We start from the raw sequence: 55621 nt of genomic DNA on the forward strand, positions 1-55621 counted from the left end.
CTAATAATTTTTTTGTTTGTTGACGTTTTTGTTTGTTTAGTTTTCAAAGATCAATCTTCTCTGTCGCCCAAAAGCGACTTTATTAATATATCATCTGCTGTTTATCATGTCAACAACTTTTTTAACAAGTGTTTTTAATGTCAGCAGCGACGTTTATTAATATAGCAAGAAAATAAATATATGTCAATCGAATTTCAAAAAAAAGATCTGAACGAGGATTCTGCCGTTTATTTATCCTTTTTTTCTGTCCTTCCTGCCTCTTCTCATATATTTTAAACATTCACTAGGAGAAGCAACCCTTCTAAATAATGTAAACAGAACTTTATATCTCTCCTCCATTGCTCTTTTTATAATATGATCAATCCGTTCATCCTTTAAATCAAATAATATTTCATCCATTTCTCTTTTAATAAGGTATTCCATTTCTTTTACTTCTTTTTCATTAATTAGAAGTCCAAACATTGAATAACCTCCATTGAAATATCTAGTTATAGTAGTCTTTTCCAATTATTGAAATTTTATAATAAAATTTTTTCTTCATATTTCTAAAAATACAAGCATAGGTATGAGACAAGGATGGTATTGGACGAGGTGAAACCCAGATGAATTTCTTTTTTGTATTAAACGGAAAGGCTTTAAAAAACGTAACTCTTATTTTAATCGCCGCTTTTTTTACCGCTTGGTTTCTCTATATGGAGAACCTTGCACAAATACCCGTCTTTTCAACCAAAGATGGTCCAAAAGCAGTTTATCGCGGTGAAAAGGATCTTGCGCTTACCTTTAATATTGGCTGGGGGGATGTGAAGGCAGAACCGATTTTAGATACACTAAAAAAAGAGAATGTTAAGTCCGCCACCTTCTTCTTAGGAGGGTCATGGGCTGAACAACATCCTGACATCGTCAGTCGAATTGTGAAAGAGGGATATGAAATTGGTATGCTTGGGTACGACTATGTAGACTACATGGATATAGAGGATGGAAAAATTAGTAAGGATATATCAAAAGCACAGGAGGTCTTTAAAAAGTTAAATGTTAAGGATATAAAGCTTCTACGTGCACCAACTGGGCATTTCGATAAGCGCACCTTAAATATCGCTCACAGATATGGGTATACGGTTGTCCATTGGCGTATCGATTCAAAGGATTGGAAAAATCCTGGAATTAATAAAATCGTTGAAAATGTAAAAAAGGCTCAAAAAGGGGATATTATTCTTCTCCATGCCTCAGATTCAGCCAAACAAACGGCTAAAGCACTCCCGCTGATTTTGGAGAATATTCGTCAAAAAGGGCTAAAACTCGTATCAGTTTCTGAAATGATTGCAAACGGTGAAGCCCATTCCAAGGAAATTAAATAGAAATAGGCAACAAAAAACCGACCATTTGATTAAATGGTCGGTTTTTTGTTCATTTTCTTATTATTTTTAACTTTGCTAGCTGTTTGAGTTTTACGCTGTTGTCTTTCCTGTTCAGATTTCATATTTAGTTTATGAAGGATTAATAATTGGTAAGCATTACAGGCCATTAAGGCAAACATCATCAAATAAAACCAATTTTGTGAATTTGTCCTAAGAACTGGAACCCATTCCACTAACGTTACAACGATCATAAAGAAAAAAGCGGGAATAAACGCCTCTCGATTTGTTTGTTTACTTTTCACCCAAGCAACAATCAAACCAACAATAATAAGAAGAAGTGCGGGAACAAAATAAAGCAGAATAGAATCTCCCGGCTTGGCGAAGTTTACATATCGTAAATAAACTAGATCAAATAATCCAAATAAAACGAGGATGACTTGGATAGCATTCCAAAGGGAAGCAGATTTAAAAATCCCTAAACCGAACCGATGAATTGTTAAATAAGAAAAAAAGCCCATTTGACTGATAATACTAATGAGAAACCCCATAAAAATTAGAAAAATGATCGCAGATAAAATATCCATTACTTTAAATTCAGTAAAATAGGACTGAAATTTATTCCAGCGCACTATAAATCCCACAATAGCCGCCGTGACCCCGCCAACTAATAATGTGGTCATAAACAGTCTTACCCAATTACGGCTTGTCACACTATAAACCCCCATAAAAAAAATAAATTCCATACTGATTGTACCAAGCAATATTTGAAAAATCCATAATTTGCGTTACTTACGAATAATCTAGGCGGATTTTCTTCATTATAAAATTAAGGATTCTTATGTGAAAGGAGCTTGAAAATGAAAGTAAAAAGAATTTTGCTCCTCCTGCCCATCATGGTGTTTTTAACGAGCTGTTCATCCAGTGATACAAGCAGCGGAGGGCAAATAGATTACGATCAGACCAAGAAAATGGTTGTTGATATCCTAAAAACAGATGATGGAAAAAAAGCAATTCAAGATGTAATGTCCGATGATAAAATGAAGGAAAAGCTGGTTATGGACCAAAAGGTTGTCTCCGATACCATACAACAAACTTTAACTTCAGATAAAGCCACTGAATTTTGGAAAAAAACCTTTAATGACCCAAAATTTGCTCAAAACGTAGCTAAAAATATGAGAGCTGAAAACGAAAAATTATTAAAGGAACTAATGAATGACCCAGAATATAGAGGAATGATGGTTGAGGTTTTTAAAGAACCTGAAATTCAAAAAGAGCTGGCAGATGCACTAAAAAGCAAAGATTACCGCGAGCATCTTCAGAAGGTTATTACAGAAACGGTTGATAGCCCGCTATTTAAGGTTAAGATTCAAGAGCTGCTTTTAAAGGCAGCGGAGGATATGAAAACGAAGGAAAGCAGTAAAAGCAACCAAGGAAAAAGTTCCAGCGATCAAAGTAGCAGCGGTTCATAGGTCACGTTAACTAAAATTAAACCTCTTCCAAGGGTATGGAAGAGGTTTTTGAGTTATTTTTTTAGCAAGCCTACCATTTTTTCAGCTATTTCTAAATATATTTTTCCAATTTGATGATCTTCTTGGTACACAGATGGAGCAAAATCATCGTCGTTCCAGTCTGGCTGGCTAAGCGGCAGGCGGCCAAGTACCTCTGAATTTAATTCTTCAGCCAATTTATCTCCGCCGCCTTGGCCAAATACATATTCTTTCTCGCCTGTTATTTTACTTTCAAAATAAGCCATATTTTCAATAACACCAAGCACCTCATGATCTGTACGAATTGCCATTGCACCAGCACGGGCCGCAACAAACGCTGCCGTTGGATGTGGAGTGGTGACGATAATTTCCTTACATGCAGGTAGCATGGTGTGAACATCTAAAGCAACATCCCCGGTTCCTGGCGGTAAATCTAATAGTAAATAATCAATTTCTCCCCACTCTACTTCATTGAAGAAGCTGTTTAACATTTTACCAAGCATTGGTCCGCGCCAAATAATCGGGGCATTATCTTCAACAAAGAAGCCCATCGAAATAACTTGAACACCAAATCGTTCCACAGGGATTATCTTTTCTCCGCGAACAACTGGCCGTTTCGTAATTCCCATCATATCTGGAACACTGAAACCATAGATATCGGCATCAATGAGACCGACTTTTTTTCCAAGGCGTGCAAGGGCAACGGCAAGGTTAACAGATACCGTTGATTTTCCAACTCCACCTTTTCCGCTCGCAATCGCAATGAAGGTTGTATTATCGGAATTGAGCAGGTTTTTATCTTTATTTTCTGGCTCAGCATGTCGGTGGGCAGCTAAAATTTCTTCAGGCAGCTCGCTGAAACGGATGCCCACTGTGGCCGCTCCTTCTTCTTTTAATAGGTTAACAATTTGCGTTTGCAGCTGTAATTGTTCGCTCGTTCCCGTTCTTGCGATTCCTATCTTTACGCTGACATGATTCTTTTCCTCTTTAATCTTAACTTCCTCGATTGCATTTAATTCAGCTAATGTTTTATGTAAAAATGGTTCTTTAAGGCTGCCAACAACTTCACGGACTCTCACTTCTGTTAACATAAAAAACACCTCACCTATTGAATTCGTTTCCATACCTCAGTATATCATAAACAAGCAAAGAAACAGTTAAATCAATCACACTGTTATTCCTATCCATATATATTAAACCTTCATGAACGCAAAAATGGAAGACGGGAGTCCCACCTTCCTAATCTGTTTCTTTTAATTCCTTCTCATTTGTAAAATAACGCATAATTCCATTATTTATCGATGCGGCTACTTTTTTCTGGTAGGGCTCTGTTTTTAACAATTCCTTTTCTGTAGGATTAGAAAGGAAGCCAACCTCTACCAATATTCCTGGCTTTTTAGCATGCTTTAATATAAAAACATTATTTATTGGCTTCGCTTTTCGCATTGTATTCTCCAAATTCTTGCGCAGCTCTTCCTGAATAAATTTCGCGGCTCGGGCATTTTCCTTATGATGTGGAGCATAAAAGGTTTGTGCGCCGCTCCATCTTGCTGACGGAATCGCATTTAAATGAATACTGACAAATAAATCATTATCCGAGCTATTAATCATTTTTAATCTCTTTTTCAGGTCCTCAACTTTTCTTCTGCTATAGCCCCTTGTATCAGGATCGGCAAGATCTTTATCTGTTTCCCGCGTCATTATAACAAGGGCCCCTTGCTCTTGGAGATAATCCCTGACTTTAAGGCTAATTTCTAAGGCAATATCCTTTTCCAGCGTTTTTCCGGTTCCAGCTCCGCCATCAGGGCCGCCATGTCCGGCATCAAGCAAAATAATTTTGCCCGATAGCGGAAGATTCCATGACTTCCATGAATTATTCTCGGAAAAATCATGTTGTAAAATCAGAAATAAAACCAGTAATCCCGCAATAAAGCTGATAATTTTGATTCTGCGCTTTGACAACCCCAATCATTCCTTCCCGCTCGAACCTGTTCAATAAAATATATGGGACAAGGAGAGGATTTAGAACAGGAAGAAATGATGGGAATTAATGGAGACGGAGTTTGTGACGCCTTTGGCCTTTTTCATAGCCCTCTCTCCACCAAACATGAATATATTGCTCACACAAATAATAAAGCGATTCACTCATAGTACCTTCTTCACCGTTCCCCCAATAGAGCAAAAAGTTGTAAAGTGTATCCACCAGATGTTTTTCTTCTTTAAAGCAGCGCAAGCGCACCTCTTCAAGGTCTTCTCCATAATAGCCAAACTTGCTAAATTTTGCCCCTAATAAGAAGGCTTCCAAGGCAACATCATAACATGCTTCCTCTATCCCCGTATTCATCACAAAGCTTGAGGCAATTTTTGTTGAGCCAAAGTAGTGGCGTACTCTTTCCTTCAATGTATTTAGTGATAAGTCCCGTAGTACGGAACGCTCATATTTAATTTGTTTTTCGCGACGTTTTTCTTTAAAGGTTGTAATAACAGTCACTTCATTTTCACCTCTTAGAACTATTCTTTATCCCTCGTTCATAAGAAATGCAAAGAGGGAGCAGTTTTCAATTGCCAATTTTTTATCGAAAACTCAAGATTGCTTGCTCAGTTCCCTTTTTTCAGTCAAAAGTTGTAGATAAAGTTCAAGCTTTTTTCTGAGGGAAGATTTGTCAGAAATCGGTATGCTTATGACATCAAGTAATCAAAGGGAGATAACGGATATGAAAAACAAAGTAGTAATGATCACAGGGGCGTCTAAAGGTTTGGGTAAAGCATTAACATTGGCATTTGCAAAGGAAGGTGCCCGGTTAGCGATATGCGCTAGGTCGGCGGAAAGCCTGCTAAGGGTTAAGGAAGAAGCAGAGAGCTTTGGTGCTGAAGTGCTTGCGGTTACCGCTGATATTTCCAAGTCAAGAGATGTTGAACGGTTCGTTGCGATGACAGAGAAAGCATTTGGCCATATTGATGTCCTGATTAATAATGCATCTATCTTAGGTCCAAGTCCAATGCCCTTACTTCTCGATTACCCTGAAGAAGAATTTGCTGAGGTACTCCGGGTGAATGTGATTTCGCCATTTTTCGTAACGAGAAGAGTGATTCCGGGGATGCTTGAGCGTAATGAAGGCTCTATTATCAATGTGACATCGGAAGCCGGTCATACGGGCTTTGCAGGATGGGGGGCATACGGAATTTCAAAATTTGCCGTTGAGGGCCTCACCCAAACGTGGGCAGATGAATTAAGCCAAACCAATGTCCGGGTAAACATGGTCGATCCGGGAGAAATGGACACAGAAATGCATCAATTGGCCGTTCCCAATTGCGATTACCCGTTAGCAAAGCCGGAGAATGTTGTTGACGTATTTTTATACCTAGCATCAAAGAAGTCTGCTGGAATTAATGGCCAGCGGTTTGAAGCCCAGCAAGAGGGGGTCTAAAGATGGCGACAAAAGCCTTGGATTTTTATCTTCCTAATGAACTGAATGCTTCCCACCCTCCTGAAAAACGAGGCTTGAGAAGAGATCATGTCAGGATGATGGTTCTAGACCGAGCTACAGGTGAAATTAGGCATGACCGCTTCTTCCACTTGACAAATTATCTCCAACCTGGGGATTTGGTTATTTTAAATAATAGTCGAACCATACCTGCGGTTTTATCTGCTACATGGTTAAGAAACAATGTTCGAATCGCACCAAAAGCGGAAGTCCGGTTAGCAAGGCTCCGTCACGATGATACTTGGGATGCCTTGGTTGTTGCAAACCCTATTAAAACAGGCGATACTTTGCAATTTTCGCCTGAATTGTCTGCAACGGTGATCGGCGAAAAGGAAAATTCCCCACTAAAGATCATTCAGTTTACTAAAAAAGGATCGGATCTGTTCAATATCATCTATGCTCTCGGTGAACCGATACGCTATGAATATATAGGACATCCATGGGACTTGGATTACTATCAAACCGTTTTTGCCAGCCATCCTGGTTCAGTGGAGATGCCATCGGCTGGTAGAGCCTTTAGCTGGGAGCTGCTATTTAAGTTGAAACACCAAGACATCCAGGTTGATTTTATCCAACTGCATACAGGATTAAGCTATTTGCTTGATGATCAATGGGATCAGTCACCCGAAGAGAATGAAGAGGAGTATCAAATCTCTGACCGTACAATGGAAAAGATTCTCCAAACAAAAGCATCCGGCAATAGGGTAATTGCGGTTGGTACAACGGTGGTCAGGGCTCTTGAGAGCGCAGCCAGAAACGGGGCACTTTCAGGAGTGACGAATCTATATATCGATCAACAATATCCTTTAAAAATAGCAGATGGAATCATTACCGGTTTTCATGAACCGAAGGCTAGCCACCTCGATATGCTGTCGGCCTTTATTTCCGAACACCATTTACTTCAAGCATATGATCAAGCAATCGAAGCCTGCTATTTATGGCATGAATTTGGGGATATGAATTTAATTATATGATTGGAGGCACTCATATGCGGTTTCATCATTATGCCATAGAAGTAAATAATTTAGAGGAGTCGATCGCTTTCTACAAAAAGTACTTGGGTTTTCAGACAGAAAGCCGATTTTTCTTCATGGGTGAAGAGATTGTGTTTCTCGCTTCGAACGATTTTAGGCTTGAGCTAATCTCCGGTCAAGGGGAGAACGATAAAACAACTCATCTTTGTTTTGAGGTAAGCGACCTCCATGAAGTGATGAACCGGTTTGATGACATTAGAAAAATAGAAGGTCCTTACAAGCTTCAGAATGGCTGGGAGACCGTATTTTTTGAAGGACCCGATCAAGAAATTATCGAGTTTTTGCAGGTTAGACCTGTTTCGTGAAACTAAAAAAAACAAAGCTGTCTGCTCTATTTTTAAGAGAGACAGCTTTTTAACATCTAATCTAAGACATATTTACAACCTAAATTTAGCATCTGAAAACTGAAAATAAGCTATAATGGCAGTAGATACGGGACGGTGGAGGGAGAAATGGAATGTCTGAAGCGGCTAGATATGACGAAATCGGCATTTTAAAGGAAATTGCGGAGCTTTTAAATGAAGGGACAGACACAAAGGACGTGCTGTCTGGAGTTTTGAAAAGACTTCTCCATGTAACTGGACTACAAACAGGTTGGATTTTTTTAATCGAAGAAAATGGTGTCCATCAGCTTGCAGCCCATGAAGCCCTGCCGCCTGCTTTGGCAAATGACGATAATCGGAGGATGTGCCAGGGTGAGTGCTGGTGCGTGAATAAATACAACAATCGAAAACTGAATAAAGCATCTAATATTATGGAATGCAAACGGATTGAAGATGCTCTTGAAGACAAGGCTGGGGAAACTTGCGGCTTGACCCATCATGCGACCGTCCCGCTCCGAGCTGGAGAGGAACGGTTCGGAGTATTAAATGTTGGTTCGCCAAACAAAACACATTTCCAGAAAAATGAACTGGCTTTACTTGAAACGGTTGCCTTTCAAATAGGAACAGCATTAAAACGAATCAAATTGACTCAGCTGGAACAAGAGACAGCGCTTGTAGCTGAGCGGAACCGGCTTGCGAGGGATCTTCACGATTCCGTTAATCAGCTTTTATTTTCCCTCAGCCTTACAGCACGGGCAGGAGTGGAAATGACACAAAATAATGAAGTAAAACAAACGTTTAGCTATATTCAGGATTTAGCTCAGGAAGCTCTTGGGGAAATGCGAGCATTAATTTGGCAGTTGAAACCGCATGGACTGGAAAATGGAATGGTAAGTGCCTTAAGAAGTTATGCTGATATGCTTGGCCTGTCCATTGAAACAAATGTGACAGGAGTGGCCAGCATTCCGGGAAAGGTGGAGGAAGCTTTGTGGCGCATCGGACAAGAAGCTCTAGCCAATTGTAAAAAGCATTCCCAGACCGTAGAGGTGATTTTATTGTTTCATGCTGCTAGCGATGAGGTAGTGATGACAATCAAGGATATGGGCTGTGGCTTCCATTATGAAGATAATCTAGAAATCCCCTCATTGGGATTAAAAAATATGAAAACTCGGACAGAAGCGTTAAATGGTACCTTTCAATTAAATAGCAAACCGGGAAGCGGGACAGAACTAAAGATCTATATTCCGTTCTAGGGGGAGAATTCGGTGAATATACGCGTATTAATAGCAGACGACCATCATGTCGTCAGAAGAGGCCTAGTCTTTTTTCTTCGCACCCAAAAGGGTCTTGATATTATCGGGGAAGCTGCAAATGGGAAGGAAGCCATTGAACTGGCAAAATTGCTAAAGCCGGATATTATTCTAATGGATTTGGTTATGCCTGAAATGGATGGAATCCAGGCAACAAGGATTATTAAAAGTGAACAACCTGAAATTAAAATTATGATGTTGACCAGCTTCTCAGAACAAGATCATGTTATCCCCGCCCTTGAAGCAGGTGCTTCCGGATTCCAGCTAAAAGACATCCAGCCTGATGTACTTGTCACATCGATAAAAAAAATCATGAGCGGAGAAAACCAACTTCATCCGAGAGCTACCTCGCATTTACTGGCCAATTTATCCAATAAAAGCAAAGTGAAAAAAAATTTAATCGAGGAATTAACCAAAAGAGAGTTGGATGTTTTAAAAGAAATTGCCAAGGGAAAAAGTAATAAAGAAATCGCCTCCTCTTTATTTATCACCGAAAAAACCGTTAAAACTCATGTATCAAACCTTTTGGCAAAGCTTGAACTGGCAGACCGGACACAGGCTGCACTTTATGCGGTGAGGAATCAATTAGGAGACTAAACAGATTATTATGGCTGTTCGGTTAGAGAAGAATATTTTTATTTATTAAGGATCGTTTATCTTTCAGACGCCAAAAAAAATGAATCCAAGTGATTAATCACTTGGATTCTACATTTATATAAAAGTCCAAAAGCAAAAAAAGACCCCCAACCAAATGGTTGAGAGCCTTTGAAACGCCAAAAATTAACGTTTTGAGAACTGAGGTGCACGACGAGCGCCTTTAAGACCGTATTTTTTACGTTCTTTCATACGTGCATCACGAGTTAATAATCCTGCGCGTTTTAATGTTGGACGGAATTCTGGATCAGCTTGAAGTAATGCGCGAGCAATACCGTGGCGAATTGCGCCAGCTTGACCAGTGTATCCACCACCGCTTACGTTTACAAGAACATCATAGCTGCCAACAGTTTCAGTAGCTACTAATGGTTGTCTTACAACAACACGTAAAGCTTCAAATGGGATATAATCTTCGATTTCACGACCATTAACTACAATTTTACCTGTGCCTGGAACTAAGCGCACGCGTGCGACAGAGCTCTTACGACGACCAGTACCGATATATTGAACTTGTGCCATAGTTTTTGTCCCTCCCTCTTAATTAACCGCGAAGTTCGTAAACTTCAGGTTTTTGTGCTTGGTGCGGATGTTCGCTGCCAGCATATACGTGTAATTTTTTGAACATTTGACGGCCAAGAGAATTCTTTGGAAGCATGCCTTTAACAGCAAGCTCGATCATTTTCTCAGCATAGTTAGTACGCATTTCCAAAGCAGTTCTTGTTTTTAAACCACCTGGGTGCATAGTGTGACGGTAGTAAATCTTGTCAGTTAATTTCTTACCAGTTAGTTCTACTTTAGAAGCGTTAAGAATGATTACATTATCACCAGTATCAACATGTGGTGTAAAAGTAGGTTTGTTTTTACCACGTAAGATTGATGCTACTTCAGAAGCAAGACGACCAAGAGTTTTGCCCTCAGCATCAATCACGTACCATTTACGCTCGATATTGTTGGCATTTGCCATAAACGTTGTACGCATGAGTTTCCCTCCTAATTAAATCCATTAAAGATTATTTTTTCGCACTATTATTAAGCAATCAGCGATTCGATTCTGTTCCGGGAATGAACGTTAAATGCCCTTGTGCGCTTAAGTTTTCTATTCATATATTTTCAATCACGATGAAGACTTTCCGGGGCTTTATCGTGGGATTAAAAACACACACATATAATATAATAAATTCTTCAAGTCCATATGTCAAGGGAATGTTACACCAGGTCGGGTTGTTTTAAGAAATAATCACTAATTATTAACTACATCAATTGAAAAAGCTTTCTTATTGACCGTGAGGAGCATTTTTTCCTCTTTCGGGCTTTATGAACCAATTAAGTTTATGTTAAAGAAATTTGTTTAAGAGAGCCTAATTATAAAACACTTCCCAGAGGTATAATCCTTGAGCTGGAGCAGTTTTCCCTGCAAGACGGCGGTCTCTATTAGCTAAGATATCCTCCATTTCTGAAGGCGAACGTTGCCCTGATCCGACCTCTAACAACGTTCCTACTAGAATACGAACCATATTATACAAAAAACCATTTCCAACAAAACGAAAAGTAAGTAAGTTACCTTCCATGAAAAAATCAATCGTCTCAATCGTGCGGACCTTATCCTCAACCTCCGTTTTTGCCGAGCAAAAACTTGTAAAATCATGGGTCCCGAGAAAATATTTACTTGCCGCTCGCATTGCCTCTACATTTAATCTAAAAGGATACTGATAAGCAAATTTCCGCTTAAATGGATCCCTCTTTGATGATAATTGAAGCACATAGCGATATTCCTTCCCTACAGCATCAAAGCGAGCGTGAAAGGACTCGCTGACCTTTTTTACCTCAAGGACAGAAATATCTTCTGGCAGCAGCGAATTCAAGGCAACTTCCCACCTATTTTCCGGAATAAGTAACGACGAATCAAAGTGGATTACCTGTCCTTTTGCATGGACACCTGCATCCGTCCTTCCAGAGCCGATTACTTTAATCGTAGCGTCCTTATGCATTTTTGCTAGCGCAGTTTCTAGTTCTAATTGTATGGTTCGCTTATTCGGTTGGACCTGATAACCGGAAAATCCCGAGCCATCATAGGATATGATGCATCTGTACCTTTGCATGGTTTCGCTCCATTATGAACGTAATAAAAATAAAAGTATGGTTAAAACAACAAGAACAACTAACTGCAGAGAATCGACCATTCGCCAGCTTAATTGCCGGTATTTCGTTCTCCCCTCACCACCGCGGTATCCTCTTGCCTCCATGGCAATCGCCAGCTCCTCAGCCCGTTTAAAGGAACTAACGAACAAGGGGATGAGTAATGGGATAACCGCTTTAATCCGTTCCTTGAAAGGGCCGCTGGCAAATTCGACTCCGCGGGCAATTTGCGCTTTCATGATTTTATCCGTTTCTTGCATCAGCGTTGGAATAAATCGTAATGAAATCGACATCATCAGTGCCATTTCATGGACAGGGAAACGAATCTTTTTTAAAGGATGTAACAGCGTTTCAAGACCATCTGTAATCTCGATGGGAGTCGTCGTTAACGTCAGCAGGGATGTCATTAAGATTAAGAAGAAGAATCTTAACGAAATAAAAATCCCCATCCTAACGCCTCCTTCATATATTTTCACTGGACCCCATTCGAACAAAATAGCCCCTTCCTTTGTAAAAAACAACTGAAGAACTAATGTAAATAGAACAAGCCAGAGAACCGGTTTAAGGCCTCCATACAGAAACCGAACCGGAATTCTCGACATTCCGAGCATTAAAAAAGTATATATTCCAATAAGTGCATAGGTAACCCAGTTATTCGCTAGAAAAATAATACAGACAAAAAGGAAGATGATCATTAATTTTGAACGAGGGTCCATCTTATGAATAATGGAATCTGCCGGCACATAGCGGCCGAAAATCATTTTTTCCATCATGAGCGAACACCTCGATTTAGAACGCCTGTGACAGCAGAAGATAACTCCTCAATTGATAAATAGATTTTATCTAATTTCACGCCCGTTTTTTCCTCAAGCTTAAGCTGGAAGCGGACCACTTCTGGGACATCCAGCCCCATTTGCACCAATTCGACCGGTGAAGAGAAAATTTCTTCCGGTGTCCCCTGATTGACCACTTTCCCATGTTGCATAATCACAATTTGGTCAGCGTATCTGGCCGCATCCTCCATGCTGTGGGTAACTAATATTGTCGATAGCTTTCTATCCTGATGGAGTGTGTAAAACATATCCATAATTTCTTTGCGGCCGCGCGGATCTAAACCCGCGGTTGGCTCGTCCAGGACAATTACATCAGGCTCCATCGCCAATACTCCGGCAATGGCAACACGTCGCATTTGCCCTCCAGAGAGATCAAACGGTGATTTTTCTAAAATATCTTCAGCAAGCCCTACCTGTTTCAAAGCTATGCGGGCCCTTTTCTTTGCTTCAGCTTCCGATATTCCAAAATTCATAGGACCAAAGATAATATCTTTTTCAACGGTTTCTTCAAATAACTGATGTTCAGGGAATTGAAACACAATTCCTACCTTTTGCCGTACTTGTTTTAAGTTCTTATTTTTCTGCTGAGCCTTAATTTCATGGTCACCAATTTTCACAGTCCCTTTTGTAGGCTGCAAAAGCGCGTTTAAATGCTGTAAAACCGTCGACTTTCCGGAACCGGTATGGCCAATGATCGCCATGTAAGTCCCAGAAGGGATTTCAATCGATACATCCTCTATCGCCATTTGTTCAAAAGGAGTATTTGCTTGATACCGATATTCTATATGTTGAAGCGAGATGTCCATAACTCTGTCACCAACTCTTCTTCCGATAAATAATGCTTGGAAAAGTCAATCCCTTTTTGACGGAATGCTTTACTCATTTTCACCGAGAAAGGAATATCCAACCCTAGTTGAATCAATTGCTCATCCATTGAAAAAATCTCTTCCGGGGTTCCTTCACGAAAAACTTCACCTTTGTTCATCACAATGATTCGGTCCGCCTTTGCTGCCTCTTCCAGATCGTGGGTGATTGAGATTACGGTTAAAGATTTTTCTTCTTTTAAAAGTCTAACCGTCTCTAATACCTCCTCACGTCCTCTTGGATCGAGCATCGATGTTGCTTCATCTAAAATAATGATAGATGGTCTTAACGCTAACACACCAGCAATTGCAACCCGCTGCTTCTGTCCACCCGATAGATGGTGGGGCTCTTGATATAGAAACTTATCCATTTTCACTTTTCTTAATGAATCTTCGACTCTTTGGACCATTTCATCCCGGGGTATCCCATTATTTTCTAGACCAAAAGCCACATCATCCTGTACCGTTGTACCAACAAATTGATTGTCAGGGTTTTGAAATACCATCCCTAGTTTTGTGCGAATGTCCCAAATTGACTCTTCATTTAGCGGCATCCCACAAACTGTAATCTCGCCTGCTTGGGGAAATTGCAAGCCATTTAGCAGCTTTGCCATGGTAGATTTACCGGACCCATTATGGCCAACGATTGCTAGCCATTCACCATCATAAATGTCAAACGTAACATTGTTTAAGGCGTAGCGTTCTTGTGTATCGTATTGAAAAGAAACTCCCTTAAGGGATACAATTGATTCTTTCATAGTCATATTCCTCCTCTCAGCTAACCTGTCCTCAGCTCATTTTTCTTTTACATACAAAAAAAGCCTGCACCTCGTCCCCGGGCAGTAACGTTTTCAACTGCAATTAAAAGGGATTTCTATAATAGAAATGGGAGGAGGTGCATGAGCTAGACGAGACGTGAAAACGAATACTAGTATTCATTCCGGGAATGATTAAAAAATCTTCGCTCCATTGAAGGAGTCACGCTCATCATAACACTCTTTTTGGCTTGGTTCGTACACTATTAAAATTTCTCTTACAGAAAAAGGGCAAAGAACAAGTTTGTTTGTAAACTGTCCAGCGCCCTTGTTGTCTGTTAAAAGGTATTAAACTAACTCGATAATAACCATTGGTGCACCGTCACCGCGGCGTGGTCCAAGTTTCATAATACGAGTATATCCACCTTGACGCTCTTGATAACGTGGAGCGATATCAGCGAAAAGTTTTTGTACAGCATCTTGACCAGATTCAGCATTAGCAATTTCATTACGAACATATGAAGAAGCTTGACGGCGAGCATGTAAATCCCCGCGTTTGCCTAAAGTGATCATTTTTTCAACAGTCACACGAAGTTCTTTCGCGCGAGTTTCTGTTGTTTCAATGCGCTCGTTGATAATTAAATCTGTAGTTAAATCACGTAGCATAGCTTTACGCTGTGCACTAGTGCGTCCTAACTTTCTGTATGCCATGAAGGGTTCCCTCCTTTGTTGAAGTCATTAAACGGATTATTAGCATTGGTAGCGACGAATAGCAGACTAGTCGTCTTTACGCAAGCCCAATCCAAGCTCTTCTAGTTTCGCCTTCACTTCTTCAAGTGATTTGCGACCTAAATTACGAACCTTCATCATATCTTCTTCAGTCTTATTGGCTAATTCCTGAACAGTGTTGATTCCAGCACGCTTTAAGCAGTTATAAGAACGAACAGAAAGGTCTAGTTCTTCAATTGTCATTTCAAGAACTTTTTCTTTTTGATCTTCTTCTTTTTCAATCATAATTTCAGCATTTTGAGCTTCATCGGTTAATCCGACAAAAATATTCAAATGCTCGGTCAAAATTTTCGAACCAAGAGCAATCGCTTCTTTTGGCCCAGTGCTTCCATCTGTCCAAACATCAAGCGTTAGCTTGTCAAAATTTGACATTTGACCAACACGAGTATTTTCTACCTGAAAGGACACACGGGAAACAGGCGTATAAATGGAGTCAATTGGAATCACACCAATTGGCTGATCTTCTCTTTTGTTCTGTTCAGCCGGTGTATAACCACGTCCACGTCTAGCCGTTAAACGCATGCGAAGATGTCCATTTGTTGCTAATGTGGCAATATGAAGGTCAGGATTTAAAATCTCGACATCACTGTCATGGGTAATATTGCTTGCCTTGACAGGCCCTTCACCCTGCACATCAATTTCAAGTGTTTTCTCTTCGTCAGAATAGATTTTTAAAGCTATTTTTTTAATGTTTAAAATGATGGATGTTACATCCTCTACGACGCCTTCAATTGTTGAGAACTCATGAAGTACCCCATCGACCTGAATCGATGTAACAGCGGCACCTGGGAGTGAAGATAATAGGATACGACGTAAGGAGTTACCCAAAGTGGTACCATATCCACGCTCAAGTGGCTCTACGACGAACTTCCCGTACTTGGCATCATCGTTGATCTCAACCGTTTCGATTTTTGGTTTTTCTATTTCGATCATCAAATAACCCTCCTTCAAAACGTCGAAACTCGATTAGTAGTAGTTTAGCTAACCGAAATTCCCCCATGTATACGTTCCCGTTTTGTGCACAACAACTGGAATAAATTTTCTGTATAACTCTCGAAAATTAGTATCATATCCATTATAGACGCTTGATACAACTTCTATACAGATAAATTAAACACGACGGCGTTTTGGTGGACGGCATCCATTATGAGGAACAGGTGTAACGTCTTTAATTGCTGTTACTTCAAGACCAGCAGCTTGAAGAGCACGAATAGCTGCTTCACGGCCTGCACCAGGACCTTTTACAGTAACTTCTAAAGTTTTCATTCCATGTTCGATGGATGTCTTTGCAGCTGTTTCAGCAGCCATTTGTGCTGCGAATGGAGTAGATTTACGAGAACCTCTAAATCCAAGCGCACCAGCACTTGACCATGAAATTGCATTACCATGAACATCAGTGATTGTTACAATCGTATTGTTAAATGTTGAACGGATATGTGCAATACCTGATTCAATATTCTTTTTAACACGACGTTTACGTGTATTAGTTTTACGTGCCATTAAAATAACCTCCTTTGCCGATTACTTCTTCTTGTTCGCAACAGTCTTACGAGGACCTTTGCGTGTACGAGCGTTGTTTTTCGTATTTTGTCCACGAACCGGTAGACCACGACGATGACGTAATCCGCGGTAGCAGCCGATTTCCATTAAACGCTTAATGTTAAGAGAAATTTCACGGCGAAGATCACCTTCAACTTTTAGTTTGTCGATGATGTCACGGATTTTGTTTAATTCGTCTTCTGTTAAATCACGCACACGAGTATCTTCAGAAACACCAGCTTCTGCTAAGACTTTTCGTGCAGTATTTTTACCAATACCATAAATGTAAGTTAAAGAGATAACTACACGTTTTTCACGTGGAATATCTACACCAGCAATACGTGCCATATTAAAGCAGCACCTCCTTCAAGATTAACCTTGTTTTTGTTTATGTTTAGGGTTTTCACAGATAACCATAACTTTTCCGCGTCTACGGATAACTTTGCACTTTTCGCAGATCGGTTTAACAGATGGTCTTACTTTCATTATCCTAACCTCCTTAATGGTACGGAGTGCAAGCTGATTATTTAAAGCGGTAAGTAATTCTTCCGCGTGTTAAGTCATATGGAGAAAGCTCAACAGTCACCTTGTCACCCGGAAGTATTCGAATGAAGTGCATTCGAATTTTACCAGAAACATGAGCTAGCACAGTATGACCATTTTCTAATTCTACCTTAAACATTGCATTTGGCAAAGTTTCAATCACTTTACCTTCGATTTCAATAACATCATCTTTGGCCATCGGTCTCGTCTCCCTTCTCATTTCAGAATAGCGTTCGTTAGTGTGCAACTAAGTCTTTTCTTTGTACGTCATCCTGCAACCTTACAATTTTAACATATTGAGCAGCATTCTGTCCGCTAGTAACTATTACAAATTACTATTATTTGCGGATTAGAATCGGTCTAACAATGAAATCAGCCAAAAATTATATTTTGGTTAAGATTTCAAATCCGGTTTCAGTGATTGCAATCGTATGCTCGAAATGAGCACTGCGCTTGCCATCAACTGTTACAACCGTCCAATCGTCAGCCAATGTTTTTACATACCGGCTTCCGGCATTTACCATCGGTTCAATTGCAAGTACCATTCCAGGCTTCAATTCCGGACCTTTGTTTGGCGGACCAAAATGAGGAATATTAGGTTCTTCATGTAAGTCTTGCCCGACTCCGTGTCCTACATACTCGCGTACAACAGAAAAGCCGTTTGCTTCCACATACTTTTGAATCGCATGGGAGATGTTCGAGAGTCGCTCGCCCGGTTTAGCTTCGTTTAACCCTTGATAAAGGGATTCCTCTGTAACGTCAAGTAGACGCTGGGAATTCTCATCAATCTTTCCAATCGCATATGTCCAAGCTGAATCGCCATGGTAGCCGTTAAATTGAGCTCCGATATCAATACTAATTACATCGCCCTCATTTAATACGCGACTTCCCGGAATCCCGTGAACAAGTACTTCGTTCACACTTGTGCAGATGCTGCCACGGAAACCATTATACCCTTTAAACGAAGGAATCGCATTCTGAGCGAGAATAAATTCCTCTGCTAGCAAATCCAATTCTTTTGTGGTTATGCCAGGAGTTAAATGTTTTTTTAACTCTTGGTGGGTAAGGGCAACAATGCGCCCAGCTTCTCGCATGATCTCAAGTTGTTCAGGGGTTTTGCAAATGATCATTAATGTAAGCCCCCGAGTAATTGCTTGATATCAGCGAATACTATGGTAATATCCTGCTGGCCATCAATCGTGCGGAGATAACCTTTGGTTTCATAAAAAGTTAGTAATGGTTCTTGTTGTTTGATATTAACATCTAATCTATTTTGAACGGTTTCTGCATTATCATCTGCTCTTTGGTAGAGCTCTCCGCCACAGCGGTCGCACACACCCTCTTTTGCAGGAGGATTAAAGACTAAATGATACGTAGATCCACATTCTTTACAAATGCGACGTCCAGTCAAACGATCCATTAAGATACTTTTATCAACGTTAATATTAACTACATAATCGATTTTTTTATTTAAATCAACTAATAGGTTTTCTAACGCCTCTGCTTGAGGGACAGTTCTAGGAAAGCCATCTAGCAGGAAGCCCTTTTGACAGTCATCCTTACTTAATCGCTCACGGACAATACCGATTGTTACTTCATCAGGAACAAGTTCGCCCTTATCCATGAATGATTTCGCTTGTAAACCTAGCTCAGTTCCTTCTTTCATCGCTGCACGGAACATATCTCCAGTAGAGATATGAGGGATGCCGTATTGTTCGACGATTCTTTCAGCTTGGGTACCTTTACCGGCACCTGGAAGCCCCATTAATACTAAATTCACACGTGTTCCCCCCTCGTGCTATTAATAGGTTTTTGGGAACCAAGGGTCCCAAAAACCTTTTACTTAATAAACCCTTTATAATGACGTTTAACTAATTGTGCTTCAAGCTGCTTGTACGTATCAAGCGCAACACCGACAACGATGAGCAAGCTTGTTCCACCTATTTGAGCTGATTTCGGCAGGTTCGCTATATTAATAAATATAGTAGGAAGCACAGCGATAACAGTTAGGAAGATTGCACCAACGAAAGTTAAACGGTATAAGACGCGTGTTAAGTATTCTTGCGTGCTCTTTCCAGGACGAATACCAGGAATATAGCCGCTTTGCTTTTGTAAGTTTTCCGCTGCTTGTTCAGGGTTAACTTGGATAAAAGCATAGAAATAAGTGAACGCGATAATTAGTGCTGCATATAACGTCATCCCAATTGGATGTGAATAGTCAAGATTGTTATTAATCCAATTTGTTACATCATTTGGTGTGAAAAATGATGCAATTGTTCTTGGAGTTACAATAAATGAAACCGCAAAGATGACAGGAATAACACCTGCAGCGTTAACTTTTAACGGCATGTGAGTGGACTGACCACCAACTGGATTACGTCCTGCCACAACACGTTTTGCATATTGAATTGGAATTTTACGATTTGCTTGTTGGATAAAAATGACGCCAACTACGATTGCAATCACAGCAAGTATGATTAAAACAGCCGTAACAATTCGTATGAATATCGCATCTCCTGCGTTTTCAAATTGCTGAACATAGATTTGATTAATCGTTGTAGGCATACCAGCAACGATCCCGGCAAAGATGATAATGGAAATTCCATTTCCCACACCTTTTTCAGTGATTTGCTCACCTAACCACATCAAAAATGATGTACCAGCAGTTAAAGTAACAGCAATTAAGAGATACGTACCAATACCAGGGTTTACAATCAATTGTCCGCTGGCTAAATTATTAAAGCCATAGGACATACCTAATGCTTGGATAAATCCAAGAATTATAGTGAAATAACGGGTAATTTGAGCAATCTTACGACGCCCAGACTCCCCTTGTTTGGACCATTCCGTAAATTTCGGAACAACATCCATTTGTAGTAACTGAATAATAATCGACGCAGTGATATACGGCATGATACCCATTGCGAAGATGGAGAATTGTTTTAATGCCCCACCGCCAAAAGTATTTAAGATACCAAATACACTGAGCTTATCTTGGCTAGCAAGAACTTCAGCATTTACATTCGGTACAGGAATGAATGTACCTAGTCGAAAAACGACTAACATTAAAAGGGTGAATATGATCTTTCGTCTTATATCACCCACGCGCATAAAATTGGAGATTGTTTGGAACATTAGATCACCTCAGTAGTTCCACCAGCAGCTTCGATCGCTTCCTTAGCAGCAGAGGAGAATTTGTTAGCTTTTACAGTCAACTTTTTCTCTAGCGTTCCTTTAGCAAGAACCTTGATTCCAGCTTTTTCGTTACTAATAACGCCTGTTTCGATAAGAAGTTCTGGAGTAACTTCTGTACCGTCTTCAAAGCGATTTAAGGTATCAAGATTAAGAATGGCATATTCTTTACGGCTAATGTTGGTAAAACCACGTTTTGGTAAACGACGATATAAAGGTGTTTGACCACCCTCGAAGCCAGGACGTACACCGCCGCCGGAACGAGCATTTTGACCTTTATGACCTTTACCCGCTGTTTTTCCTTGACCAGATCCGATACCACGTCCTAGACGTTTACGTTCTTTACGAGAACCCTCGGCAGGTTTTAATTCATGAAGTTTCATATTGGCACCTCCTTATGAAAGAAAAGAATCAACTATTGTTCTTTAACTGTTACAAGGTGAGCAACTTTGTTAATCATACCGCGAATCGCAGCGTTATCTTGATGCTCAACTGTTTGATTTAATTTACGTAATCCTAGCGCTTTAACTGTTTCACGTTGGTCCTCAGGGCGACCAATTACGCTACGGTTGAGGGTAATTAAAAGTTTCGCCATTTGAATTCCCCCCTTATCCTAACAGTTCTTCTACTGATTTACCACGTAATTTTGCTACGTCTTCAGCACGTTTTAATTGTTTTAAACCTTCAACTGTAGCACGTACCATGTTAATTGGAGTGTTCGTTCCTAGTGATTTAGAAAGGATATCAGCTACCCCTGCTAATTCAAGAACAGCACGAACTGGACCCCCAGCGATAACTCCTGTACCTTCAGAAGCAGGTTTTAGAAGAATTTCGCCAGCACCAAAACGTCCAATTACTTGGTGAGGAACAGTAGTTCCAACCATTGGTACTTCAACTAAGTTTTTCTTTGCATCTTCGATGGCTTTGCGAATGGCATCTGGTACTTCCTGTGCTTTACCAGTACCGAATCCGACATGACCGTTTTTGTCTCCAACTACTACAAGAGCAGAGAAACGGAAACGACGTCCACCTTTAACAACTTTCGCAACACGGTTAACCGTAACTACGCGTTCTTCAAGTTCAAGTTTGTTTGGATCAATACGACGCATCATTTTGTGTCCCTCCTTTGACTATTAGAATTGTAAGCCGTTTTCGCGGGCAGCATCAGCTAATGCTTGCACGCGGCCGTGGTATAGGTATCCTCCACGGTCAAAGACAATAGAAGTGATACCTTTTTCTACCGCACGTTTAGCGACTAATTCTCCGACCTTTTGTGCAGCTTCAACGTTACTAGTAGAATCAAGACCAAAATCTTTTTCTTTTGTAGAAGCACTTGCTAAAGTTACTCCATTCATGTCATCGATAATCTGCGCATAAATATGCTTGTTTGAACGAAACACATTTAAACGTGGACGAGTTGAAGTACCGCTAAGTTTCGCACGAACACGAGCATGTCTTTTCTTGCGAGTAGCGTTTTTATCAAGCTTCGTAATCATTTACGTCACTCCTTTCGTTTACCTATGCGGCATTACTTACCAGTTTTACCCTCTTTACGACGAACAAATTCACCTTCGTAACGAATTCCTTTGCCTTTGTATGGCTCAGGAGGACGTACTCCGCGAATATTGGCAGCTAATTCACCAACACGTTCTTTATCAGTACCTTTGATAGTGATTTTTGTATTGGCAGGTACTTCGATTTCAAGGCCAGCTTCAGGTTCAATTTCAACTGGGTGTGAGTAACCTACGTTTAATACAAGCTTGTTACCTTGCTTTTGTGCACGGTAACCAACCCCGATTAATTCTAGGTTTCTTGTAAAGCCAGTGGAAACACCTTCAACCATGTTCGCGATCACCGCACGAGTCGTTCCGTGCAATGCGCGGTGTTCTTTCACGTCAGATGGACGAGTGATTGTTACAACGTTTTCTTCAACAGTAATTAAGATATCAGGATTAAAAGAACGAGTTAGTTCGCCTTTAGGCCCTTTAACAGTAACAGTATTGTTGTTTAAAGTAACCGTAACTCCTGCTGGAATCTCAATTGGTTTTTTTCCTACGCGAGACATTTAGTGCACCTCCATTCATTCAAAAACTCATGTTACCAAACGTAAGCTAATACTTCTCCGCCGATTTGTTTTGCACGAGCTTCTTTATCTGTAATAACACCGTTTGATGTTGATACTAATGCGATACCAAGACCGTTAAGAACGCGTGGTACCTCCGTAGATTTTGCGTAAACTCGAAGGCCAGGCTTGCTTATGCGCTTAAGGCCAGTAATAACGCGTTCGTTATTTGCACCGTATTTTAAGAAGATACGGATGATGCCTTGTTTGTTGTCTTCAATAAATTCAACGTCACGTACGAAACCTTCGCGCTTTAAGATTTCAGCAATTTCTTTTTTCACATTAGAAGCAGGCACTTCTAACTTTTCGTGACGCACCATGTTCGCATTACGAATGCGAGTAAGCATATCAGCAATTGGATCTGTCATGACCATTATTTTTACCTCCTTCCCAAGCTTCTAGTTTTACCAGCTAGCTTTTTTAACACCAGGAATTTGTCCTTTGTATGCTAATTCACGGAAACAAATACGGCAAAGCTTAAATTTACGATATACAGAGTGAGGACGTCCGCAACGTTCGCAGCGTGTGTACTCTTGTACTTTGAATTTAGGCGTGCGCTGTTGTTTCGCAATCATTGACTTTTTAGCCACGTTTTCGCCTCCCTTATTTATCGATTACTTTTGGAATGGCATTCCAAATTGAGTTAAAAGTTCACGAGATTCTTCATCAGTGTTAGCAGTCGTTACGATAACGATATCCATACCACGAACTTTGCTTACTTTATCGTAATCAATTTCAGGGAAGATTAATTGTTCTTTAATACCCAATGTATAGTTACCGCGACCATCGAAAGCTTTCTTAGAAACACCACGGAAGTCACGCACACGAGGTAAAGAAACGGAAACTAATTTATCCAAGAATTCGTACATGCGCTCACCGCGAAGTGTTACCTTTGCACCGATTGGCATACCTTCACGTAGACGGAAGCCAGCGATAGACTTTTTCGCACGAGTTACGATAGGTTTTTGACCTGTAACCGTTGCAAGCTCCTCAACAGCAATGTCAAGTGCTTTTGCATTAGCAACAGCATCACCAACACCCATATTGATAACGATTTTGTCAAGCTTAGGAACTTCCATAACTGATTTATAGTTGAACTTGCTCATTAGAGCAGGTGTTACTTCTTTAACAAATTTTTCTTTTAGGCGGTTCATTCATAGTACCTCCCTTCTTTTTTAAACTATTTATCTAATACTTCACCGGATTTTGCTACGCGTACTTTTTTGTCATCAATCGTTTTGTAACCTACACGAGTTGGGTTACCTGATTTAGGATCGATAGGCATTACGTTCGATACATGAATTGGAGCCTCAAAGCTGATGATACCGCCTTGTGGATTCACTTGAGAAGGCTTTGAATGTTTTTTCACGATGTTTACGCCTTCTACTAGAACACGGCTATCTTTAGGATAAGCTGCCAGGATAACACCTGTTTTGCCTTTATCCTTACCAGAGATGACTCTTACTTTGTCACCTTTTTTCACATGCATCATTAAGCACCTCCTTAAAGGCATTTGAATTTAAATTATAGTACTTCTGGAGCTAAAGATACAATTTTCATAAAGTTGTTATCGCGAAGTTCGCGAGCAACTGGTCCGAAGATACGCGTTCCGCGCGGGCTCTTATCATCTTTGATAATGACACATGCGTTTTCATCAAAACGAATGTAAGAACCATCAGGACGGCGAGCACCGCTTTTTGTACGAACAATAACAGCCTTAACAACGTCACCTTTTTTAACAACGCCACCTGGTGTTGCTTGTTTTACTGTACAAACGATGACATCACCAATACCAGCAGTTTTGCGACCGGAACCACCAAGAACTTTAATCGTAAGTACTTCACGAGCACCAGAGTTGTCAGCAACTTTTAAACGTGATTCTTGTTGAATCATGTGTGTAACCTCCCTTCGGAATGAAGCTTAATCCGAACAATTAAATAATAACTGCTTTTTCTACTACCTCAACTAAACGGAAGCGTTTAGTTGCTGAAAGCGGACGAGTTTCCATGATACGTACAACATCGCCGATTTTTGCTTCGTTTTGCTCATCATGAGCTTTAAACTTTTTAGAGTACTTAACGCGTTTACCATATAGTGGATGCTTTTTGTGTGTTTCAACAAGAACAGTAACGGTTTTATCCATTTTGTCAGAAACAACGCGCCCTGTGTAAACTTTGCGTTGGTTGCGTTCACTCATTTTCGTGAACCTCCTCTCAATAATCACTTGTTAACGCTGATTTCTCTTTCGCGAACAACTGTTTTCATACGGGCAATTGCTTTACGCACTTCACGAATGCGAGCCGTGTTTTCAAGTTGTCCTGTCGCCAATTGAAAGCGAAGGTTGAAAAGCTCTTCTTTTAGAGATTTTACTTTTTGTTCAATTTCAGCAGTGGTAAGTTCACGTAGTTCATTAGCTTTCACTTGATTCACCACCAATTTCTTCTCGTTTTACAAACTTACATTTAACAGGAAGTTTGTGCATTGCAAGTCGAAGTGCTTCACGTGCGATTTCTTCTGAAACACCCGCAATTTCAAACATAATTTTTCCAGGCTTAACAACTGCAACCCAGCCTTCAGGTGCCCCTTTACCGGAACCCATCCGTACTTCTAATGGTTTAGCTGTATAAGGCTTGTGAGGGAAAATTTTAATCCAAACTTTACCGCCACGTTTCATGTAACGTGTCATCGCAATACGGGCAGCTTCGATTTGGCGGTTAGTGATCCAAGAAGCTTCCATTGCTTGTAGGCCGTATTCACCGAAGGTTACTTCAGTACCGCCTTTAGCGTTACCACGCATTTTACCACGGTGTTGACGGCGATATTTTACGCGTTTTGGCAATAACATAATTATTTGCCTCCTTCCGCATTTTTCTTCTTAGTAGGAAGGACTTCGCCTTTATAGATCCATACTTTAACGCCTAGCTTACCATAAGTTGTATCTGCTTCAGCAGTAGCATAGTCTATATCCGCACGAAGTGTATGAAGTGGAACAGTTCCTTCGCTATAGTGTTCAGAACGAGCGATATCTGCTCCACCAAGACGACCAGATACCATTGTTTTAATACCTTTCGCTCCAGCACGCATTGCACGTTGAATAACTTGCTTTTGTGCACGACGGAAAGATACACGGTTTTCTAATTGACGAGCAACATTTTCAGCCACTAGTTTAGCATCAATGTCAGCTCTCTTGATTTCAAGAATGTTGATATGAACACGTTTGCCAGTTAGTTGATTTAATGCTTTACGAAGTGCTTCAACTTCCGTACCGCCTTTACCGATAACCATACCAGGCTTAGCTGTATGGACTGTTACGTTTACACGGTTAGCAGCACGTTCAATTTCTACTTTAGAAACAGAAGCATCTTTTAAACGTTTCGTGATGTACTCACGAATTTTAAGGTCTTCGTGTAAAAGAGTAGCGAAGTCTTTGCCTGCGTACCATTTAGATTCCCAATCACGGATGATTCCGATACGCAAACCGACTGGATTTACTTTTTGACCCACAGCTTATCCCTCCTTCTTTTCTGATAAAACGATTGTAATGTGGCTCGTGCGTTTGTTAATTTGGCTTGCACGGCCCATAGCGCGAGGACGGAAACGTTTTAACGTTGGTCCTTCATCAACGAATGCTTGCTCAACAACTAGATTGTTAACGTCCATTTCATAGTTGTGCTCGGCATTTGCCATAGCTGATTTTAATACTTTATCAACGATTGGAGAAGCAGCCTTAGGAGTGAGATTTAAAATCGCCACCGCTTCACCAACTTGCTTACCTCGGATTAAATCAACGACTAAACGTGCTTTACGAGGAGCAATACGAACTGTTCTTGCAACAGCTTTAGCTTGCATTTGGATGCCCTCCTCTCTTAACGTCTTGTTTTCTTGTCATCATTACCATGGCCTTTGTAAGCACGAGTTGGAGCGAATTCTCCAAGCTTGTGTCCTACCATGTCTTCAGTTACATAAACAGGCACATGTTTACGACCATCATAAACTGCGATTGTGTGGCCGATAAATTGTGGGAAGATCGTTGAACGGCGTGACCAAGTTTTAACAACTTGTTTGCCATCAGTTTCATTTAACTTTTCGATCTTAACCATTAAATGATCATCAACAAATGGTCCTTTTTTTAAGCTGCGACCCATGAAGGAACCTCCCTTCGTGACTGTTCTACGGTTCTTTCTGTGAACCGTAGTAAAGTCCCGTTATTTTTTACGACGACGTACAATAAACTTATCTGATTTGTTGGTTTTCTTACGAGTTTTGTATCCAAGAGTTGGTTTACCCCATGGAGACATTGGTGATTTACGTCCGATAGGTGAACGTCCTTCACCACCACCGTGTGGGTGATCGTTAGGGTTCATTACAGATCCACGTACAGTTGGGCGTTTGCCTAACCAGCGAGAACGACCTGCTTTACCAATATTAATAAGTTCGTGTTGTTCGTTTCCTACTTGACCGATAGAAGCGCGGCATTCAGCGAGAATCATGCGTACTTCACCAGAAGTTAAACGTACTAATACGTATTTACCTTCTTTACCAAGTACTTGTGCAGATGTACCAGCTGAACGAACTAATTGTCCGCCTTTACCAGGTTTTAATTCAATGTTGTGTACTACAGTACCAACTGGAATGTTTACTAATGGAAGTGCGTTACCCACTTTAATATCAGCCTCAGGGCCTGACATTACTTCCATTCCAACTACTAGGTTTTTAGGAGCTAAGATATAACGCTTTTCTCCATCCACATAATTGATTAATGCAATATTTGCAGAACGGTTTGGATCGTACTCGATAGTGGCAACGCGTCCTGGAATGCCATCTTTGTTACGTTTAAAATCAATTAAACGATATTGACGCTTATGGCCGCCACCTTGATGACGAACAGTTAACTTACCTTGGTTATTACGGCCGCCTTTTCTCGTTAGCGGTGCTAATAGAGATTTTTCTGGAGTGCTAGTTGTGATTTCAGCGAAATCAGAAGTAGTCATTCCGCGACGACCATTAGAGGTAGGTTTGTACTTTTTAATCGCCATGTTATTTCCCTCCTCTTCTTGTTAGGTTCTTATGCTTCAAAGAATTCAATTTCTTTGCTGTCAGCAGTTAATTTTACAATTGCTTTACGGCGTTTGTTTGTGTATCCGCCAAATTTACCCATACGCTTGAATTTACCTTTGTAATTCATGATGTTAACTTTCTCAACATCAACGCCAAAGATTTCTTCAATAGCTACTTTAACTTGTGTTTTGTTAGCTTTTACATCAACTTCAAACGTATATTTCTTTTCAGCCATTAAGTCAGTAGAACGCTCAGTAATAACGGGGCGCTTAATGATATCGCGTGCATCCATTATGCAAGCACCTCCTCAACTTTTTCAACCGCTGCTTTAGTCATGATTAATTTATCATGATTTACAACGTCTAATACGTTGATTCCATCAGCTGTTACAACTGTTACTCCAGGAATGTTACGAGCAGATAAAGCTACGTTTTCATCCAGATCAGCAGTAACGATAAGTGCCTTTTTCTCAACAGAGAGGCCACCTAATACTGTTTTGAAATCTTTTGTTTTTGGAGCATTGAAAGCTAAGCTTTCTAATACCAAGATATTTTCTTCTAACACTTTAGATGAAAGTGCAGATTTAATCGCTAAACGGCGAACTTTTTTCGGTAATTTATAGCTGTAGCTGCGTGGTGTTGGACCGAAAACAGTACCACCTCCGCGCCATTGTGGGGAACGAATTGACCCTTGACGTGCACGGCCAGTTCCTTTTTGACGCCATGGCTTACGACCACCGCCGCGTACTTCAGAACGAATTTTAGTTTTATGAGTCCCTTGACGTAAAGAAGCTCTTTGCATAACAATCGCTTCAAATAATACGTGTTGGTTAGGCTCAATACCAAAAACTGCTTCGTTAAGTTCGATATCACCAACTTGTGAGCCGTTTTGGTTTAATAATGCTACTTTAGGCATTCCTTTTTCCTCCTTTCTGATAAATTAACTATGCTTTAACTGCACCTTTAATTTTTAGTAATGCTTTTTTAGCTCCTGGAACGTTACCTTTGATTAAAAGTAAGTTGCGTTCTGTATCAACCTTAACGATTTCAAGGTTTTGGACAGTGATTTGATCTCCACCCATGCGGCCAGGTAATAATTTACCCTTAAATACACGGTTTGGAGCAACAGGTCCCATTGAACCAGGACGACGATGATAACGTGAACCGTGAGCCATTGGGCCGCGAGATTGTCCGTGGCGCTTGATTACACCTTGGAAACCTTTACCCTTTGAGATTCCTGTTACATCTACTAAATCGCCTACAGCGAAAATATCAACTTTGACTTCTTGACCAACTTCATAGCCTGCTAAGTCATCTCCGCGGAATTCGCGAATGAAGCGCTTAGGAGCAGTATTTGCTTTTGCAACATGCCCTTTTTCAGGTTTGTTAGCTAACTTATCACGTTTATCTTCAAAACCCACTTGAACTGCAACATATCCGTCGCTTTCAGCAGATTTCTTTTGAAGTACTACGTTTGGAGCTACCTCAACTACAGTTACAGGGATTAAGTTGCCGTTTTCTGCAAATACTTGAGTCATACCAATCTTTCTTCCTAAGATTCCTTTGGTCATTTAAGTCACACCTCCTGAATAATTTTTCATTTATCTTGATTAAAGTTTGATTTCGATATCAACACCAGATGGTAAATCTAAACGCATTAACGCATCAACTGTTTGTGGAGTTGGGTTAACGATGTCGATTAGACGCTTATGTGTCCGCATTTCGAATTGCTCACGAGAATCTTTGTACTTATGAACCGCACGAAGGATCGTGTAAACAGACTTTTCAGTTGGAAGCGGAATCGGACCTGAAACGGCCGCACCTGAACGTTTTGCTGTTTCAACAATTTTTTCTGCAGATTGATCAAGGATTCTGTGATCATACGCTTTTAAGCGGATACGAATTTTTTGTTTTGCCATTATTTTCCCTCCTTTATTCGCCTATTTTCTAAATAGACATTCTCAGTGAAAATTTCCCACACACTCGCCATGGCAAAGCGGCCGGGTGTGTCAGCAACCTTCCACATCATCGCAGTCAAAGACCAACATTGTCTATTATACATAAAATATAAAGCTAACGCAACATCTTTCTCGTTTTTCTTTGAAGTTTTTATCTTTCACACTTTTTCTATTATAGCGGCTGGAAATACAGTTTTCAATAGCTTTTAATCTTCTCCAATAATATCCTATAAATCTTAAGCTTCCAGAACTAAAACGCAATCTGTTATATATAGAAGAAACTCGGATTTTTAAATGCGGTGTATTTAGAAGAAGTAAAGGTATATTTTTCGCTCAAACTAGATACAGTGGTGCCTTTTGCGGCGCTCCGCCCCTTTTCCACAAAAAAAAGCAGATGAGTCGTCACCCATCTGCTTTTGCTATTTATTAATTATTCTTGGATAGTTGTGATTGAACCTGAACCTACTGTACGTCCGCCTTCACGAATAGAGAACTTAGTTCCTTCTTCGATCGCAACTGGAGCGATTAGTTCAACAGTCATTTCGATGTGGTCCCCAGGCATAACCATTTCAGTACCTTCTGGAAGCATACAAATACCAGTGATATCAGAAGTACGGAAATAGAATTGCGGACGGTAGTTTGAGAAGAATGGAGTGTGACGTCCACCTTCTTCTTTTGATAATACATAAACTTGTGCTTTGAACTTTGTGTGTGGAGTGATTGACTTTGGTTTAGCCAATACTTGACCACGTTCGATATCTTCACGTGCTACACCACGAAGAAGAGCACCGATGTTATCACCAGCTTCAGCGAAATCAAGAAGCTTACGGAACATTTCTACACCTGTTACAGTAGTAGATTTTGGCTCTTCAGTGAAACCTACGATTTCAACTACGTCCCCAACTTTAACTACTCCACGCTCTACACGTCCAGTAGCAACTGTTCCACGACCGGTGATTGAGAATACATCCTCAACTGGCATCATGAAAGGTTTGTCAGTGTCACGAGTTGGTGTTGGAATCCACTCATCAACAGCAGTCATAAGTTCAAAGATTTTTTCTTCCCAAGCAGCTTCGCCTTCTAATGCTTTAAGAGCAGAACCTTTGATAACTGGAGTGTCATCGCCAGGGAAGTCGTACTCTGATAATAGATCACGAATTTCCATTTCTACTAATTCAAGTAATTCTTCGTCGTCTACCATATCACATTTGTTCATGAAAACAACTAGATAAGGTACACCTACTTGACGAGAAAGAAGGATGTGTTCACGAGTTTGTGGCATTGGACCATCAGTTGCAGATACAACTAGGATACCGCCGTCCATTTGCGCAGCACCAGTGATCATGTTTTTAACATAGTCAGCGTGTCCTGGGCAGTCTACGTGTGCGTAGTGACGAGCATCAGTTTCATACTCAACGTGTGCAGTAGAGATTGTGATACCACGTTCTTTTTCTTCTGGTGCACCATCGATTTGATCATATGCACGAGCTTCTGCTTTACCAGATTTCGCAAGAACAGAAGTGATTGCAGCTGTTAAAGTTGTTTTACCATGGTCAACGTGTCCAATTGTACCAATGTTAACGTGTGGTTTAGAACGGTCGAATTTAGCTTTACCCATTAGGAAATCCTCCTCTAAATTATAAAAGTTAAGTATATTTATTTTATGGAAGCTTTGGACAGGTTGTCCTAATTCCTCAGCTTCCATGCTTACAATAGTAGTTATACTTTATACCAAGGTGAAAATCAATTATTCACCTTTATTTTTTTTGATGATTTCTTCAGAAATGGACTTTGGTACTTCTTCATAGTGATCAAAGTGCATAGAGAAAACTCCACGGCCTTGAGTACTTGAACGAAGTGAAGTTGCATAACCAAACATTTCTGAAAGTGGAACCATTGAACGAACTACTTGTGCGTTACCGCGTGCATCCATACCTTCAACACGGCCACGACGAGAAGTAATTTGTCCCATGATATCTCCTAAATATTCTTCAGGAATCGTAACTTCAACTCTCATCATCGGTTCTAAGATAACCGGGCTACACTTGGATGCAGCATTTTTAAGTGCCATCGATGCAGCAATCTTAAACGCCATTTCCGAGGAGTCGACATCATGGTAAGAACCATCAAACAATCTTGCTTTAATATCAACTAGTGGATAACCAGCAAGAACACCACGATCTAATGAATCTTCAAGACCAGCTTGAACGGCAGGGATGTATTCACGAGGAACAACACCACCAACAATACCATTAACAAACTCGAAGCCTTTTCCTTCGTCATTAGGTGAGAATTCAATCCAAACGTGTCCGTATTGTCCACGACCACCTGATTGACGGGCAAATTTACCTTCCACTTGTGCAGAAGAACGGAAAGTTTCACGGTAGGCAACCTGTGGCGCACCTACGTTAGCTTCTACCTTAAACTCACGACGCATACGGTCAACAAGGATATCAAGGTGAAGCTCACCCATACCGGCAATGATAACCTGTCCAGTTTCCTGGTCAGTATGTGCACGGAAGGTCGGATCTTCTTCTTGAAGTTTTTGCAGAGCCGTAGTCATTTTGTCTTGGTCTGCTTTTGATTTTGGTTCAACTGAAAGTTGGATTACTGGCTCAGGGAATTGCATTGATTCAAGAATAACAAGATTCTTGTCATCACAAAGGGTATCACCAGTAGTTGTATCTTTCAAACCTACAGCTGCAGCAATATCACCAGCAAAAACCTTTGAGATTTCTTTACGGCTGTTTGCATGCATTTGTAGGATACGTCCCACACGTTCGCGCTTTCCTTTAGTTGAGTTCTGTACATATGATCCAGACTCTAAAGTACCAGAATAAACGCGGAAGAACGTTAATTTACCAACATAAGGGTCAGTCATAACTTTAAATGCTAGTGCAGCGAATGGCTCTTCATCACTTGAGTGTTTTTCAATAATCTCATCTTCTGAATCCGGCACATGTCCTTTAATTGCAGGTACATCTAATGGAGATGGAAGATAGTCGATGACAGCATCTAACATTAACTGAACACCTTTGTTTTTGAATGCTGATCCACAGATTACTGGGTAGAATTCAACATTAACGGTACCTTTACGAATCGCAGATTTAAGCTCTTCTTTAGTGATTTCTTCCCCACCAAGGTATTTCTCCATTAATTCTTCATCAAGTTCTGCTACCGCTTCAACTAATTTTTCACGGTATTCTTCAGCTTGTGCTTTATACTCTTCAGGAATCTCACGAACCTCAATATCAGTACCTAAGTCATTGCTGTAGAATACAGCATTCATTTCCACAAGATCAATGATGGCTGAGAACTGATCTTCAGCACCGATTGGTAACTGAATTGGATGCGCGTTTGCTTGAAGACGGTCATGGAGTGTTCCTACAGAATATAAGAAGTCAGCTCCGATTTTGTCCATCTTGTTTACGAATACTACACGTGGTACACCGTATGTTGTTGCTTGACGCCAAACTGTTTCAGTTTGCGGTTCAACTCCAGACTGTGCATCAAGTACAGCTACCGCACCATCAAGAACACGTAGGGAACGTTCAACTTCAACTGTGAAGTCTACGTGTCCTGGTGTGTCAATAATGTTTACACGATGGCCATGCCATTCTGCTGTTGTTGCTGCGGAAGTGATGGTAATTCCGCGTTCTTGTTCCTGCTCCATCCAGTCCATCTGAGAAGCGCCTTCATGTGTTTCACCGATTTTATGAATTTTACCAGTGTAGTAAAGGACACGCTCAGTGGTCGTCGTTTTACCGGCATCGATGTGTGCCATGATGCCGATATTACGAGTGTTTTCTAAGGAGAACTCTCTTGCCATTGGGTCTTTCTCCTTCCTAGTATGAAAGTGTTTTTATATTGAAGGTTAGATTACCAACGATAGTGAGCAAACGCTTTGTTTGCTTCTGCCATTTTGTGTGTATCTTCACGTTTCTTAACAGCTGCACCAGTGTTGTTAGCTGCATCCATGATTTCGTTAGCTAAACGCTCTTCCATCGTTTTTTCTCCACGGTTACGTGAATAATTCACTAACCAACGAAGACCAAGAGTTGTACGACGATCAGGACGCACCTCAACTGGAACTTGGTAGTTAGCACCACCTACACGACGAGCTCTAACTTCAAGTACAGGCATAATGTTTTTAAGCGCTGCATCGAAAACTTCCATTGGCTCTTTACCAGAACGTTCGCGAATCGTATCAAACGCTGAATAAAGAATTGCCTGTGATTTACCTCTTTTACCGTCAACCATCATTTTGTTGATTAGACGAGTAACTAATTTTGAATTATATAGCGGATCTGGTAATACGTCTCTTTTTGCTACAGGACCTTTACGTGGCATGTATTTTCCTCCTTTCAAAGAAGCTTCTATTTAATGTGATTATTTTTTTGCTGCTTTCGGTCTCTTCGTACCGTATTTAGAACGACTTTGCATACGGTTGTTTACACCGGCAGTATCAAGCGCTCCACGTACGATATGATAACGTACCCCTGGTAAGTCTTTTACACGTCCTCCACGAATAAGAACAACACTGTGCTCTTGAAGGTTGTGGCCAATACCAGGAATGTATGCAGTCACCTCAATACCGTTTGTCAAACGTACACGAGCATATTTACGTAACGCTGAGTTCGGTTTCTTCGGAGTCATTGTACCAACACGAGTACATACTCCGCGTTTTTGTGGTGAAGATACATTTGTTTGTGATTTCTTAAAGCTGTTGTAACCTTTATTTAGCGCAGGAGATTTTGACTTCTCTGCCACTGATTGACGAGGCTTGCGCACTAATTGGTTTATAGTAGGCATTATTTGTTTCCTCCCTTCATTATTTGTAAGTCCACACATCCAGGTGGTTCATTTTTTTGCAAAAACAAAGTTTTTGCAGACTACTCTATCTACAAAAACAGTTTTTAACGGATAATTGCAACAGTAGCGGCACCAACTTCAATCCCACATGCTTTCCCAAGTTTTTTCATCGAGTCAACATATCGGATCGGAACATCTGATTCAGAAGCCTTGTTAACAAGCTTTGCTGTCACCTTCGGTTCAGCATCGGTTGCAACGATCAACTCTTTCACTTGCCCTTCATTAAGTGCTTTTACTGTTTGTTTTGTTCCTATAACGATTCGTTGTGCCTGCAATACTTTTTCATAAGACATAAATCATATCCTCCAAAGTATCAGGTGAATAGGAGCACCTTTGATATAATATCATTTTCACCAATAGATGTCAACAAATGATTTACTTTTTTATACAAGCGAATCACCTTGATTATTGTTTCTTTAAAATGCGGTACCTGCTTTAAAAGCACGTACCGCACATTTTTTCTAATTAATCAACTACTACTGTTTCTTCAGAAGTTGTATCGCGAAGGACCGGTTCTGCCTTACGGTAGCGCGGCATACCAGTTCCAGCAGGAACAAGTTTTCCGATGATAACATTTTCTTTCAAGCCAAGCAATTCATCAGTTTTACCTTTAATTGCGGCATCAGTAAGAACTCTTGTGGTTTCTTGGAATGATGCGGCTGACAAGAATGAGTCGGTTTCAAGTGATGCTTTAGTGATTCCAAGTAAGACTGGTCGTCCAGTAGCTGGAAGTTTGCCGCTAAGTAGCGCTTTTTCATTCGCATCCCTAAACTGATGGATATCAAGAAGGGTTCCAGGAAGAACATCCGTTTCACCAGCATCGCTTACACGAACCTTGCGCAGCATTTGACGAACCATTACTTCGACGTGCTTATCGCCAATTTCAACCCCTTGCATGCGGTAAACTTTTTGCACTTCACGCAATAGGTACTCTTGAACAGAAGTAACGTCTTTCACTTTGATTAACTCTTTCGGATCAATCGAACCTTCAGTTAATTCTTGACCACGTTCAATCGGGTCATTAATTGCTACTTTCAAACGTGCTGTGTATGGGGCATTATAAGTACGTGATTCAACTTCGCCTTGAACTACGATTTCATGCTGACGATCACGACCTTCATTTATCCCAACGACAACACCGTCAATTTCTGAAATAACCGCTTGACCTTTCGGATTACGAGCCTCAAAAATCTCTTGAATACGAGGTAAACCTTGGGTAATATCGTCTCCGGCAACACCGCCTGTATGGAACGTACGCATCGTTAACTGTGTTCCTGGCTCACCGATGGATTGTGCAGCGATAATACCAACTGCTTCCCCAACCTCAACTTCTTGGCCAGTTGCCAAGTTGCGGCCATAACACTTCTTACATACTCCATGACGGGTATTACATGTAAACGCTGAACGGATTTTTACTTCTTCCACACCTGCACCGACAATGATTTCTGCTAAGTCCTCGGTGATTAAACCATTTTCAGGAACAAGTACTTCCTTAGTTTCAGGATGCTTGATTGCATTTCGGGCGTAACGGCCGATTAGTCGTTCGTCCAATCCTTCGATGATCTCAGTACCGTCTTTTAATGCACTGATTAAGAAACCACGGTCCGTTCCGCAATCATCTTCGCGAACAATAACATCCTGGGCAACGTCGACAAGACGACGGGTTAAATAACCAGAGTCAGCCGTTTTAAGGGCTGTATCAGCAAGACCTTTACGAGCACCGTGAGTGGAGATAAAGTATTCTAATACCGTTAATCCTTCACGGAAACTTGATTTGATTGGCAGCTCAATGATACGTCCAGCTGGGTTGGCCATCAGACCACGCATACCAGCAAGCTGGGTAAAGTTAGATGCGTTACCACGGGCACCGGAATCACTCATCATGAAGATTGGATTCGTTTTATTCAAGGACTTCATCAACTTTCCTTGAATGATATCCTTGGCCGCACTCCAGATGGCGATGACGCGATCGTAACGTTCATCTTCTGTAATCAAACCACGTCTGAATTGCTTCATTACATTATCAACTTTTCCCTGTGCATCATGGAGAATTTGCTGTTTCTCAGCAAGTACAACAATATCTGCAACACCAACGGTAATACCTGCTTTTGTCGAATGCTTAAATCCTAAGTCCTTCATTCGGTCAAGCATTTTTGACGTTTCGGTAATCTTGAAACGTTTGAATACTTCCGAAATGATATTTCCAAGGATTTTCTTTTTAAAGGGTTCAACTATTGGCATATTGCTAATTTTTGCCTTGATGTCTTCACCTTTTTCAACAAAATACTTTTCAGGTGTTTTGACTTCTAAATTGTTCCTAGTTGGTTCATTGATATACGGGAATGACTTCGGCAGAATCTCATTAAAAATAAGTTTTCCAACAGTTGTAATTAATAACTTACTGTTTTGTTCCTCTGTAAAAGTTTCATTTCCCAATGAGCCAGCATGGACTGCAACACGAGTATGGTAATGAGCAAAGCCGTTTTGATAAGCAAGAATCGCTTCGCTTGTATCTTTAAATACCATACCTTCCCCGATTGCGCCTTCTCTTTCCAGTGTTAGGTAATAGTTCCCTAATACCATATCCTGAGAAGGAGTAACAACTGGTTTTCCATCTTTAGGGTTCAAGATATTTTGTGCTGCTAGCATTAATAATCTTGCTTCTGCTTGTGCTTCTGATGAAAGCGGCACGTGCACAGCCATTTGGTCACCATCAAAGTCCGCGTTGTATGCTGTACACACAAGCGGGTGCAGACGGATTGCCCGTCCTTCAACAAGTGTTGGTTCAAAGGCTTGAATCCCTAGTCTATGCAATGTAGGGGCACGGTTTAGTAATACTGGATGTTCTCTGATAACATCTTCAAGTACATCCCATACATCAGGAGATACTCTTTCGATTTTACGTTTTGCTGATTTAATATTATGGGCTAAACCTTTTTCAACAAGTTCCTTCATCACAAATGGCTTGAATAGTTCAAGTGCCATTTCTTTTGGAAGACCACATTGATACATTTTTAAGTTAGGACCTACAACAATAACGGAACGTCCTGAATAGTCAACACGTTTTCCGAGTAGGTTTTGACGGAAACGTCCTTGCTTTCCTTTTAACATATGGGAAAGTGATTTTAATGGACGATTACCAGGGCCTGTGACTGGACGGCCACGGCGGCCGTTATCAATTAAAGCATCCACAGCTTCTTGAAGCATCCGCTTTTCGTTTTGAACGATAATACTCGGTGCACCAAGATCTAATAAACGCTTTAAGCGATTATTTCGGTTAATGACACGACGATAAAGATCATTTAAGTCAGAGGTAGCAAATCTTCCCCCATCCAATTGAACCATTGGACGAAGCTCTGGCGGAATGACTGGAAGGACATCAAGAATCATCCAAGAAGGTTCATTTCCAGAACCACGGAAGGCTTCTAACACTTCAAGGCGTTTAATGGCACGTGTACGCCTTTGACCTTGAGCCGTTTTAAGCTCTTCTTTTAAGATCTCAACTTCTTTGTTTAAATCAATATCAGAAAGAAGCTTTTTGATTGCTTCAGCGCCCATTGCAGCTTGGAATTTGTTTCCGTACTTGTCACGATATGCGCGATATTCTTTTTCAGATAAAAGCTGTTTCTTATCAAGGGCGGTATCACCGGATTCTGTCACTACATATGAAGCAAAGTAGATGACTTCCTCCAAAGCCCGGGGTGACATATCTAAAACAAGTCCCATTCGGCTAGGAATTCCTTTGAAATACCAAATATGTGATACAGGTGCAGCAAGTTCAATATGACCCATTCGTTCACGACGAACCTTTGCACGGGTTACTTCTACTCCACAACGGTCACAAACGACGCCTTTATAGCGGACACGTTTGTATTTTCCACAGTGGCATTCCCAGTCCTTAGTTGGTCCGAATATTCTTTCACAGAATAAACCGTCCTTTTCAGGCTTTAAAGTACGATAGTTAATGGTTTCTGGCTTTTTCACTTCTCCGAAGGACCATGAACGGATTTTATCCGGTGAAGCAAGACCAATTTTCATATACTCAAAATTATTAACGTCTAGCAAGGGGCCTACCTCCCTTTTTATCTCAGGTTCTACCCTTAATGCGTAAAAAACGTAAACGGCGTTAAACGCCGCCAACAATTATTAGAAACTCAACATATTCAAAGTGCTAGTCTAACTTAATAAACGCGGTGTGAGCAAAGCTGAACTTTACTAAATTCATCGTGTAAAATGTACTTTTTCACTCAGATTAGGTAAACAGATTCATTTTTGCGGCGCTCTGCCCCTTTACCACTAAAACCTAAGCGCACATTCGTGCGCTTAAGCATGATTCATTACTCTTTGGAACCTACTTTTTCTGATTCAAAACTTTGTGCCTCAGGAGCGATGTTTAATGTATCTACTTGTTGCAAGTCATCGTCATCTTCCATATCACGCATTTCAATTTCTTCTTCGTCACCGGAAAGAATTTTTACATCCATTCCAAGACTTTGAAGCTCTTTTATTAATACCTTGAATGACTCAGGAACTCCTGGCTCTGGTACATTTTCACCTTTGACAATCGCTTCGTATGTTTTCACACGACCAACAACGTCATCTGATTTAACTGTAAGGATTTCTTGAAGCGTGTATGCTGCACCGTATGCTTCAAGTGCCCAAACTTCCATCTCACCGAAGCGCTGACCACCAAATTGGGCTTTACCACCAAGTGGTTGCTGTGTAACAAGTGAGTAAGGTCCAGTTGAACGGGCATGTAATTTATCATCAACCATGTGCGCCAGTTTAATCATATACATAACACCGACAGAAACACGGTTATCAAATGGTTCCCCTGAGCGACCATCATAGAGGACGGTTTTCGCATCACGAGCCATACCTGCCTCTTCAATAGTTCCCCACACATCGTCCTCAGTGGCACCGTCAAATACCGGTGATGCCACGTGAATGCCGAGAGCTCTGGCAGCCATTCCAAGATGGAGTTCAAGCACCTGTCCGATGTTCATACGAGATGGTACCCCTAAAGGATTTAACATGATATCAACTGGTGTGCCATCTGGTAAATAAGGCATATCTTCTTCTGGTAAAATTCTCGAGATAACCCCTTTATTACCGTGTCGACCCGCCATTTTATCCCCTTGATGGATTTTCCGCTTCTGAACGATATAAACACGGACAAGCTGGTTTACACCTGGAGGAAGTTCATCACCATCTTCACGGTTAAACACTTTAACGTCATGAACAATTCCGCCGCCGCCGTGTGGAACACGAAGTGATGTGTCACGGACTTCGCGGGCTTTTTCACCAAATATCGCATGTAAGAGACGTTCTTCTGCCGTTAATTCAGTTACACCTTTAGGCGTTACTTTACCAACTAGAAGGTCACCGTCTTTCACTTCTGCTCCAGTTCGGATAATTCCACGCTCATCCAAATTACGAAGTGCATCTTCGCCAACATTTGGAATGTCACGAGTGATTTCCTCTGGTCCAAGTTTCGTATCACGAGACTCAGATTCGTATTCTTCAATATGAATAGAAGTGTAGACATCATCTTTTACTAGACGTTCACTCATAATGATGGCATCTTCATAGTTATAGCCATCCCATGTCATAAAGGCAACAAGGACATTTCGTCCAAGTGCTAACTCACCTAGCTCCATCGACGGACCATCAGCAAGAATTTCACCTTTTGTAACACGGTTACCAACAGCAACAATTGGGCGTTGGTTATAGCAAGTTCCTTGGTTGGAACGAATAAATTTTAATAGACGATATTTATCGAGATTACCTTTTACCTCTTGACCGTCCACTTCTTTAATTTGGCGGACCCATACCTCACGGGCTTCAACATGTTCAACAATACCTTCATGCTTACATATAACAGCTGCTCCGGAGTCTTTACCAGATACATATTCCATACCTGTACCAACTCGTGGTGCTTCCGGTTGCATAAGTGGTACAGCTTGACGCTGCATGTTTGCCCCCATCAATGCACGGTTCGAGTCATCATTTTCAAGGAATGGGATACAGGCTGTTGCAGCTGAAACTACCTGTTTCGGTGATACATCCATATAATCAACACGTTCACGTTTTACAGTTGTGTTTTCACCACGGAAACGAGCCACTACTTCTTCATCTAGGAATGAACCATCATCACCAAGACGAGAATTCGCTTGTGCCACCACATAATTATCTTCTTCATCCGCTGTTAAGTAATCGATACGGCTTGTTACCTTTCCAGTATCCGGATTAACACGTCGGTACGGTGTTTCAATAAAACCGAAACGATTTACCTTCGCGTAAGATGATAAGGAGTTGATAAGACCAATGTTCGGACCCTCAGGTGTTTCAATCGGGCACATACGGCCATAGTGGGAGTAATGGACGTCACGAACTTCCATCCCTGCTCGCTCACGTGTTAATCCACCTGGTCCTAATGCAGACAGACGACGTTTGTGTGTTAATTCTGCAAGCGGGTTGGTTTGATCCATGAATTGCGATAACTGTGAGCTTCCAAAAAACTCTTTGATTGACGCAATGACTGGTCGAATATTAATCAACTGCTGTGGTGTAATCGTTGCCGTATCTTGAATCGACATTCTTTCACGAACAACACGTTCCATCCGAGATAATCCGATGCGGAACTGATTTTGTAAAAGTTCACCAACAGAACGAAGACGTCTGTTTCCTAAATGGTCGATGTCATCTGTATCGCCTACTCCATGTAATAAATTGAAGAAGTAGCTAATTGATGCAATGATATCAGCCGGGGTGATATTTTTAATTGGTTCCGCCACATAAGCGTTACCCAATACATTAATTACTTTTTCATTTTCATCACCAGGAGCATAAATCTTAATACCCTGAAGAATAATTTCATCTGCCACTACGCCACCAAAAGGATTAAAGCCTTTGAAATTAATATTCTTTTCAAGAGCTGGTATAATTCTGTCAAGATTTCTTCTATCGAGAACAGTTCCTTTTTCAGCAATAATTTCACCTGTTTCAGGATCAGCAAGCGACTCTGCTAAACGTTGATTGAATAAGCGGTTTTTAATATGAAGCTTTTTATTAATTTTATAACGGCCTACATTAGCAAGATCATATCGCTTAGGATCAAAGAAACGAGAAACTAATAAACTTTTTGCATTATCAACGGTTGGCGGTTCACCTGGGCGAAGACGCTCATATATTTCTAGAAGCGCTTTGTCAACACCTTCCGTGTTGTCCTTCTCAAGAGTATTACGAATATACTCGTTATCCCCAATCAATTCAATGATTTCTTGATCAGAGCCGAAGCCAAGTGCACGCAAAAGAACCGTAACGGGCAGTTTCCGAGTACGATCTATTCTCACATATACGACATCTTTGGCGTCTGTTTCATATTCCAGCCAAGCGCCGCGGTTCGGAATTACTGTAGCCGTAAAACCTTTTTTACCATTTTTATCAAGTTTTCCACTAAAGTAGACGCTCGGTGAACGCACTAATTGTGAAACAATAACACGTTCTGCCCCGTTAATAACAAACGTACCAGTTTCCGTCATAAGTGGAAAATCACCCATGAACACATCCTGATCTTTTACTTCACCTGTTTCTTTGTTTACAAGACGTACTTTTACACGTAATGGAGCAGAATATGTAACGTCCCGTTCTTTTGATTCTTCAACAGAATACTTTGGATCGCCAAGGCTGTAATCAATAAATTCTAGTGATAGGTTACCAGTAAAGTCTTCAATCGGCGAAATGTCCTGGAACATTTCACGTAATCCCTCATCAAGAAACCATTGATAGGAAGAGGTTTGGATTTCGATTAGATTTGGTAATTCTAAAACTTCACTGATTCGCGCGTAACTTCTTCGTTGGCGGTGTCGTCCATACTGAACTAGTTGACCTGTCAACTGATTCACCCCTCAAATCAAGCGTTATTTAATAAAATCTATTTTACGTCTATCAGAAGGAACAGAAGCCCCTTCTATTAGACAAAAAGAAAAAGGGTTTTTTAACCAAAAAACCACATTTTCACATTTTGGCTATTATTTTGTCATCATTTCCTTCTTATCCCGATTTTATACTAATAATTAAGTATTTTAAGGAATAATTCGGAAATTATTATGATGGCATTTTATAATGCTATCACAACACTCTTTTCAAGTCAACTATTTAATTGCCTTAATGATAAAATAGCCTTTAGATTTGTCAATAGTCTCTACTTCGGAAAATAGCATATTTAATTTTTCAAGTGCTGATGGTGCTCCTTGTTTCTTTTGAATCACTACCCAAAGTTCACCATGCGGGACAAGATGTTCAAAACTTTGTTCAAATATCTCATGAACAGTCTTTTTCCCTGCTCTAATCGGAGGATTTGTTAATATAGCAGCAAAGTTACTTTCCTTTACATTTAACAATCGGTCACTCTCATAAATAACAATATTTTCAATCCGATTAAATTGGGCATTTTCTTTTGCCAACTCGATTGCCCGGTCATTTACATCTACCATGTGAACCGTTCGTTCGCGATTGTCTTTCGCAATCGATAAACCAATCGGACCATAGCCACAACCAACATCAAGAACAAACCCTTGCACCTCTGGCATGATAAAAGACTCAATCAGTAATCGCGAGCCAAAGTCTACTTCTCTTTTTGAAAAAACTCCATTATCGGTTTTAAAACGAAATAGATGATTCTTTAGGGTGTAATCCCAATATTTCGGATCACTTTCAACCTTTTGGGTTCGAGAATAATAGTGTTCGGACATTAGACTCACCTCCCGGGGAGTATTAAAAATAGAGGTAATTGAGGATAGATTTCTTTAAGCTAAAAGAAAACTTGCCGACTGGCGAGCCCCTAAGGACGAAGACAGAGGCGTAGTTGCTCTTATGCGAAGTAAGAAAGTATAAACTTTCGCACCAAAAGTTTATACTTTCTTACTAGCCAAAAAAAGCTCGCTTATACAGCGAGCTTTTCTATTAGGTTATTACTTAACTTCAACGTTTGCTCCAACTTCATCAAGCTTAGCTTTGATTGCTTCAGCATCTTCTTTAGATACGCCTTCTTTAATAGCTTTTGGAGTATTGTCAACAAGATCTTTTGCTTCTTTAAGTCCAAGGCCAGTGATTTCACGAACAACCTTGATAACTTTGATTTTTTGATCTCCAGCGCCAGCAAGGATTACATCAAATTCAGTTTGCTCTTCAACAGCAGCAGCACCAGCTCCGCCAACCATTGCTACAGGAGCAGCAGCAGTTACGCCGAATTCTTCTTCGATTGCTTTTACAAGATCGTTAAGTTCTAAAACAGTCATATTTTTAACTGCTTCAATGATTTGTTCTTTAGTCATGATTAATTTTCCTCCTTAGTTTTCGTTACGTTTATTTGTTTAACGCTTCAGCTCTTCTATTAACTTACGCGCCTTGTTCTTCTTTTTGATCTGCCACAGCTTTTGTAGCAAGAGCAAGATTGCGAATTGGAGCTTGTAGTACGCTGAGTAGCATAGAAAGCAAGCCTTCGCGTGATGGTAGGTCAGCAAGAGCTTTAATCTCTTCAGCCGTTGCGACATTTCCTTCGATTACACCTGCTTTAAGTTCAAGCGCTTCGTGTTTTTTCGCAAAGTCATTCAAGATTTTAGCTGGTGCTACAACATCTTCAGTACTGAACGCGATTGCGTTCGGACCTGTTAATGCCTCATTTAAGCCAGAAAGCTCAGCTATATCAGCCGCACGGCGAGTCATCGTGTTTTTGTAAACCTTGAACTCAACGCCAGCTTCACGAAGTTGTTTACGTAGTTCAGTTACTTCACCAACTGAAAGACCACGATAATCAACAACAACAGTTGATACGCTCTTCTTTAATTTATCAGTGATTTCGTCAACGATGTGTTTTTTTGCTTCGATTGCACTGCTCATCTTTACACCTCCTGTAGATTGTCTACATTTATACCAGGTAAAGCAAACTTGCCGTTAGGCGAAGTCAGAGGCTTAGTTGTACTTATGCGTTCAGAATTTATGGGAATAAATTCCGATTAGCCAAGTAAAAGCCTCCATATCAAATTTCAGACATGGAGGCAGCATACAACAGCTGAACGGTTCAGCTGAATCTATTCTCTAACCTCGGCAGGAAAAATTAAGCCAATTGGCACCTGCTGTCTACAGTACAAATGTTTATTATTTTAAACAACAAAATTCATTATATAAAATGTAGTTTTGTTTGTCAATTGGTAAAAATTATTTAGCTGCAGCAGATGAAGGATCTACCTTCACTCCAGGGCCCATAGTTGAAGCAACAGTAACGTTCTTCATGTAAGTACCCTTTGCTGCTGAAGGCTTAGCTTTAAGCATTGTTTCAAACACAGTGTTAAAGTTTTCAACAAGCTTTTCGTTTTCGAAAGATGCTTTACCGATTGGTACGTGGATATTTCCAGCTTTATCAACACGGTATTCAACTTTACCTGCTTTAATCTCATTAATTGCTCTTGTTACATCAAATGTAACAGTGCCTGTTTTAGGGTTTGGCATTAAGCCTTTAGGTCCTAACACACGGCCAAGTTTACCAACTTCACCCATCATATCAGGAGTTGCAACGATAACATCAAAATCAAACCAACCTTGTTGGATTTTGTTGATGTACTCAGAATCTCCTACATAATCAGCACCAGCTGCTTCTGCTTCTTTCAACTTTTCACCCTTCGCAAATACTAAAACGCGTTGAGTTTTACCAGTACCGTTTGGAAGTACTACAGCACCACGGATTTGTTGGTCCGCTTTTTTAGGGTCAACGCCTAAGCGGAATGCAACCTCTAGAGTTGCGTCAAACTTTGTGAAATTGGTTTTCTTTGCAAGATCAATTGCTTCTGCAATTGGGTATGCCTTTAGGCGATCTACAAGCTTTGCAGCTTCTAAATACTTTTTACCTTTTTTAGCCATTTTATTTTCCTCCTAGATTGTGGTTTTAGCGGAATGAATAACCTCCCACGAATAAAGGTTGCGAGTGAATTTTTCAACATCGCAACCCCCTTCATTACACAAAACAGTTAGCACAGATTAATCTTCGATAACGATACCCATGCTGCGTGCAGTACCTTCGACCATGCGCATTGCTGCTTCAACGCTTGCTGCGTTAAGGTCAGGCATTTTTTGTTCCGCAATCTCGCGTACTGTATCACGCTTTACTGTTGCTACTTTATTACGGTTTGGTTCACCAGAACCAGACTGAATTCCAGCTGCTACTTTCAAAAGAACGGCAGCGGGAGGAGTTTTCGTAATAAATGTAAATGAACGGTCTTCAAATACCGTGATTTCAACAGGAATGATCAATCCAGCTTGATCTGCTGTACGAGCGTTAAATTCTTTACAGAATCCCATGATGTTTACACCGGCTTGACCTAGTGCAGGACCAACTGGTGGTGCAGGATTTGCTTTACCAGCAGGAATTTGTAATTTAACGACTTTAATTACTTTTTTAGCCACGAGACACACCTCCTTAAAGTCCGTGATGTGGTAATAGGGTACCTTTGGAACCCTCCCACTCAACAATAGTCTTTATATAATAATCATAAAGAACTTGATAAAAGTCTTGTCTCTGATGGAGACATACTGACCTATGAAATATTACCACTTTTTAAAAATGTTTTCAAGTTTTTTTACATTAATTTCTCAATCTGAGTAAAATCCAGTTCAACCGGGGTATCCCGTCCGAACATATTAACAAGAACTTTAAGCTTCGATCTATCTTTATCCATCTCTTCAATGTTTCCAGTAAAGTTGGCAAACGGACCTTCTTTGACACGAACGGTTTCACCAATTTCATAATTAACATCAACGCGTTTTTCTTCTACTCCCATCCGCTTCAAAATGACAACTACTTCTTCAGGAAGGAGTGGGGTTGGTTTAGAACCAGATCCAGCTGATCCAACAAACCCAGTGACACCAGGGGTATTTCGGACTACATACCAAGAGTCATCCGTCATTACTAATTCCACCAAGACGTACCCCGGGAAAACCTTACGTTTTACTACTTTTTTCTTACCATTTTTGAAATCTGTTTCTTCTTCCTCAGGAACAACAACGCGGAATATTTTATCCGACATTCCCATTGATTCGACCCGCTTTTCCAAATTGGTCTTTACCTTATTTTCATAACCTGAGTAAGTATGGACAACATACCAATTCTTTTCCATTTTAAGAGGACTAGATCGTCCGTCCCTCCCTGTTTTTTAATGGGAAATTTTATATTTCGACAAATTAAAAAACCCGTTTATACGGGCTTTTAGATAAAATTTCCTTTATTAACCACCATTATACCATGAATGAATACTTATTATTCAAGAATTAAGCGAATCAATTTTGAAATTCCTAAATCTAGAACAGCAAAGAACGCTGCGAAAAAAACAACGGTCGATAACACCGTAACCGTAGAACGGATAAGTTCACCGCGTTTTGGCCAGCTTACTTTTCTCATTTCACGAGCAATATCACTGAAGAACTTCATTAAGCGTTGCATTTTTAGTAACCCCCAACTATCATAAGTAGCACTGCAAGAATCTATCTAAAAATTATTTTGTTTCGCGATGAATTGTATGGGTTGCGCAAGTTTTGCAGAATTTTTTCAATTCCAACCTATCTGTTTGTGTCTCTTTGCTGACAGTCGAATAATTCCGTGAGCCGCAGTCAACACAAGCAAGAATTACTTTTTTGCTCATATTCGACACCTTCAACTATTTTTCTTGGTGATAGGAAAGTAACATTCCTATCAAGTTTAGAGCAACTACGCCTCATGAACGACCCTAAAACGAGCGCTAATTGACGAATTTTCTTTATATATCCATAAAAATGTAACATGACGCCTAATTAATGTCAATAACCATTGAGAACAGATTTATCATATTGACATTGAATCATTTTGGAAAATCACAGTGAAAATTCACGAATTTCTAAGTAGCGCTCAAGCTTCCTTTTCACACGCTGTAAGGCATTATCAATCGATTTAACATGGCGATTCAGTTCCTCAGAAATCTCTTGATAGGATTGTCCATCTAAGTAAAGAGCTAAAACTTTTCTTTCTAAGTCGCTTAATAATTCAGACATTTTAACCTCTATAAGGTCAAATTCTTCTTGGTTAATAATGAGCTCTTCAGGGTCAAGTACCTTGGCACCTGACAGAACATCCATCAATGTCCGATCTGATTCTTCATCATAAATCGGCTTGTCCAAAGAGACATAAGAATTTAACGGGATATGCTTCTGCCGTGTCGCTGTTTTAATCGCGGTAATGATTTGCCGCGTAATACATAACTCAGCAAATGCCTTAAAGGACGTGAGCTTGTCCTCGCGAAAGTCGCGAATCGCCTTATAAAGGCCAATCATTCCTTCTTGGACAATATCTTCCTTATCGGCTCCAATTAAAAAATAGGATCTTGCTTTTGCACGAACAAAATTACGATACTTATGGATTAAATAATCCAATGCTTCACTATCACCTTGGTGCACCAAATCGACGATTTCTTCGTCTTCCATCCCAAAGAAATGGTCATTGGTTTTTGTCCCGAAATCCGTACTCAACGTAGATCCCCTCCACCGAACAAGCATAGATAGTAATAGTATACATTAGAAATATTTTGAAGTCGAGCAGTCATTTTTGTCCCCGGCGCCATTTTTCGAAAATTTCTGCAATTTCATCGCTAATTGGTATTTTAGAGACCGGTTTTTTTTCTTGGATTTTCTTCACTTTTTTTTCAATGCCCTTTTCAATGGAGGACATTTCAACAAGCAGCTCACGGGCGGACTTCCTGAGAGCTCCTTGTCCAAAAATAGCCCATTGTTCTGTGTAATCAGAAGTAGCGACATGGATTTGTGTTCTTCGATTGTTTAGACTAATCGCCATTTTTTCAATTCGCTCATCCGCTGTTTCATTTTCCTTTGTAAAAATAACCTCTACTTTATGGTTTTTATATTTTTTTTCTGTACCTTGCACATAATAGGCATCAAATACAACAATCACACGGTAGCCAGAAAATGCCTGGTACTCAGCCATTCGTTCGACTAAGCGATCTCTTGCTGCAGGCAGGTCTCGGTCCTTTAACACCCTTAGCTCTGGCCAGGCCCCGATAATGTTATATCCATCGACCAGCAGGATATCCATGGTTTACCCCTTTAGCGGATGCCGTTTTCGATAGACCTCATACATAAGCAAAGCCGCTGCAACAGAGGCATTCAAGGATGTCACCTTCCCCGCCATTGGCAGGTGAATGAGAAAATCACATTTATCTCTAATCAGTCGTCCCATTCCTTTTCCTTCACTGCCAATCACAAGTCCAAGAGGAAGATTTCCATCAAACTGGCGATAATCTTCTTTTCCTTTAGCATCTGTTCCAGCAATCCAAACGCCCCGCTCTTTTAATTCATCAATCGTCCGTGCCATGTTGGTCACACGGACTACCGGTATATATTCAATCGCTCCCGTTGAGGCCTTGGCGACTGTCGCAGTCAAGCCCACAGCCCTGCGCTTTGGAATAATAATACCGTGTGCCCCGACTGCATCTGCCGTTCTCATGATCGACCCGAGATTATGAGGATCTTCAATTTCATCCAGCAGTAAAAAGAAAGGAGGTTCGTTTTTCTTTTCTGCCGCACGAAACAAATCATCGATTTCCGCATATTGATAGGCAGCAACGTAGGCAAGGACTCCTTGATGATTTTGATCGGTAATTTGATCAATTTTTTTCTTTGGAACAAATTGGACAATCACATGCGCTTCTTTTGCTAATTGAGTAATTTGCTGCATTTGACCACGCTGTGAACCTTCTGCAATTAATATTTTATTTATGTCCCGCTCCGATTTTAGTGCTTCAATAACTGGATTTTTTCCAATAATGTAATCTTGGTTCATCCTACTGTTCCTCCTTTCTTTTCGTTCACATAGATAAATGCCTTTTCAATTAACTCCTCTAACCGCTCCTTATACCCGAGTAAAAATAAGTATCCCATCAATGCTTCAAACGCTGTGCTATAGCGATACGTTTGCACATCCGTATTTTTTGGAACTGTTCCAGACTTCGCGTTCCTGCCACGCATAACAACGGCTAGTTCTTCCTCATTAAGAAGTTTATCGTCCATCATTTGAAAAAGAATTTGGCACTGGGCTTTGGCTGAAACATACTTTGTTCCTGCACGATGCAATTGATGCGGCCGAACTTGCCCGCTAAACAAAAGGTGCCGTCTTACATACGTTTCAAATACAGCATCCCCCATGTAAGCAAGTGCAAGGCTATTCAATTGTTTAACATCGATTGTATTTTCGTAATCAATCATAAGTTAGCCTCTTTTCCACCTAGTGCCCTGCGCTGTGTCTTCTAAAATAATATTCATTTCCTTAAGCTGATCGCGAATTTCGTCAGATAATTGGAAGTTACGGTCTTTCCGAGCCTGATTTCGCTTAGCAATAAGCGCATCAATTTCTTCGTCGAGCATTTCTTCATTTTCAATCTTTAACCCTAATACCTGGAATAATTCTTCAAATTGTTTAGTGAATGCATCAATGACTGCAACAGACGTATTTTTCTCAAGCATGTAGTAGTTAGCCAATTTAGCGAGTTCAAATAAAACGGAAATCGCTAAGGCCGTGTTAAAATCATCGTCCATCGCGGCAATGAATTCGCCATGTAATCCCGCAATTTTATCAAGCCATTCTTGATTATCATCCGTTAAATTCGTGCTTGCTAATGCCCGATGCTTTAAGTTTTGATAGGAGGTTGTCAGCCTTTCAAAAGCAGCCTTTGTACTCTCCAATAATTCTTCACTGTAATTAATCGGATTGCGGTAATGCACAGACAGCATAAAGAATCGTAACATCTGCGGATTATGCTTTTTAATAATGTCATGCACCAAGACAAAATTGCCAAGTGATTTCGACATTTTTTCATTATCAATATTGATATAGCCGTTATGCATCCAATACCGTGAAAATAGCTTTCCTGACAGGGCTTCCGATTGGGCAATTTCATTTTCATGGTGTGGGAAGGTTAGATCCTGTCCGCCAGCGTGGATATCAATGGTATCACCAAGATATTTTTTCGCCATTGCCGAGCATTCAATATGCCATCCAGGTCTACCAAGTCCCCAAGGGCTTTCCCAGAAGATTTCCCCTTCCTTGGCTGCTTTCCATAAAGCAAAGTCTAAATCATCTTGTTTCTTATCACCGACTTCAATCCTCGCTCCTACCCGGAGGTCATCAACTGATTGATGGGAAAGCTTGCCGTATTCATCGAAGCTTCTTGTTCGGAAATAAACGTCACCTTCTGATTCATAAGCATAGCCCTTTTCGATTAATTGGCTGATGAAATCAATGATAATATCCATGTTTTCCATTACACGCGGATGAACATCGGCTTTTTTGCAGCCTAATGCCGAAACATCCTCAAAGTAGGCGTTGATAAAACGGTCAGCAATCGTGGGAACATCTTCCCCTAGCTGATTAGCAGCTCGAATCAATTTATCATCTACATCGGTAAAATTGGAAACATATTGGACATCATAACCTCGATATTCCAAATAGCGCCGTACAGTATCAAAGACAATTGGTGGACGTGCATTTCCTATATGAATAAAATTATAAACCGTCGGACCGCAAACATACATTTTGACCTTTCCGGCTTCGAGTGGTACGAACGTTTCCTTTTTGCGTGAAAGTGTATTATAAATTTGAATGGCCATCGTCTTTTATCCTTTCTCTTGTTAATTGTTCCAGTTGTTGCTTTAACTGAATTAACTCGTCTTGCATTTCTCTTAAGCGGTCAGCAACAGGATCTGGCAGGTCACAATGATTTAAGTTATTATTAATTCGTTTTCCATCTTGAATGACAACCTTTCCTGGAATCCCAACTACCGTTGAGTTAGGAGGAACCTCCTTTAAAACAACAGAGCCGCCGCCAATTTTGGAATTCTCCCCAATCGTAATCGACCCAAGCACTTTTGCTCCTGTGGCAATGAGAACATTATCCATTATCGTAGGATGCCTTTTTCCTTTTTCCTTACCCGTTCCACCAAGAGTAACCCCTTGATATATAGTTACATTATCCCCAATTTCACAAGTTTCCCCAATCACCACACCCATGCCGTGGTCAATAAAAAATTTTCGGCCTATTTTTGCCCCTGGATGGATTTCAATTCCGGTAAAGAAGCGGCTAACTTGCGAAATGACCCTGGCAAGGAAAAATAATTTACGGGTAAATAACACATGGGCGAGTCGATGTGACCAAATGGCGTGTAGGCCTGAGTAAGTTAAAATGACTTCCAAATAGCTTCGTGCTGCAGGATCTTGTTCAAAAACAACCTCGACGTCCTCCTTTAACTTTTTGAACATCGCCCTTCCCCTCCTCTGTTTAACATAAAAAAGCGCCTCTGTCGTATTCGACAGAGACGCATGACACGTGGTTCCACTCTGATTAGGCTTTTATCAGCTCACTCATACTTAGATCCTTGATGGAAAGGTACTCGAGCTAAATTGCCTCACTCTTCTTGTTAACGGATGGCTCCGCCCATATCTACTCGAGAAATATCTGTTTCGAAATGGGGCTCAGAGGTGCATTTCAAAAAATGAGAGGCCTAAACCACTTTCAGCCGATGGTGGTTCTCTCTTTTAAAGCATCATTTTTTTACTTTTCCTCTTCTACGCTTTTTTATATATTAGAATTTATTATATTTGACTTCGATCCAACTCCACAAGGAAAGTCTCAGCACCATTAACATCGTACAAAGGAAGCGTGCATTTCTTGTTTCTTTTACTATATTACATTTTCCCTTTAATGTTAACCAATAATTTTATGAATTCTCATTTGAACCTTATGTTTACCTAAAAGCTCTATCGCTTGCGGAAGGTCTGGTCCGTGTGTCTGTCCTGTCACCGCTGCTCGGATTGGCATAAACAGATTTTTCCCCTTATGGCCGGTGGACTTTTGCACAGCCTTCATCGCCGCCTTAATTCCATCAGCTTGGAAGCTTTCAAGTTGATCAAGCTCGTGGGAAAATGCTTTTAACACTTCTGGAACTTGTTCTCCTGCTAAAATTTCCTTCGCATCCGCTTCGTATTCTGCTTCGTCCTTAAAGAATATATCCGATAATCCGATAATTTCAGCACCAAAACTCATTTTTTCCTGGAGGAGAGCCACTAGGCTTCGTGCCCACAGATGCTGTTCATCTGTCATCGATTCACTTAAACGGCCTGCTTTGATTAAGTGTGGCAAGGATAGGTCAACAACGCGGTCAAGCTCCACCTTTTTCATGTATTGGTTGTTCATCCAGGTTAGCTTTTGCTTATCAAATAATGCCGGTGATTTGGATAGGCGACTCGCATCAAATATCTCAATGAACTCTTCTTTGGAGTAAATCTCCTCCTCACCAGCCGGCGACCAGCCAAGCAAGGTAATAAAGTTAAATAAAGCTTCCGGAAGATAGCCCAAATCCTCATATTGCTCAATGAACTGGATAATCGATTCATCACGCTTACTTAATTTCTTACGGCTCTCATTGACAATCAACGTCATATGGCCGAAAATTGGCGGTTCCCAACCTAATGCTTCATAGACCATCAACTGCTTTGGTGTATTAGAGATATGATCATCCCCGCGAAGCACATGGGAAATCTTCATTAAGTAATCATCAATCGTTACGGCAAAATTATAGGTTGGGGTTCCATCCTTTTTGATGATGACCCAGTCGCCCATCCCTTCCGATTCAAAAGAAACAGTACCTTTTACCATATCATCAAACGTATAGGTTTTTCCTTCCGGAACGGCAATTCGAATACTTGGTTTGCGACCTTCGCTCTCAAATTGATGGCGTTCTTCTTCAGTTAAATGGCGGCATTTACCAGAATAATGAGGAGTTTCACCTCGTTCTGATTGGGCCTCACGCTCTGCTTCAATTTCTGCCTCTGTGCAATAGCATTTATAAGCATGACCCTTTGCTAGTAATTGATTGTAGTAGATTTCATATAGATCATTTCTTTCCGATTGACGGTAAGGTCCGTATTCCCCGCCGACATCGACACCCTCGTCCCAATCCATGCCAAGCCATTTTAAGTATTTTAACTGGCTTTCCTCTCCGCCAGCAATATTTCGCTTTTTATCTGTATCTTCAATTCGAATAATAAATTTCCCGCCTTGATTACGTGCAAATAAGTAATTGAAAAGCGCTGTACGGGCGTTTCCAATATGTAAATGTCCAGTTGGACTTGGAGCATACCTTACACGAACTTCGTTTGACATAACAATAATGCCTCCATCTTTACCATATGTTTTTTATCTGCTTATTGTACCATTGTGCTTTTCACTGATAAAGCTTAAATGTTTTTCTTTTTTAATAATACAACCACCTGAGAAGCAATCCCCTCTCCCCTGCCGGTAAAGCCCAGTTTCTCTGTCGTTGTCGCCTTTACATTAATTTGTTCCGGTGATGCATCTAACAACTCGGCAATCCGAACGCGCATTTGCTCGATATAAGGAGCCATTTTCGGCTTTTGAGCGATAATGGTGCAATCGGCATTAACAAGCTCGTATCCCTTATCTTTCACCAGCTGCCAAACATGCTCCATCAGCTTTGCGGAATCAGCATCCTTGAATTTTGCATCCGTATCAGGGAAATGTTTACCGATATCACCTTCCCCAATCGCACCGAGGCAGGCATCGGAAACCGTATGTAATAAAACATCTGCATCCGAATGACCCAATAGTCCCTTTTCGTATGGAATCGTGATTCCGCCAATGATCAGCGGGCGCCCTTCTGTTAATTGGTGAACATCAAAGCCCTGTCCAATTCGAAACATGATTAAAAACCCCTCTTTTTCAAAATCGCTTCTGCAAAAAATAAATCTTCTGGTGTGGTTAGTTTAATATTATCGTAATTGCCTTCTACAATGGCTACAGGATGCTTAAGACGCTCCACTAAACTGGAATCATCTGTGCCAAGAAAGTGATCTTTGTCTGCCTTTTCATAGGCCTCCTGTAAAAGAGAAATACGAAAAGCTTGTGGGGTTTGAACAGCCCACAAGCTTGAACGCTCGACAGTTTCCACTACCACACCATCTTGTACTTTTTTCATCGTGTCTTTTGCCGGAACCGCAATAATGGCAGCACCCGTTTTCTCGGCAGTTTCAGTTAATCGGTAAATCTGTTCTTTTTGGATAAAAGGTCTTGCCGCATCATGAACAAGGATAATTCCATCAGAGTTCACTGTTTTCAAGGCATTATAAATGCTATGTTGACGTTCTTCCCCGCCTGGCACTAAGTTGATAACTTTTGTTACGCTATACTTAGCAAGTAAAGCGATAAAGTCCGCTTCATCCTGTGGGTGAATCGCCAAAATAATCCCCTTGCAAGCCTCATCCTCTTCAAACACCATTAATGTATGAATCAGTACAGGTATTCCCTTAAGCTCCAATAAAAGCTTGTTTTTCCCTGCTCCCATTCTTTTTCCCAGGCCAGCAGCCGGGAGAATGACTTGGTAAGTCATAAAAAAACCCCTATCTATCTGTCTTCAGCACCTAACCTGGCCGCCTCCACCTTTCTCTTGTCTGGCTCCTGCGCCCAGCCGCTAAACGGTAGCTTGTGCTTTTCTCTCTATAAAGCTTTTTCTAGTAATTTCGGTTTGGCAAAAATCATTCTGCCAGCAGATGTCTGGAGGACACTCGTAACAAGAACCTCGATTCTTTTTCCGATATATTCTCTGCCTTCTTCGACAACAATCATTGTACCGTCATCTAAATAGGCCACGCCTTGATGATACTCTTTTCCATCCTTAATCACTTGGACCGTTAGTTCTTCACCCGGAAGAACGACTGGTTTCACGGCGTTCGCTAAATCATTTATGTTTAAAACGGAGACATTCTGCAGTTCACATACCTTGTTTAAGTTAAAATCATTGGTGACTAGAATGCCATTTGTTATTTTCGCAAGCTTCACCAGCTTCGAATCCACTTCACTAATTTCTTCAAAATCACCCTCGTAAATTTCAACCTTGATTGAGAGTTCCTTTTGAATTCGGTTTAAGATGTCCAAGCCTCTGCGGCCGCGATTTCGTTTCAACACATCAGAAGAATCAGCGATATGTTGTAATTCCTCAAGCACGAACTGGGGAATAATAATCGTTCCTTCCAAGAACCCTGTCTGACAAATATCGGCAACACGGCCATCAATAATGACGCTCGTATCTAATATCTTCCAATCCGAACCAATAGCCTTTTCGTTCTCCTCGTCGGCTGTCTTTTTCTTATTGCTTCGATTGCCAAAAAGCCCTAGCAATTCATCCCTTTTTTTGAAGCCTACCTG

The 55621-nt window shown here is 40.7% G+C and carries 73 protein-coding genes and 2 other annotated features (1 of these 75 cut by a window edge); of the genes, 7 read left to right on the plus strand and 66 right to left on the minus strand.

The genetic code is table 11. The features are described 5' to 3' along the window. Window positions 1–231: 231 nt before the first annotated feature. A complete protein-coding gene (locus tag RTR43_RS18555) occupies window positions 232–462 on the minus strand; it encodes a hypothetical protein (RefSeq protein WP_248736857.1) in 231 nt (76 codons plus the stop codon). Between the two features lie 140 nt (window positions 463–602). Between RTR43_RS18555 and pdaB the strand changes: the two genes are divergently transcribed. Then, window positions 603–1355, plus strand: a complete 753-nt coding sequence (gene pdaB / locus RTR43_RS18560) for a polysaccharide deacetylase family sporulation protein PdaB (protein WP_312473744.1) — start codon at window positions 603–605, stop codon at window positions 1353–1355. Window positions 1356–1384: 29 nt separating this feature from the next. On the opposite strand, the gene RTR43_RS18565 is transcribed toward pdaB, so the two are convergent. Then, a complete protein-coding gene (locus RTR43_RS18565; protein ID WP_312473748.1) occupies window positions 1385–2065 on the minus strand; it encodes a KinB-signaling pathway activation protein in 681 nt (226 codons plus the stop codon). 147 nt (window positions 2066–2212) lie between these two features. On the opposite strand from RTR43_RS18565, the gene gerD reads away from it, so the two are divergent. Beyond that, on the plus strand, window positions 2213–2824 hold the full coding sequence (gene gerD / locus RTR43_RS18570; protein WP_312473751.1) for a spore germination lipoprotein GerD: 612 nt from the start codon (window positions 2213–2215) through the stop codon (window positions 2822–2824). A gap of 53 nt (window positions 2825–2877) precedes the next feature. Here the strand turns inward: gerD and RTR43_RS18575 are convergent, their stop codons facing one another. From RTR43_RS18575 to RTR43_RS18585, 3 genes are all read right to left on the minus strand, one after another. Then, on the minus strand, window positions 2878–3933 hold the full coding sequence (locus RTR43_RS18575; protein WP_312473754.1) for an Mrp/NBP35 family ATP-binding protein: 1056 nt from the start codon (window positions 3931–3933) through the stop codon (window positions 2878–2880). A 148-nt stretch (window positions 3934–4081) separates the two neighbouring features. Next, entirely contained in the window at window positions 4082–4804 is a 723-nt protein-coding gene (gene cwlD / locus RTR43_RS18580; RefSeq protein ID WP_312473756.1) for an N-acetylmuramoyl-L-alanine amidase CwlD, read from the minus strand. An 85-nt stretch (window positions 4805–4889) separates the two neighbouring features. Next, window positions 4890–5333: a YbaK family protein gene (locus tag RTR43_RS18585; RefSeq protein ID WP_312473759.1), complete on the minus strand. Its 444-nt coding sequence runs from the start codon at window positions 5331–5333 to the stop codon at window positions 4890–4892. Between the two features lie 223 nt (window positions 5334–5556). Here RTR43_RS18585 and RTR43_RS18590 point away from each other — a divergent pair, with 223 nt between their 5' ends. The 5 genes from RTR43_RS18590 (at window position 5557) to RTR43_RS18610 (ending at window position 9591) form a co-directional block, all read left to right on the plus strand. Then, the gene (locus RTR43_RS18590; RefSeq protein ID WP_312473762.1) at window positions 5557–6270 is read left to right on the plus strand and encodes an SDR family NAD(P)-dependent oxidoreductase; all 714 of its coding nucleotides are present in this window, start codon (window positions 5557–5559) and stop codon (window positions 6268–6270) included. Window positions 6271–6272: 2 nt separating this feature from the next. Next, window positions 6273–7301: an S-adenosylmethionine:tRNA ribosyltransferase-isomerase gene (locus RTR43_RS18595; RefSeq protein ID WP_312473765.1), complete on the plus strand. Its 1029-nt coding sequence runs from the start codon at window positions 6273–6275 to the stop codon at window positions 7299–7301. A gap of 14 nt (window positions 7302–7315) precedes the next feature. After that, window positions 7316–7666: a VOC family protein gene (locus tag RTR43_RS18600; RefSeq protein ID WP_312473768.1), complete on the plus strand. Its 351-nt coding sequence runs from the start codon at window positions 7316–7318 to the stop codon at window positions 7664–7666. Between the two features lie 152 nt (window positions 7667–7818). Beyond that, complete coding sequence (locus RTR43_RS18605; protein WP_312473771.1) at window positions 7819–8937, plus strand: GAF domain-containing sensor histidine kinase; 1119 nt, start codon at window positions 7819–7821, stop codon at window positions 8935–8937. 12 nt (window positions 8938–8949) lie between these two features. Then, entirely contained in the window at window positions 8950–9591 is a 642-nt protein-coding gene (locus RTR43_RS18610) for a response regulator (RefSeq protein WP_312473773.1), read from the plus strand. Window positions 9592–9774: 183 nt separating this feature from the next. On the opposite strand, the gene rpsI is transcribed toward RTR43_RS18610, so the two are convergent. The 61 genes from rpsI to RTR43_RS18915 form a co-directional block, all read right to left on the minus strand. Beyond that, window positions 9775–10167: a 30S ribosomal protein S9 gene (gene rpsI / locus RTR43_RS18615; protein ID WP_098533175.1), complete on the minus strand. Its 393-nt coding sequence runs from the start codon at window positions 10165–10167 to the stop codon at window positions 9775–9777. Window positions 10168–10189: 22 nt separating this feature from the next. Continuing rightward, a complete protein-coding gene (rplM, locus tag RTR43_RS18620; RefSeq protein ID WP_248736870.1) occupies window positions 10190–10627 on the minus strand; it encodes a 50S ribosomal protein L13 in 438 nt (145 codons plus the stop codon). Window positions 10628–11006: 379 nt separating this feature from the next. Beyond that, complete coding sequence (truA, locus tag RTR43_RS18625) at window positions 11007–11747, minus strand: tRNA pseudouridine(38-40) synthase TruA (protein WP_312473781.1); 741 nt, start codon at window positions 11745–11747, stop codon at window positions 11007–11009. Between the two features lie 12 nt (window positions 11748–11759). Next, the gene (locus tag RTR43_RS18630; protein ID WP_312473783.1) at window positions 11760–12557 is read right to left on the minus strand and encodes an energy-coupling factor transporter transmembrane component T family protein; all 798 of its coding nucleotides are present in this window, start codon (window positions 12555–12557) and stop codon (window positions 11760–11762) included. Next, the gene (locus RTR43_RS18635; protein WP_312473785.1) at window positions 12554–13423 is read right to left on the minus strand and encodes an energy-coupling factor ABC transporter ATP-binding protein; all 870 of its coding nucleotides are present in this window, start codon (window positions 13421–13423) and stop codon (window positions 12554–12556) included. Before RTR43_RS18635 ends, RTR43_RS18630 begins: the two co-directional genes overlap by 4 nt. Further along, window positions 13399–14238, minus strand: a complete 840-nt coding sequence (locus RTR43_RS18640; protein ID WP_312473788.1) for an energy-coupling factor ABC transporter ATP-binding protein — start codon at window positions 14236–14238, stop codon at window positions 13399–13401. The genes RTR43_RS18635 and RTR43_RS18640 overlap by 25 nt, the downstream gene beginning before the upstream one ends. 345 nt (window positions 14239–14583) lie before the next feature. Beyond that, window positions 14584–14946: a 50S ribosomal protein L17 gene (gene rplQ, locus RTR43_RS18645; protein ID WP_312473790.1), complete on the minus strand. Its 363-nt coding sequence runs from the start codon at window positions 14944–14946 to the stop codon at window positions 14584–14586. A 66-nt stretch (window positions 14947–15012) separates the two neighbouring features. Beyond that, on the minus strand, window positions 15013–15957 hold the full coding sequence (locus RTR43_RS18650) for a DNA-directed RNA polymerase subunit alpha (protein ID WP_248736876.1): 945 nt from the start codon (window positions 15955–15957) through the stop codon (window positions 15013–15015). Window positions 15958–16134: 177 nt separating this feature from the next. Next, the gene (rpsK, locus tag RTR43_RS18655; RefSeq protein WP_024027886.1) at window positions 16135–16524 is read right to left on the minus strand and encodes a 30S ribosomal protein S11; all 390 of its coding nucleotides are present in this window, start codon (window positions 16522–16524) and stop codon (window positions 16135–16137) included. A gap of 21 nt (window positions 16525–16545) precedes the next feature. After that, window positions 16546–16911, minus strand: a complete 366-nt coding sequence (gene rpsM / locus RTR43_RS18660) for a 30S ribosomal protein S13 (RefSeq protein WP_248736877.1) — start codon at window positions 16909–16911, stop codon at window positions 16546–16548. Between the two features lie 24 nt (window positions 16912–16935). After that, window positions 16936–17049: a 50S ribosomal protein L36 gene (gene rpmJ, locus RTR43_RS18665; RefSeq protein ID WP_000868344.1), complete on the minus strand. Its 114-nt coding sequence runs from the start codon at window positions 17047–17049 to the stop codon at window positions 16936–16938. A 37-nt stretch (window positions 17050–17086) separates the two neighbouring features. After that, a complete protein-coding gene (gene infA, locus RTR43_RS18670; RefSeq protein WP_007085268.1) occupies window positions 17087–17305 on the minus strand; it encodes a translation initiation factor IF-1 in 219 nt (72 codons plus the stop codon). Between the two features lie 184 nt (window positions 17306–17489). Continuing rightward, on the minus strand, window positions 17490–18236 hold the full coding sequence (map, locus tag RTR43_RS18675) for a type I methionyl aminopeptidase (RefSeq protein WP_312473803.1): 747 nt from the start codon (window positions 18234–18236) through the stop codon (window positions 17490–17492). Next, window positions 18236–18886, minus strand: a complete 651-nt coding sequence (locus tag RTR43_RS18680; protein ID WP_312473806.1) for an adenylate kinase — start codon at window positions 18884–18886, stop codon at window positions 18236–18238. Before RTR43_RS18680 ends, map begins: the two co-directional genes overlap by 1 nt. Before the next feature lie 59 nt (window positions 18887–18945). Then, window positions 18946–20241 (minus strand): preprotein translocase subunit SecY, encoded by a 1296-nt coding sequence (gene secY / locus RTR43_RS18685; protein ID WP_312473807.1) that lies wholly within the window; start codon window positions 20239–20241, stop codon window positions 18946–18948. After that, entirely contained in the window at window positions 20241–20681 is a 441-nt protein-coding gene (rplO, locus tag RTR43_RS18690) for a 50S ribosomal protein L15 (RefSeq protein WP_248736881.1), read from the minus strand. Before rplO ends, secY begins: the two co-directional genes overlap by 1 nt. Window positions 20682–20713: 32 nt before the next feature. Then, window positions 20714–20893, minus strand: coding sequence for a 50S ribosomal protein L30 (rpmD, locus tag RTR43_RS18695; protein ID WP_098533198.1), 180 nt, complete (start codon window positions 20891–20893; stop codon window positions 20714–20716). A 13-nt stretch (window positions 20894–20906) separates the two neighbouring features. After that, window positions 20907–21407 carry a 30S ribosomal protein S5 gene (gene rpsE / locus RTR43_RS18700; RefSeq protein WP_248736922.1) on the minus strand — a complete coding sequence of 167 codons (501 nt, stop codon included), beginning with the start codon at window positions 21405–21407 and terminating at the stop codon, window positions 20907–20909. A gap of 24 nt (window positions 21408–21431) precedes the next feature. Further along, window positions 21432–21794, minus strand: coding sequence for a 50S ribosomal protein L18 (gene rplR / locus RTR43_RS18705; protein WP_312473814.1), 363 nt, complete (start codon window positions 21792–21794; stop codon window positions 21432–21434). A 32-nt stretch (window positions 21795–21826) separates the two neighbouring features. Further along, on the minus strand, window positions 21827–22363 hold the full coding sequence (gene rplF / locus RTR43_RS18710; RefSeq protein ID WP_312473817.1) for a 50S ribosomal protein L6: 537 nt from the start codon (window positions 22361–22363) through the stop codon (window positions 21827–21829). A 32-nt stretch (window positions 22364–22395) separates the two neighbouring features. Continuing rightward, on the minus strand, window positions 22396–22794 hold the full coding sequence (gene rpsH / locus RTR43_RS18715) for a 30S ribosomal protein S8 (protein ID WP_248736884.1): 399 nt from the start codon (window positions 22792–22794) through the stop codon (window positions 22396–22398). A gap of 30 nt (window positions 22795–22824) precedes the next feature. Further along, on the minus strand, window positions 22825–23010 hold the full coding sequence (gene rpsN / locus RTR43_RS18720) for a 30S ribosomal protein S14 (protein WP_007085277.1): 186 nt from the start codon (window positions 23008–23010) through the stop codon (window positions 22825–22827). 24 nt (window positions 23011–23034) lie between these two features. Then, on the minus strand, window positions 23035–23574 hold the full coding sequence (rplE, locus tag RTR43_RS18725; RefSeq protein WP_248736885.1) for a 50S ribosomal protein L5: 540 nt from the start codon (window positions 23572–23574) through the stop codon (window positions 23035–23037). Between the two features lie 26 nt (window positions 23575–23600). Then, window positions 23601–23909, minus strand: a complete 309-nt coding sequence (gene rplX / locus RTR43_RS18730) for a 50S ribosomal protein L24 (RefSeq protein ID WP_248736923.1) — start codon at window positions 23907–23909, stop codon at window positions 23601–23603. A gap of 35 nt (window positions 23910–23944) precedes the next feature. Next, window positions 23945–24313: a 50S ribosomal protein L14 gene (gene rplN / locus RTR43_RS18735; protein ID WP_034676100.1), complete on the minus strand. Its 369-nt coding sequence runs from the start codon at window positions 24311–24313 to the stop codon at window positions 23945–23947. A 40-nt stretch (window positions 24314–24353) separates the two neighbouring features. Further along, window positions 24354–24617 (minus strand): 30S ribosomal protein S17, encoded by a 264-nt coding sequence (rpsQ, locus tag RTR43_RS18740; RefSeq protein ID WP_007085281.1) that lies wholly within the window; start codon window positions 24615–24617, stop codon window positions 24354–24356. A 23-nt stretch (window positions 24618–24640) separates the two neighbouring features. Beyond that, window positions 24641–24841: a 50S ribosomal protein L29 gene (gene rpmC / locus RTR43_RS18745; protein WP_248736924.1), complete on the minus strand. Its 201-nt coding sequence runs from the start codon at window positions 24839–24841 to the stop codon at window positions 24641–24643. Further along, window positions 24831–25265: a 50S ribosomal protein L16 gene (gene rplP, locus RTR43_RS18750; protein WP_312473832.1), complete on the minus strand. Its 435-nt coding sequence runs from the start codon at window positions 25263–25265 to the stop codon at window positions 24831–24833. Before rplP ends, rpmC begins: the two co-directional genes overlap by 11 nt. 2 nt (window positions 25266–25267) lie before the next feature. After that, a complete protein-coding gene (gene rpsC / locus RTR43_RS18755) occupies window positions 25268–25924 on the minus strand; it encodes a 30S ribosomal protein S3 (protein ID WP_248736887.1) in 657 nt (218 codons plus the stop codon). Between the two features lie 3 nt (window positions 25925–25927). Continuing rightward, complete coding sequence (gene rplV / locus RTR43_RS18760) at window positions 25928–26269, minus strand: 50S ribosomal protein L22 (protein WP_312473836.1); 342 nt, start codon at window positions 26267–26269, stop codon at window positions 25928–25930. A 17-nt stretch (window positions 26270–26286) separates the two neighbouring features. Further along, window positions 26287–26565 (minus strand): 30S ribosomal protein S19, encoded by a 279-nt coding sequence (gene rpsS, locus RTR43_RS18765; RefSeq protein WP_312473838.1) that lies wholly within the window; start codon window positions 26563–26565, stop codon window positions 26287–26289. 60 nt (window positions 26566–26625) lie between these two features. Continuing rightward, window positions 26626–27456: a 50S ribosomal protein L2 gene (gene rplB, locus RTR43_RS18770; RefSeq protein ID WP_248736888.1), complete on the minus strand. Its 831-nt coding sequence runs from the start codon at window positions 27454–27456 to the stop codon at window positions 26626–26628. Between the two features lie 29 nt (window positions 27457–27485). Then, complete coding sequence (gene rplW / locus RTR43_RS18775; protein WP_312473842.1) at window positions 27486–27770, minus strand: 50S ribosomal protein L23; 285 nt, start codon at window positions 27768–27770, stop codon at window positions 27486–27488. Next, on the minus strand, window positions 27770–28393 hold the full coding sequence (rplD, locus tag RTR43_RS18780; protein ID WP_312473844.1) for a 50S ribosomal protein L4: 624 nt from the start codon (window positions 28391–28393) through the stop codon (window positions 27770–27772). The genes rplW and rplD overlap by 1 nt, the downstream gene beginning before the upstream one ends. A gap of 28 nt (window positions 28394–28421) precedes the next feature. Further along, on the minus strand, window positions 28422–29048 hold the full coding sequence (rplC, locus tag RTR43_RS18785; RefSeq protein WP_312473847.1) for a 50S ribosomal protein L3: 627 nt from the start codon (window positions 29046–29048) through the stop codon (window positions 28422–28424). 39 nt (window positions 29049–29087) lie between these two features. Further along, entirely contained in the window at window positions 29088–29396 is a 309-nt protein-coding gene (rpsJ, locus tag RTR43_RS18790) for a 30S ribosomal protein S10 (protein WP_007085291.1), read from the minus strand. Window positions 29397–29865: 469 nt separating this feature from the next. Continuing rightward, window positions 29866–31053 carry an elongation factor Tu gene (gene tuf, locus RTR43_RS18795; protein ID WP_312473850.1) on the minus strand — a complete coding sequence of 396 codons (1188 nt, stop codon included), beginning with the start codon at window positions 31051–31053 and terminating at the stop codon, window positions 29866–29868. Window positions 31054–31182: 129 nt separating this feature from the next. Continuing rightward, window positions 31183–33264: an elongation factor G gene (gene fusA / locus RTR43_RS18800; RefSeq protein WP_312473851.1), complete on the minus strand. Its 2082-nt coding sequence runs from the start codon at window positions 33262–33264 to the stop codon at window positions 31183–31185. Window positions 33265–33314: 50 nt separating this feature from the next. Then, a complete protein-coding gene (rpsG, locus tag RTR43_RS18805; RefSeq protein WP_248736894.1) occupies window positions 33315–33785 on the minus strand; it encodes a 30S ribosomal protein S7 in 471 nt (156 codons plus the stop codon). Between the two features lie 39 nt (window positions 33786–33824). Next, window positions 33825–34247, minus strand: coding sequence for a 30S ribosomal protein S12 (gene rpsL, locus RTR43_RS18810; protein ID WP_248736895.1), 423 nt, complete (start codon window positions 34245–34247; stop codon window positions 33825–33827). 104 nt (window positions 34248–34351) lie between these two features. Further along, complete coding sequence (locus tag RTR43_RS18815) at window positions 34352–34600, minus strand: 50S ribosomal protein L7ae-like protein (RefSeq protein ID WP_312473854.1); 249 nt, start codon at window positions 34598–34600, stop codon at window positions 34352–34354. Between the two features lie 172 nt (window positions 34601–34772). After that, the gene (rpoC, locus tag RTR43_RS18820) at window positions 34773–38372 is read right to left on the minus strand and encodes a DNA-directed RNA polymerase subunit beta' (RefSeq protein WP_312473856.1); all 3600 of its coding nucleotides are present in this window, start codon (window positions 38370–38372) and stop codon (window positions 34773–34775) included. Between the two features lie 272 nt (window positions 38373–38644). Then, window positions 38645–42205, minus strand: coding sequence for a DNA-directed RNA polymerase subunit beta (gene rpoB, locus RTR43_RS18825; RefSeq protein ID WP_312473858.1), 3561 nt, complete (start codon window positions 42203–42205; stop codon window positions 38645–38647). Between the two features lie 258 nt (window positions 42206–42463). Beyond that, window positions 42464–43063 carry a class I SAM-dependent methyltransferase gene (locus tag RTR43_RS18830; protein ID WP_312473860.1) on the minus strand — a complete coding sequence of 200 codons (600 nt, stop codon included), beginning with the start codon at window positions 43061–43063 and terminating at the stop codon, window positions 42464–42466. Between the two features lie 219 nt (window positions 43064–43282). Beyond that, window positions 43283–43645, minus strand: coding sequence for a 50S ribosomal protein L7/L12 (gene rplL / locus RTR43_RS18835; RefSeq protein ID WP_248736900.1), 363 nt, complete (start codon window positions 43643–43645; stop codon window positions 43283–43285). A 64-nt stretch (window positions 43646–43709) separates the two neighbouring features. Beyond that, entirely contained in the window at window positions 43710–44210 is a 501-nt protein-coding gene (gene rplJ, locus RTR43_RS18840) for a 50S ribosomal protein L10 (RefSeq protein WP_312473863.1), read from the minus strand. 116 nt (window positions 44211–44326) lie between these two features. Beyond that, window positions 44327–44474, minus strand: a sequence feature (ribosomal protein L10 leader region). A 54-nt stretch (window positions 44475–44528) separates the two neighbouring features. Continuing rightward, window positions 44529–45227: a 50S ribosomal protein L1 gene (gene rplA / locus RTR43_RS18845; RefSeq protein ID WP_312473865.1), complete on the minus strand. Its 699-nt coding sequence runs from the start codon at window positions 45225–45227 to the stop codon at window positions 44529–44531. 117 nt (window positions 45228–45344) lie between these two features. Further along, window positions 45345–45770 (minus strand): 50S ribosomal protein L11, encoded by a 426-nt coding sequence (gene rplK, locus RTR43_RS18850; protein ID WP_007085303.1) that lies wholly within the window; start codon window positions 45768–45770, stop codon window positions 45345–45347. Window positions 45771–45943: 173 nt separating this feature from the next. Beyond that, window positions 45944–46480 carry a transcription termination/antitermination protein NusG gene (gene nusG, locus RTR43_RS18855; protein WP_248736903.1) on the minus strand — a complete coding sequence of 179 codons (537 nt, stop codon included), beginning with the start codon at window positions 46478–46480 and terminating at the stop codon, window positions 45944–45946. A gap of 140 nt (window positions 46481–46620) precedes the next feature. Beyond that, window positions 46621–46803: a preprotein translocase subunit SecE gene (gene secE, locus RTR43_RS18860; protein ID WP_248736904.1), complete on the minus strand. Its 183-nt coding sequence runs from the start codon at window positions 46801–46803 to the stop codon at window positions 46621–46623. Window positions 46804–46855: 52 nt separating this feature from the next. After that, window positions 46856–47002, minus strand: coding sequence for a 50S ribosomal protein L33 (gene rpmG, locus RTR43_RS18865; protein WP_312473872.1), 147 nt, complete (start codon window positions 47000–47002; stop codon window positions 46856–46858). Between the two features lie 208 nt (window positions 47003–47210). Beyond that, window positions 47211–47861 carry an RNA polymerase sporulation sigma factor SigH gene (sigH, locus tag RTR43_RS18870; RefSeq protein WP_248736906.1) on the minus strand — a complete coding sequence of 217 codons (651 nt, stop codon included), beginning with the start codon at window positions 47859–47861 and terminating at the stop codon, window positions 47211–47213. Between the two features lie 70 nt (window positions 47862–47931). Then, complete coding sequence (locus RTR43_RS18875; protein WP_248736907.1) at window positions 47932–48441, minus strand: NYN domain-containing protein; 510 nt, start codon at window positions 48439–48441, stop codon at window positions 47932–47934. 3 nt (window positions 48442–48444) lie between these two features. Continuing rightward, window positions 48445–49188 carry a 23S rRNA (guanosine(2251)-2'-O)-methyltransferase RlmB gene (gene rlmB / locus RTR43_RS18880; protein WP_312473876.1) on the minus strand — a complete coding sequence of 248 codons (744 nt, stop codon included), beginning with the start codon at window positions 49186–49188 and terminating at the stop codon, window positions 48445–48447. Next, entirely contained in the window at window positions 49185–49610 is a 426-nt protein-coding gene (locus RTR43_RS18885; protein ID WP_312473878.1) for a Mini-ribonuclease 3, read from the minus strand. The genes rlmB and RTR43_RS18885 overlap by 4 nt, the downstream gene beginning before the upstream one ends. 3 nt (window positions 49611–49613) lie before the next feature. Next, the gene (gene cysS / locus RTR43_RS18890) at window positions 49614–51011 is read right to left on the minus strand and encodes a cysteine--tRNA ligase (protein WP_312473880.1); all 1398 of its coding nucleotides are present in this window, start codon (window positions 51009–51011) and stop codon (window positions 49614–49616) included. After that, window positions 50992–51714, minus strand: a complete 723-nt coding sequence (gene cysE, locus RTR43_RS18895; RefSeq protein ID WP_312473903.1) for a serine O-acetyltransferase — start codon at window positions 51712–51714, stop codon at window positions 50992–50994. Before cysE ends, cysS begins: the two co-directional genes overlap by 20 nt. Continuing rightward, window positions 51710–51978, minus strand: a binding site (T-box leader). (Overlaps the previous gene by 5 nt.) A gap of 127 nt (window positions 51979–52105) precedes the next feature. Beyond that, complete coding sequence (gene gltX / locus RTR43_RS18900) at window positions 52106–53563, minus strand: glutamate--tRNA ligase (protein WP_312473882.1); 1458 nt, start codon at window positions 53561–53563, stop codon at window positions 52106–52108. Window positions 53564–53637: 74 nt separating this feature from the next. Continuing rightward, the gene (gene ispF / locus RTR43_RS18905; protein WP_312473885.1) at window positions 53638–54120 is read right to left on the minus strand and encodes a 2-C-methyl-D-erythritol 2,4-cyclodiphosphate synthase; all 483 of its coding nucleotides are present in this window, start codon (window positions 54118–54120) and stop codon (window positions 53638–53640) included. A 2-nt stretch (window positions 54121–54122) separates the two neighbouring features. Then, complete coding sequence (gene ispD, locus RTR43_RS18910; protein ID WP_312473887.1) at window positions 54123–54806, minus strand: 2-C-methyl-D-erythritol 4-phosphate cytidylyltransferase; 684 nt, start codon at window positions 54804–54806, stop codon at window positions 54123–54125. Between the two features lie 107 nt (window positions 54807–54913). Next, window positions 54914–55621 carry the 3' portion of a PIN/TRAM domain-containing protein gene (locus RTR43_RS18915; RefSeq protein ID WP_312473890.1) on the minus strand. It continues 381 nt past the right edge of the window, so 708 of the gene's 1089 nt are visible here — the last part of the coding sequence; its start codon lies beyond the right edge, outside the window — the gene reads right to left on this strand; its stop codon occupies window positions 54914–54916.

Source organism: Neobacillus sp., from assembly GCF_031988165.1.
Lineage (GTDB): Bacteria > Bacillota > Bacilli > Bacillales > Cytobacillaceae > Neobacillus > Neobacillus rhizosphaerae.

What these genes read in the sequence shown, in the direction of transcription:
- RTR43_RS18555 (WP_248736857.1), bottom strand. Translation starts at nt 462, where the DNA reads ATGTTTGGACTTCTAATTAATGAAAAAGAAGTAAAAGAAATGGAATAC.
- pdaB (WP_312473744.1), top strand. Translation starts at nt 603, where the DNA reads ATGAATTTCTTTTTTGTATTAAACGGAAAGGCTTTAAAAAACGTAACT.
- gerD (WP_312473751.1), top strand. Translation starts at nt 2,213, where the DNA reads ATGAAAGTAAAAAGAATTTTGCTCCTCCTGCCCATCATGGTGTTTTTA.
- RTR43_RS18575 (WP_312473754.1), bottom strand. Translation starts at nt 3,933, where the DNA reads ATGTTAACAGAAGTGAGAGTCCGTGAAGTTGTTGGCAGCCTTAAAGAA.
- RTR43_RS18590 (WP_312473762.1), top strand. Translation starts at nt 5,557, where the DNA reads ATGAAAAACAAAGTAGTAATGATCACAGGGGCGTCTAAAGGTTTGGGT.
- RTR43_RS18595 (WP_312473765.1), top strand. Translation starts at nt 6,273, where the DNA reads ATGGCGACAAAAGCCTTGGATTTTTATCTTCCTAATGAACTGAATGCT.
- RTR43_RS18600 (WP_312473768.1), top strand. Translation starts at nt 7,316, where the DNA reads ATGCGGTTTCATCATTATGCCATAGAAGTAAATAATTTAGAGGAGTCG.
- RTR43_RS18605 (WP_312473771.1), top strand. Translation starts at nt 7,819, where the DNA reads ATGTCTGAAGCGGCTAGATATGACGAAATCGGCATTTTAAAGGAAATT.
- rpsI (WP_098533175.1), bottom strand. Translation starts at nt 10,167, where the DNA reads ATGGCACAAGTTCAATATATCGGTACTGGTCGTCGTAAGAGCTCTGTC.
- rplM (WP_248736870.1), bottom strand. Translation starts at nt 10,627, where the DNA reads ATGCGTACAACGTTTATGGCAAATGCCAACAATATCGAGCGTAAATGG.
- truA (WP_312473781.1), bottom strand. Translation starts at nt 11,747, where the DNA reads ATGCAAAGGTACAGATGCATCATATCCTATGATGGCTCGGGATTTTCC.
- RTR43_RS18630 (WP_312473783.1), bottom strand. Translation starts at nt 12,557, where the DNA reads ATGATGGAAAAAATGATTTTCGGCCGCTATGTGCCGGCAGATTCCATT.
- RTR43_RS18635 (WP_312473785.1), bottom strand. Translation starts at nt 13,423, where the DNA reads ATGGACATCTCGCTTCAACATATAGAATATCGGTATCAAGCAAATACT.
- RTR43_RS18640 (WP_312473788.1), bottom strand. Translation starts at nt 14,238, where the DNA reads ATGAAAGAATCAATTGTATCCCTTAAGGGAGTTTCTTTTCAATACGAT.
- rplQ (WP_312473790.1), bottom strand. Translation starts at nt 14,946, where the DNA reads ATGGCATACAGAAAGTTAGGACGCACTAGTGCACAGCGTAAAGCTATG.
- RTR43_RS18650 (WP_248736876.1), bottom strand. Translation starts at nt 15,957, where the DNA reads ATGATCGAAATAGAAAAACCAAAAATCGAAACGGTTGAGATCAACGAT.
- rpsK (WP_024027886.1), bottom strand. Translation starts at nt 16,524, where the DNA reads ATGGCACGTAAAACTAATACACGTAAACGTCGTGTTAAAAAGAATATT.
- rpsM (WP_248736877.1), bottom strand. Translation starts at nt 16,911, where the DNA reads ATGGCACGTATTGCTGGTGTAGATATTCCACGTGAAAAACGTGTAGTT.
- rpmJ (WP_000868344.1), bottom strand. Translation starts at nt 17,049, where the DNA reads ATGAAAGTAAGACCATCTGTTAAACCGATCTGCGAAAAGTGCAAAGTT.
- infA (WP_007085268.1), bottom strand. Translation starts at nt 17,305, where the DNA reads ATGGCCAAAGATGATGTTATTGAAATCGAAGGTAAAGTGATTGAAACT.
- map (WP_312473803.1), bottom strand. Translation starts at nt 18,236, where the DNA reads ATGATCATTTGCAAAACCCCTGAACAACTTGAGATCATGCGAGAAGCT.
- secY (WP_312473807.1), bottom strand. Translation starts at nt 20,241, where the DNA reads ATGTTCCAAACAATCTCCAATTTTATGCGCGTGGGTGATATAAGACGA.
- rplO (WP_248736881.1), bottom strand. Translation starts at nt 20,681, where the DNA reads ATGAAACTTCATGAATTAAAACCTGCCGAGGGTTCTCGTAAAGAACGT.
- rpmD (WP_098533198.1), bottom strand. Translation starts at nt 20,893, where the DNA reads ATGGCGAAACTTTTAATTACCCTCAACCGTAGCGTAATTGGTCGCCCT.
- rpsE (WP_248736922.1), bottom strand. Translation starts at nt 21,407, where the DNA reads ATGCGTCGTATTGATCCAAACAAACTTGAACTTGAAGAACGCGTAGTT.
- rplR (WP_312473814.1), bottom strand. Translation starts at nt 21,794, where the DNA reads ATGATTACGAAGCTTGATAAAAACGCTACTCGCAAGAAAAGACATGCT.
- rplF (WP_312473817.1), bottom strand. Translation starts at nt 22,363, where the DNA reads ATGTCTCGCGTAGGAAAAAAACCAATTGAGATTCCAGCAGGAGTTACG.
- rpsH (WP_248736884.1), bottom strand. Translation starts at nt 22,794, where the DNA reads ATGGTCATGACAGATCCAATTGCTGATATGCTTACTCGCATTCGTAAT.
- rplE (WP_248736885.1), bottom strand. Translation starts at nt 23,574, where the DNA reads ATGAACCGCCTAAAAGAAAAATTTGTTAAAGAAGTAACACCTGCTCTA.
- rplX (WP_248736923.1), bottom strand. Translation starts at nt 23,909, where the DNA reads ATGCATGTGAAAAAAGGTGACAAAGTAAGAGTCATCTCTGGTAAGGAT.
- rplN (WP_034676100.1), bottom strand. Translation starts at nt 24,313, where the DNA reads ATGATTCAACAAGAATCACGTTTAAAAGTTGCTGACAACTCTGGTGCT.
- rpsQ (WP_007085281.1), bottom strand. Translation starts at nt 24,617, where the DNA reads ATGAGTGAACGCAACCAACGCAAAGTTTACACAGGGCGCGTTGTTTCT.
- rplP (WP_312473832.1), bottom strand. Translation starts at nt 25,265, where the DNA reads ATGTTATTGCCAAAACGCGTAAAATATCGCCGTCAACACCGTGGTAAA.
- rplV (WP_312473836.1), bottom strand. Translation starts at nt 26,269, where the DNA reads ATGCAAGCTAAAGCTGTTGCAAGAACAGTTCGTATTGCTCCTCGTAAA.
- rpsS (WP_312473838.1), bottom strand. Translation starts at nt 26,565, where the DNA reads ATGGGTCGCAGCTTAAAAAAAGGACCATTTGTTGATGATCATTTAATG.
- rplB (WP_248736888.1), bottom strand. Translation starts at nt 27,456, where the DNA reads ATGGCGATTAAAAAGTACAAACCTACCTCTAATGGTCGTCGCGGAATG.
- rplW (WP_312473842.1), bottom strand. Translation starts at nt 27,770, where the DNA reads ATGGATGCACGCGATATCATTAAGCGCCCCGTTATTACTGAGCGTTCT.
- rplD (WP_312473844.1), bottom strand. Translation starts at nt 28,393, where the DNA reads ATGCCTAAAGTAGCATTATTAAACCAAAACGGCTCACAAGTTGGTGAT.
- rplC (WP_312473847.1), bottom strand. Translation starts at nt 29,048, where the DNA reads ATGACCAAAGGAATCTTAGGAAGAAAGATTGGTATGACTCAAGTATTT.
- rpsJ (WP_007085291.1), bottom strand. Translation starts at nt 29,396, where the DNA reads ATGGCAAAACAAAAAATTCGTATCCGCTTAAAAGCGTATGATCACAGA.
- tuf (WP_312473850.1), bottom strand. Translation starts at nt 31,053, where the DNA reads ATGGGTAAAGCTAAATTCGACCGTTCTAAACCACACGTTAACATTGGT.
- fusA (WP_312473851.1), bottom strand. Translation starts at nt 33,264, where the DNA reads ATGGCAAGAGAGTTCTCCTTAGAAAACACTCGTAATATCGGCATCATG.
- rpsG (WP_248736894.1), bottom strand. Translation starts at nt 33,785, where the DNA reads ATGCCACGTAAAGGTCCTGTAGCAAAAAGAGACGTATTACCAGATCCG.
- rpsL (WP_248736895.1), bottom strand. Translation starts at nt 34,247, where the DNA reads ATGCCTACTATAAACCAATTAGTGCGCAAGCCTCGTCAATCAGTGGCA.
- RTR43_RS18815 (WP_312473854.1), bottom strand. Translation starts at nt 34,600, where the DNA reads ATGTCTTATGAAAAAGTATTGCAGGCACAACGAATCGTTATAGGAACA.
- RTR43_RS18830 (WP_312473860.1), bottom strand. Translation starts at nt 43,063, where the DNA reads ATGTCCGAACACTATTATTCTCGAACCCAAAAGGTTGAAAGTGATCCG.
- rplL (WP_248736900.1), bottom strand. Translation starts at nt 43,645, where the DNA reads ATGACTAAAGAACAAATCATTGAAGCAGTTAAAAATATGACTGTTTTA.
- rplJ (WP_312473863.1), bottom strand. Translation starts at nt 44,210, where the DNA reads ATGAGCAGTGCAATCGAAGCAAAAAAACACATCGTTGACGAAATCACT.
- rplA (WP_312473865.1), bottom strand. Translation starts at nt 45,227, where the DNA reads ATGGCTAAAAAAGGTAAAAAGTATTTAGAAGCTGCAAAGCTTGTAGAT.
- nusG (WP_248736903.1), bottom strand. Translation starts at nt 46,480, where the DNA reads ATGGAAAAGAATTGGTATGTTGTCCATACTTACTCAGGTTATGAAAAT.
- secE (WP_248736904.1), bottom strand. Translation starts at nt 46,803, where the DNA reads ATGCAACGCTTAATGAAGTTCTTCAGTGATATTGCTCGTGAAATGAGA.
- rpmG (WP_312473872.1), bottom strand. Translation starts at nt 47,002, where the DNA reads ATGAGCAAAAAAGTAATTCTTGCTTGTGTTGACTGCGGCTCACGGAAT.
- RTR43_RS18875 (WP_248736907.1), bottom strand. Translation starts at nt 48,441, where the DNA reads ATGGATATCCTGCTGGTCGATGGATATAACATTATCGGGGCCTGGCCA.
- rlmB (WP_312473876.1), bottom strand. Translation starts at nt 49,188, where the DNA reads ATGAACCAAGATTACATTATTGGAAAAAATCCAGTTATTGAAGCACTA.
- RTR43_RS18885 (WP_312473878.1), bottom strand. Translation starts at nt 49,610, where the DNA reads ATGATTGATTACGAAAATACAATCGATGTTAAACAATTGAATAGCCTT.
- cysS (WP_312473880.1), bottom strand. Translation starts at nt 51,011, where the DNA reads ATGGCCATTCAAATTTATAATACACTTTCACGCAAAAAGGAAACGTTC.
- gltX (WP_312473882.1), bottom strand. Translation starts at nt 53,563, where the DNA reads ATGTCAAACGAAGTTCGTGTAAGGTATGCTCCAAGTCCAACTGGACAT.
- ispF (WP_312473885.1), bottom strand. Translation starts at nt 54,120, where the DNA reads ATGTTTCGAATTGGACAGGGCTTTGATGTTCACCAATTAACAGAAGGG.
- ispD (WP_312473887.1), bottom strand. Translation starts at nt 54,806, where the DNA reads ATGACTTACCAAGTCATTCTCCCGGCTGCTGGCCTGGGAAAAAGAATG.